At 70.3% G+C, this 53,571-nt stretch carries 48 protein-coding genes, 2 tRNA genes and 3 pseudogenes (1 of these 53 cut by a window edge); 19 read left to right on the plus strand and 34 right to left on the minus strand.

What is annotated here, in order from left to right; all coding sequences use genetic code 11:
* Together cydD and ACFYQA_RS03670 are read left to right on the plus strand one after the other, a co-directional pair.
* Window positions 1–2,175 carry the 3' portion of a thiol reductant ABC exporter subunit CydD gene (gene cydD / locus ACFYQA_RS03665; RefSeq protein ID WP_388910967.1) on the plus strand. The gene continues 1,377 nt to the left of window position 1, outside the view, so 2,175 of the gene's 3,552 nt are visible here — the last part of the coding sequence; the start codon falls outside the window, past its left edge; it ends in the stop codon at window positions 2,173–2,175.
* Between the two features lie 196 nt (window positions 2,176–2,371).
* Window positions 2,372–3,436 carry a peptidoglycan DD-metalloendopeptidase family protein gene (locus ACFYQA_RS03670; RefSeq protein WP_388911115.1) on the plus strand — a complete coding sequence of 355 codons (1,065 nt, stop codon included), beginning with the start codon at window positions 2,372–2,374 and terminating at the stop codon, window positions 3,434–3,436.
* A gap of 80 nt (window positions 3,437–3,516) precedes the next feature.
* On the opposite strand, the gene ACFYQA_RS03675 is transcribed toward ACFYQA_RS03670, so the two are convergent.
* Window positions 3,517–4,443: a Cof-type HAD-IIB family hydrolase gene (locus tag ACFYQA_RS03675; RefSeq protein ID WP_388911118.1), complete on the minus strand. Its 927-nt coding sequence runs from the start codon at window positions 4,441–4,443 to the stop codon at window positions 3,517–3,519.
* A gap of 163 nt (window positions 4,444–4,606) precedes the next feature.
* Window positions 4,607–5,500 (minus strand): LLM class flavin-dependent oxidoreductase, encoded by an 894-nt coding sequence (locus ACFYQA_RS03680; protein WP_388910970.1) that lies wholly within the window; start codon window positions 5,498–5,500, stop codon window positions 4,607–4,609.
* Window positions 5,501–5,601: 101 nt separating this feature from the next.
* Between ACFYQA_RS03680 and ACFYQA_RS03685 the strand changes: the two genes are divergently transcribed.
* Genes ACFYQA_RS03685 through ACFYQA_RS03700 form a run of 4 tightly spaced genes read left to right on the plus strand, consistent with a single transcriptional unit; the run spans window position 5,602 to window position 7,930 of the window.
* On the plus strand, window positions 5,602–6,012 hold the full coding sequence (locus tag ACFYQA_RS03685; RefSeq protein ID WP_388910973.1) for a hypothetical protein: 411 nt from the start codon (window positions 5,602–5,604) through the stop codon (window positions 6,010–6,012).
* A complete protein-coding gene (locus ACFYQA_RS03690) occupies window positions 6,005–7,210 on the plus strand; it encodes a hypothetical protein (protein WP_388910976.1) in 1,206 nt (401 codons plus the stop codon). The genes ACFYQA_RS03685 and ACFYQA_RS03690 overlap by 8 nt, the downstream gene beginning before the upstream one ends.
* A gap of 49 nt (window positions 7,211–7,259) precedes the next feature.
* On the plus strand, window positions 7,260–7,541 hold the full coding sequence (locus ACFYQA_RS03695; RefSeq protein WP_388910978.1) for a hypothetical protein: 282 nt from the start codon (window positions 7,260–7,262) through the stop codon (window positions 7,539–7,541).
* A complete protein-coding gene (locus tag ACFYQA_RS03700; RefSeq protein WP_388910981.1) occupies window positions 7,538–7,930 on the plus strand; it encodes a type II toxin-antitoxin system VapC family toxin in 393 nt (130 codons plus the stop codon). The genes ACFYQA_RS03695 and ACFYQA_RS03700 overlap by 4 nt, the downstream gene beginning before the upstream one ends.
* 54 nt (window positions 7,931–7,984) lie before the next feature.
* Here ACFYQA_RS03700 and ACFYQA_RS03705 read toward each other — a convergent pair.
* From ACFYQA_RS03705 to ACFYQA_RS03725, 5 genes and pseudogenes are all read right to left on the minus strand, one after another.
* A pseudogene (locus tag ACFYQA_RS03705) lies at window positions 7,985–8,227 on the minus strand (LLM class flavin-dependent oxidoreductase); the annotation flags it as partial.
* A gap of 10 nt (window positions 8,228–8,237) precedes the next feature.
* A complete protein-coding gene (locus ACFYQA_RS03710) occupies window positions 8,238–9,110 on the minus strand; it encodes a DUF72 domain-containing protein (RefSeq protein WP_388910984.1) in 873 nt (290 codons plus the stop codon).
* A 502-nt stretch (window positions 9,111–9,612) separates the two neighbouring features.
* Window positions 9,613–10,071, minus strand: a pseudogene (locus ACFYQA_RS03715) (hypothetical protein).
* A gap of 32 nt (window positions 10,072–10,103) precedes the next feature.
* Entirely contained in the window at window positions 10,104–10,652 is a 549-nt protein-coding gene (locus ACFYQA_RS03720; RefSeq protein ID WP_388910987.1) for an RNA 2'-phosphotransferase, read from the minus strand.
* A 221-nt stretch (window positions 10,653–10,873) separates the two neighbouring features.
* Entirely contained in the window at window positions 10,874–12,655 is a 1,782-nt protein-coding gene (locus ACFYQA_RS03725; RefSeq protein WP_388910990.1) for an SDR family oxidoreductase, read from the minus strand.
* Window positions 12,656–13,024: 369 nt separating this feature from the next.
* Between ACFYQA_RS03725 and ACFYQA_RS03730 the strand changes: the two genes are divergently transcribed.
* The 6 genes and pseudogenes from ACFYQA_RS03730 to ACFYQA_RS03755 all read left to right on the plus strand — a co-directional run bounded on the left by ACFYQA_RS03730 (window position 13,025) and on the right by ACFYQA_RS03755 (window position 17,532).
* Complete coding sequence (locus ACFYQA_RS03730) at window positions 13,025–14,050, plus strand: ABC transporter ATP-binding protein (protein ID WP_386399772.1); 1,026 nt, start codon at window positions 13,025–13,027, stop codon at window positions 14,048–14,050.
* A complete protein-coding gene (locus ACFYQA_RS03735; RefSeq protein ID WP_388910993.1) occupies window positions 14,040–14,957 on the plus strand; it encodes an ABC transporter permease in 918 nt (305 codons plus the stop codon). The genes ACFYQA_RS03730 and ACFYQA_RS03735 overlap by 11 nt, the downstream gene beginning before the upstream one ends.
* A complete protein-coding gene (locus ACFYQA_RS03740; protein WP_388910995.1) occupies window positions 14,954–15,865 on the plus strand; it encodes an ABC transporter ATP-binding protein in 912 nt (303 codons plus the stop codon). The genes ACFYQA_RS03735 and ACFYQA_RS03740 overlap by 4 nt, the downstream gene beginning before the upstream one ends.
* 11 nt (window positions 15,866–15,876) lie before the next feature.
* Window positions 15,877–16,596, plus strand: a complete 720-nt coding sequence (locus ACFYQA_RS03745) for an ABC transporter permease subunit (RefSeq protein ID WP_386399732.1) — start codon at window positions 15,877–15,879, stop codon at window positions 16,594–16,596.
* A 307-nt stretch (window positions 16,597–16,903) separates the two neighbouring features.
* Window positions 16,904–17,096, plus strand: a pseudogene (locus tag ACFYQA_RS03750) (hypothetical protein); the annotation flags it as partial.
* Window positions 17,097–17,447: 351 nt separating this feature from the next.
* A tRNA-Ser gene (locus ACFYQA_RS03755) sits at window positions 17,448–17,532 on the plus strand.
* Window positions 17,533–17,596: 64 nt separating this feature from the next.
* Here the strand turns inward: ACFYQA_RS03755 and ACFYQA_RS03760 are convergent.
* The 9 genes from ACFYQA_RS03760 to ACFYQA_RS03800 all read right to left on the minus strand — a co-directional run bounded on the left by ACFYQA_RS03760 (window position 17,597) and on the right by ACFYQA_RS03800 (window position 27,890).
* Complete coding sequence (locus ACFYQA_RS03760) at window positions 17,597–18,400, minus strand: HAD family hydrolase (protein WP_388910998.1); 804 nt, start codon at window positions 18,398–18,400, stop codon at window positions 17,597–17,599.
* A complete protein-coding gene (gene serS, locus ACFYQA_RS03765) occupies window positions 18,397–19,674 on the minus strand; it encodes a serine--tRNA ligase (protein ID WP_386399726.1) in 1,278 nt (425 codons plus the stop codon). Before serS ends, ACFYQA_RS03760 begins: the two co-directional genes overlap by 4 nt.
* A gap of 597 nt (window positions 19,675–20,271) precedes the next feature.
* Window positions 20,272–21,204: a prephenate dehydratase gene (gene pheA / locus ACFYQA_RS03770; protein WP_386399724.1), complete on the minus strand. Its 933-nt coding sequence runs from the start codon at window positions 21,202–21,204 to the stop codon at window positions 20,272–20,274.
* 112 nt (window positions 21,205–21,316) lie between these two features.
* Entirely contained in the window at window positions 21,317–22,609 is a 1,293-nt protein-coding gene (gene efeB, locus ACFYQA_RS03775) for an iron uptake transporter deferrochelatase/peroxidase subunit (protein ID WP_388911002.1), read from the minus strand.
* 6 nt (window positions 22,610–22,615) lie between these two features.
* Window positions 22,616–24,739 carry a copper resistance CopC/CopD family protein gene (locus ACFYQA_RS03780; protein WP_388911005.1) on the minus strand — a complete coding sequence of 708 codons (2,124 nt, stop codon included), beginning with the start codon at window positions 24,737–24,739 and terminating at the stop codon, window positions 22,616–22,618.
* A gap of 13 nt (window positions 24,740–24,752) precedes the next feature.
* Entirely contained in the window at window positions 24,753–25,250 is a 498-nt protein-coding gene (locus ACFYQA_RS03785) for a copper chaperone PCu(A)C (protein WP_386399716.1), read from the minus strand.
* Window positions 25,247–25,900 carry an SCO family protein gene (locus ACFYQA_RS03790; RefSeq protein WP_388911008.1) on the minus strand — a complete coding sequence of 218 codons (654 nt, stop codon included), beginning with the start codon at window positions 25,898–25,900 and terminating at the stop codon, window positions 25,247–25,249. The genes ACFYQA_RS03785 and ACFYQA_RS03790 overlap by 4 nt, the downstream gene beginning before the upstream one ends.
* 88 nt (window positions 25,901–25,988) lie before the next feature.
* Window positions 25,989–26,753 (minus strand): YcnI family protein, encoded by a 765-nt coding sequence (locus ACFYQA_RS03795; RefSeq protein ID WP_388911121.1) that lies wholly within the window; start codon window positions 26,751–26,753, stop codon window positions 25,989–25,991.
* A gap of 264 nt (window positions 26,754–27,017) precedes the next feature.
* The gene (locus ACFYQA_RS03800; protein WP_388911011.1) at window positions 27,018–27,890 is read right to left on the minus strand and encodes a hypothetical protein; all 873 of its coding nucleotides are present in this window, start codon (window positions 27,888–27,890) and stop codon (window positions 27,018–27,020) included.
* A 219-nt stretch (window positions 27,891–28,109) separates the two neighbouring features.
* Here ACFYQA_RS03800 and ACFYQA_RS03805 point away from each other — a divergent pair, with 219 nt between their 5' ends.
* On the plus strand, window positions 28,110–28,574 hold the full coding sequence (locus ACFYQA_RS03805) for an ATP-binding protein (RefSeq protein WP_388911013.1): 465 nt from the start codon (window positions 28,110–28,112) through the stop codon (window positions 28,572–28,574).
* A gap of 231 nt (window positions 28,575–28,805) precedes the next feature.
* Here ACFYQA_RS03805 and ACFYQA_RS03810 read toward each other — a convergent pair whose 3' ends face one another.
* The gene (locus tag ACFYQA_RS03810; protein ID WP_388911015.1) at window positions 28,806–30,317 is read right to left on the minus strand and encodes an aminopeptidase P family protein; all 1,512 of its coding nucleotides are present in this window, start codon (window positions 30,315–30,317) and stop codon (window positions 28,806–28,808) included.
* A 303-nt stretch (window positions 30,318–30,620) separates the two neighbouring features.
* Complete coding sequence (locus ACFYQA_RS03815; RefSeq protein WP_388911018.1) at window positions 30,621–32,171, minus strand: PP2C family protein-serine/threonine phosphatase; 1,551 nt, start codon at window positions 32,169–32,171, stop codon at window positions 30,621–30,623.
* A 527-nt stretch (window positions 32,172–32,698) separates the two neighbouring features.
* Between ACFYQA_RS03815 and ACFYQA_RS03820 the strand changes: the two genes are divergently transcribed.
* Entirely contained in the window at window positions 32,699–33,364 is a 666-nt protein-coding gene (locus ACFYQA_RS03820) for a bifunctional DNA primase/polymerase (protein WP_388911021.1), read from the plus strand.
* 461 nt (window positions 33,365–33,825) lie between these two features.
* On the opposite strand, the gene ACFYQA_RS03825 is transcribed toward ACFYQA_RS03820, so the two are convergent.
* The 3 genes from ACFYQA_RS03825 to ACFYQA_RS03835 form a co-directional block, all read right to left on the minus strand.
* The gene (locus tag ACFYQA_RS03825) at window positions 33,826–34,815 is read right to left on the minus strand and encodes a DUF5926 family protein (protein ID WP_388911024.1); all 990 of its coding nucleotides are present in this window, start codon (window positions 34,813–34,815) and stop codon (window positions 33,826–33,828) included.
* A gap of 294 nt (window positions 34,816–35,109) precedes the next feature.
* Window positions 35,110–35,730 carry an ATP-binding protein gene (locus ACFYQA_RS03830; protein ID WP_388911027.1) on the minus strand — a complete coding sequence of 207 codons (621 nt, stop codon included), beginning with the start codon at window positions 35,728–35,730 and terminating at the stop codon, window positions 35,110–35,112.
* 197 nt (window positions 35,731–35,927) lie between these two features.
* On the minus strand, window positions 35,928–36,755 hold the full coding sequence (locus ACFYQA_RS03835; protein ID WP_388911029.1) for a glycerophosphodiester phosphodiesterase: 828 nt from the start codon (window positions 36,753–36,755) through the stop codon (window positions 35,928–35,930).
* A gap of 309 nt (window positions 36,756–37,064) precedes the next feature.
* Here ACFYQA_RS03835 and ACFYQA_RS03840 point away from each other — a divergent pair, with 309 nt between their 5' ends.
* Together ACFYQA_RS03840 and ACFYQA_RS03845 are read left to right on the plus strand one after the other, a co-directional pair.
* Window positions 37,065–38,660 (plus strand): S1C family serine protease, encoded by a 1,596-nt coding sequence (locus ACFYQA_RS03840; RefSeq protein ID WP_388911032.1) that lies wholly within the window; start codon window positions 37,065–37,067, stop codon window positions 38,658–38,660.
* Window positions 38,661–38,725: 65 nt separating this feature from the next.
* Window positions 38,726–38,812 (plus strand) — tRNA-Ser (locus tag ACFYQA_RS03845).
* A 135-nt stretch (window positions 38,813–38,947) separates the two neighbouring features.
* On the opposite strand, the gene ACFYQA_RS03850 is transcribed toward ACFYQA_RS03845, so the two are convergent.
* From ACFYQA_RS03850 to ACFYQA_RS03865, 4 genes are all read right to left on the minus strand, one after another.
* Window positions 38,948–40,324, minus strand: coding sequence for a tyrosine-type recombinase/integrase (locus tag ACFYQA_RS03850; RefSeq protein WP_388911034.1), 1,377 nt, complete (start codon window positions 40,322–40,324; stop codon window positions 38,948–38,950).
* 61 nt (window positions 40,325–40,385) lie between these two features.
* A complete protein-coding gene (locus tag ACFYQA_RS03855) occupies window positions 40,386–40,571 on the minus strand; it encodes a helix-turn-helix domain-containing protein (protein ID WP_360035182.1) in 186 nt (61 codons plus the stop codon).
* A gap of 453 nt (window positions 40,572–41,024) precedes the next feature.
* Complete coding sequence (locus ACFYQA_RS03860; protein ID WP_388911124.1) at window positions 41,025–42,506, minus strand: ATP-binding protein; 1,482 nt, start codon at window positions 42,504–42,506, stop codon at window positions 41,025–41,027.
* Window positions 42,507–42,508: 2 nt separating this feature from the next.
* Entirely contained in the window at window positions 42,509–43,393 is an 885-nt protein-coding gene (locus ACFYQA_RS03865; RefSeq protein ID WP_388911037.1) for a DNA primase, read from the minus strand.
* A 206-nt stretch (window positions 43,394–43,599) separates the two neighbouring features.
* Between ACFYQA_RS03865 and ACFYQA_RS03870 the strand changes: the two genes are divergently transcribed.
* Window positions 43,600–43,932, plus strand: a complete 333-nt coding sequence (locus ACFYQA_RS03870; RefSeq protein ID WP_388911040.1) for a hypothetical protein — start codon at window positions 43,600–43,602, stop codon at window positions 43,930–43,932.
* Here the strand turns inward: ACFYQA_RS03870 and ACFYQA_RS03875 are convergent.
* The 6 genes from ACFYQA_RS03875 to ACFYQA_RS03900 form a co-directional block, all read right to left on the minus strand.
* Window positions 43,929–44,381 carry a hypothetical protein gene (locus ACFYQA_RS03875; protein WP_388911043.1) on the minus strand — a complete coding sequence of 151 codons (453 nt, stop codon included), beginning with the start codon at window positions 44,379–44,381 and terminating at the stop codon, window positions 43,929–43,931. The genes ACFYQA_RS03870 and ACFYQA_RS03875 overlap by 4 nt on opposite strands.
* Window positions 44,382–44,588: 207 nt before the next feature.
* The gene (locus tag ACFYQA_RS03880; RefSeq protein ID WP_388911046.1) at window positions 44,589–46,700 is read right to left on the minus strand and encodes an FtsK/SpoIIIE domain-containing protein; all 2,112 of its coding nucleotides are present in this window, start codon (window positions 46,698–46,700) and stop codon (window positions 44,589–44,591) included.
* Between the two features lie 402 nt (window positions 46,701–47,102).
* Window positions 47,103–47,420, minus strand: coding sequence for a hypothetical protein (locus tag ACFYQA_RS03885; RefSeq protein WP_360035164.1), 318 nt, complete (start codon window positions 47,418–47,420; stop codon window positions 47,103–47,105).
* A gap of 48 nt (window positions 47,421–47,468) precedes the next feature.
* Window positions 47,469–48,329 (minus strand): protein spdB, encoded by an 861-nt coding sequence (locus ACFYQA_RS03890; RefSeq protein WP_361458097.1) that lies wholly within the window; start codon window positions 48,327–48,329, stop codon window positions 47,469–47,471.
* Window positions 48,326–48,772 (minus strand): Pycsar system effector family protein, encoded by a 447-nt coding sequence (locus ACFYQA_RS03895; protein ID WP_388911050.1) that lies wholly within the window; start codon window positions 48,770–48,772, stop codon window positions 48,326–48,328. The genes ACFYQA_RS03890 and ACFYQA_RS03895 overlap by 4 nt, the downstream gene beginning before the upstream one ends.
* On the minus strand, window positions 48,769–49,038 hold the full coding sequence (locus tag ACFYQA_RS03900; RefSeq protein ID WP_388911053.1) for a DUF6284 family protein: 270 nt from the start codon (window positions 49,036–49,038) through the stop codon (window positions 48,769–48,771). The genes ACFYQA_RS03895 and ACFYQA_RS03900 overlap by 4 nt, the downstream gene beginning before the upstream one ends.
* Before the next feature lie 579 nt (window positions 49,039–49,617).
* On the opposite strand from ACFYQA_RS03900, the gene ACFYQA_RS03905 reads away from it, so the two are divergent.
* A complete protein-coding gene (locus tag ACFYQA_RS03905) occupies window positions 49,618–50,412 on the plus strand; it encodes a GntR family transcriptional regulator (RefSeq protein ID WP_352333652.1) in 795 nt (264 codons plus the stop codon).
* Window positions 50,409–51,068 carry a YdcF family protein gene (locus ACFYQA_RS03910; RefSeq protein WP_388911056.1) on the plus strand — a complete coding sequence of 220 codons (660 nt, stop codon included), beginning with the start codon at window positions 50,409–50,411 and terminating at the stop codon, window positions 51,066–51,068. Before ACFYQA_RS03905 ends, ACFYQA_RS03910 begins: the two co-directional genes overlap by 4 nt.
* Window positions 51,069–51,823: 755 nt before the next feature.
* Here ACFYQA_RS03910 and ACFYQA_RS03915 read toward each other — a convergent pair.
* The 3 genes from ACFYQA_RS03915 to ACFYQA_RS03925 all read right to left on the minus strand — a co-directional run bounded on the left by ACFYQA_RS03915 (window position 51,824) and on the right by ACFYQA_RS03925 (window position 52,763).
* Window positions 51,824–52,030, minus strand: a complete 207-nt coding sequence (locus ACFYQA_RS03915) for a hypothetical protein (protein WP_388911059.1) — start codon at window positions 52,028–52,030, stop codon at window positions 51,824–51,826.
* A 142-nt stretch (window positions 52,031–52,172) separates the two neighbouring features.
* Window positions 52,173–52,382 (minus strand): hypothetical protein, encoded by a 210-nt coding sequence (locus ACFYQA_RS03920; protein ID WP_388911062.1) that lies wholly within the window; start codon window positions 52,380–52,382, stop codon window positions 52,173–52,175.
* A gap of 177 nt (window positions 52,383–52,559) precedes the next feature.
* Entirely contained in the window at window positions 52,560–52,763 is a 204-nt protein-coding gene (locus ACFYQA_RS03925; protein ID WP_388911065.1) for a hypothetical protein, read from the minus strand.
* Window positions 52,764–53,571: the final 808 nt, after the last annotated feature.

The following is a 53,571-nucleotide window of genomic DNA, read 5'->3' on the forward strand; positions in this document are numbered from 1 at the left end:
GGCACGGTCCTGGGCGAGGACGGGGCGGGACTGTCCGCGGGGCAGCGGCAACGTCTCGCGCTGGCCCGTGCGTTCCTCGCGGACCGGCCCGTGCTGCTGCTCGACGAGCCGACGGCCGCACTGGACGGCGCCACCGAGGCCGAGGTCGTGACGGCGGTACGGCGCCTGGCAGCCGGCCGGACGGTGCTGCTGGTGGTACACCGTCCGGCGCTGCTCGCGGTGGCGGACCGCGTGGTGCGGCTGACGGAGACCGCGCCCGGCGACCGGCCGCTGCCCGAGCACGGCGGCACCGTCCTCGGTGCCGGCCGGGAGCGGGCGGACATCCAGCCCGCACTCGACTGGGAACGGGTGGAGGAGGCCGAGCCCGCCGACTCCGCAGGCCCGACGCCGGCCGAGCCGGTCACGGAAGCCGGAGCGGGGGGCGTGCTGGCCCGCGTTCGTGCCATGTCCGGTGCCCGTCGAGGGCGGCTCACGCTCGCACTGCTGCTCGGCAGCCTCGCGCTGGGCAGCGCCGTGGGCCTCATGGCGACGTCCGGGTACCTCATCTCCCGGGCCTCGCAGCAGCCGCCCGTGATGTACCTGATGGTCGCCGTCACGGCGACCCGGGCCTTCGGTATCGGGCGGGCCGTGTTCCGGTACGCCGAGCGGCTCGTGTCGCACGAAGCGGTTCTGCGGATGCTGGCCGACACCAGGGTCGCGGTGTACCGACGGCTGGAGCGGCTGGCACCCGCCGGACTGCGCGGGGTCCGCCGGGGCGACCTGCTCTCCCGGCTGGTCGCCGACGTGGACGAGCTTCAGGACTACTGGCTGCGCTGGCTGCTGCCGGCGGGTGCGGCGGTCGTCGTCTCGGCACTGTCGGTCGGCTTCACGGCCTGGCTGCTCCCCGAGGCCGGTGCCGTCCTCGCGGTCGGGCTGCTCGCGGCAGGGGCGGGTCTGCCCCTGCTCACGGGCGCCGTGGCCCGGCATGCGGAGCGCAGGCTGGCGCCCGCCCGTGGAGTCCTCGCGACCTGTGCCACCGACCTGCTCACCGGGACCGGGGAACTGACGGTCGCCGGGGCTCTGCCCGCACGGACCGCCGAGGCCCGGCGGGCCGACGGCGTGCTCACCCGGATCGCCTCGCGCGCCGCCACCGCCACCGCCCTCGGCGACGGGCTCATCGCACTCGTCTCGGGCCTGACCGTCACGGCCGCGGCCCTCGTCGGCGTCCAGGCAGTGGCCACCGGCCGGCTGGACGGAGTGGCACTGGCCGTTGTCGTCCTCACCCCGCTCGCGGCCTTCGAGGCCGTACTCGGGCTGCCGCTCGCGGTGCAGCACCGGCAGAGGGTGCGCAAGAGCGCCGAGCGCGTGTACGAGGTCCTGGACGCCCCGGTGCCCGTACAGGAGCCGGAGCAGCCCCACCGGGCGCCCGCGTCGCCGTTCCCGCTCGTGGTCAGGGGACTCGAGGCCCGGCACGCCGGGCAGGGACGGGACGCCCTCGCCGGGCTGGACCTGACGCTGGAGCAGGGTCGCAGGATCGCGGTGGTCGGCCCGTCCGGCTCCGGCAAGACGACGCTTGCACAGGTGCTGCTGCGGTTCCTGGACCCGGGTGCCGGTTCGTACACGCTGGCCGGTGTGGACGCGTACGCCCTGGACGGCGACGACGTACGAGGACTGGTCGGGCTGTGCGCGCAGGACGCCCACCTCTTCGACAGCTCCGTACGCGAGAACCTGCTGCTCGCGAAGCGCGAAGCCACCGAGGAAGAACTGCGCGACGCGCTCGCCCGGGCCCGGCTGCTGGAGTGGGCCGACAGCCTGCCCGACGGCCTGGACACACTCGTCGGCGAGCACGGGGCGCGGCTCTCCGGCGGCCAGCGGCAACGCCTGGCACTGGCCAGGGCGCTGCTGGCGGACTTCCCCGTGCTGGTGCTGGACGAACCCGCGGAGCATCTCGACCTGCCGACCGCCGACGCGCTCACCGCCGACCTGCTGGCCGCCACCGAGGGCCGTACGACGCTGCTGATCACCCATCGGCTGGCCGGGCTCGAGGCGGTGGACGAGGTGATCGTGCTGGACGAGGGACGTGTGGTGCAGCGCGGCGGGTACGGGGAACTGGCCGCTGCGGCCGGACCGCTGCGCCGGATGGCGCGGCGCGAGGCGGAGTCGGACCGACTGGTGGAGCTGGTGGAGGTGGGCTGACCGGGCACGACGGGCACGTGTGACGAGGCGGGCGCGCCCGGGGCCGTGTGCGTGACGCGAAAATACTTTACGGGGTGTCAACCTCGATCAAAAGGGACCCTGTTCGGCGGTATCCCTGGTCCATCCGGGTCGTACGGTCCCCCAGGCGTACGACATGAACAGGACCGTGGGCCGGGGCGGGACCAGGATCGCTGTCATGGGCCTCACCCGTCGTCATCCGCTTCTCGTCGTCGTGCCGTTGTGCGCGCTCGCCGTGCTCGCCGCCCGTCCCCCCGACGGGGAGGGCGACGGGCCGTACGCTCCGGGCCACGGCCCGGAATCCGGGATCAGCGCCCAAGTGGCGCGGTTCTACGAAGAGGCGGCCGCGGCGACACTGAAGTACGAGGCAGGCCGGCGCCAGGCAGGTCGGCAGCGGACCGAGGTACGACGGCTGGAGAAACTGCTCGACCGGGAGCGCCAGCAGTCCGAGGTCCTGCGCGATGACCTCGGCCGCATCGCACGGTCCCAGTACCGCAGTGGCGGCGGGCTGCCGTTGACCGCGCACATGATTCTCGCGGACGACCCGGAGAAAGTGATGCGTGGTCAGCGTGCCGTGTGGAAGGCGAACCTGACCCTCGACAACGCGATCGAGAAGAACGCGCGGGCCGAGGCCCGGCTCGCCCGTGACGAGGCGAAGGCAGAGGGAGCGTGGAAGGCGCTGGAGAAGCGGAACAAGGAGCTCGCCGACCTCAAGAACGGCATCGAGCAGAAGCTCGAGACGGCGCGGTGGCAGCTACAGGGCCAGGCGGACGCCTCGGTGGCGGCCGGTTCCTGCCGCGGGGCGGTGCGGCTCGATCAGCCGGAGACCCGGTTCACCGAATCCTGGGTGGCGCCGGTGGAGACCTACGCGCTGTCCTCGTCCTACGGGAGCGGCGGTGCACACTGGGCGAACCGGCACACCGGCCAGGACTTCGCGGTACCGATCGGCACGCCGGTGCGGTCCGTGGGCGAGGGCAAGGTGGTGAAGGTCTCCTGTGGAGGGGCCTTCGGTATGGAGATCGTGGTCGAGCACGCGGGCGGCTACTACACGCAGTACGCCCACCTGGCCGCCGTCGCCGTGGGCCAGGGCGAGCGCGTCTCGCCCGGCCGGTGGATCGGCCAGTCCGGGACCAGCGGCAACTCCACCGGGCCGCACCTGCATTTCGAGGTGCGGATCACGCCCGAGATGGGCTCGGCAGTGAACCCGGTGTCGTGGCTGGCGCAACGCGGGCTGACGCTCTGAGCGAGCGCCGGGCCCGTCCCGCTCTGTCGTTCACGTCGGGCCCACCCGAGGCGATCGCCCCACCGGGTGATCGGACCCGGTCACGGCAGCCGGCTCAGCAGCTTTTCGATCACCACGGCCACGCCGTCCTCGTTGTTGGCGACCGTGCGCCCCGAGGCGGCGGTGAGGACATCCGGGTGGGCATTACCCATCGCGTAGGAACGGCCCGCCCAGGTCAGCATTTCGATGTCGTTGGGCATGTCCCCGAACGCCACGACCTCCTCGTGCGAGATCCCGCGCTCGGCGCAGCACAGGGCGAGGGTGCTGGCCTTCGACACGTCGGGACCGCTGATCTCCAGCAGGGCGCTGGGGCTGGAGCGGGTGACGTTGGCGCGGGTGCCGATGGCCAGCCGGGCCAGGGTGAGGAAGGCGTCGGGGTCGAGTTCGGGGTGGTGGGCGAGGATCTTGAGCACCGGCTCGTCGTCCGCGAGGCCACCCGGTGCCAGCAGTTCCTCGGCCGGGGCGCGGACGTCCGGTATCTCCATGTGCAGCTTCGGATAGGCCGGCTCCTGGTTGAAGCCGTAGGTCTGCTCGACGGCGTACACGGTGCCTGGCGCCGCCTCGCGCAGCAGTCGCACCGCGTCCAGCGCGTTCTGCCGGGCCAGCTCGCGCACCTTCACGAAACGGTGGGCACCGGCACCGCCGTGCAGGTCGACGACGGCGGCGCCGTTTCCGCAGATGGCGAGCCCATGGCCGTGGACGTGGTCGCTGACGACGTCCATCCAGCGTGCCGGGCGGCCGGTGACGAAGAAGACCTCGATGCCTGCTTCCTCGGCAGCGGCCAGTGCGGCGACCGTGCGGGGGGACACCGACTTGTCGTCGCGCAGCAGGGTGCCGTCGAGGTCGGTGGCGATGAGCCGCGGCGGGGTGACAGGGCTGTCTCCCCGCTCGAGCGAGGTCGAGAACTGGGGGAAGCCCGGGGTCTTGGGCTGTGCGGTCGCTGAGGTCACCTGGCCATTGTCCCGTATGAGCCCGCACGGCCGTGCGGCACTCCGCACATGTGAGGGGCTACCGCTCTCGGTGAGCTGCCGAAACGGTTGAGGCGGTCGAAGCCGCGGCAGTGGCGGTGAGGACCGGCTACGGACATCGATCCGGTTCGTTGCCCGTCCGTCCGTCCGTCCGTCCGCCCGCTCAGCCCAGCTGGGCCGGTGCCTCCATGGCGATCCGCTCGAAGACCTTCTGGTCCGCCGCGAAGTCCGAATCGGGGATGGGCCAGTGGAGCACGATCTCGGTGAAGCCCAGCTCCGCATGGCGGCCCGCGAAGTCGACGAACGCGTCCAGGGACTCCAGCGGGCGTCCCCGGTCCGGGGTGAATCCCGTGAGCAGGATCTTGTCCAACTCGGCCACGTTTCGCCCGATCTCGGCGCAGGCATCGGCCAGCTTCTCCACCTGACCGCGAAGGGCGCGCACCGACTGTTCAGGTGTGCCGTTCTCGTACAGCTTTGGATCACCCGTGGTCACCCACGCCTGCCCGTGCCGGGCGGCGAGCCGCAGCCCGCGCGGTCCGGTGGCGGCCACGGCGAACGGCAGTCGGGGCCGCTGCACACACCCCGGGATACCGCGGGCCTCGTGCGCCGCGTAGAAGTCGCCCTCGTACGACACGGAGTTCTCGGTGAGCAGCCGGTCGAGCAGCGGCACGAACTCGGCGAAGCGGTCCGCCCGCTCGCGCGGGGTCCACGGCTCCTGGCCGAGCGCGGTGGCATCGAAACCGGAGCCGCCCGCGCCGATACCGAGGGTGACGCGTCCCCCCGAGATGTCGTCGAGGGAGATCAGCTCCTTGGCCAGGGTCACCGGGTGCCGGAAGTTCGGCGAGGTGACGAGTGTACCCAAACGGATACTCTGCGTCACGGCGGCTGCGGCTGTGAGCGTGGGAACGGCACCGAACCACGGCCCGTCCCGGAAGGTCCGCCATGAGAGGTGGTCGTACGTGTATGCGGCGTGGAACCCGAGGTCTTCGGCCCGCCGCCAGATCTTCTGTCCTTCGGCCCACCGGTGGATGGGGAGGATCACCGTGCTCAGACGCATGACCCCGACGATACGTGGGCTTCCCGCTGCCATGGATACGCCGACGGAGCAGATTCGGGAAGCCACGCCGACGTCGCGATGGGGGCCGCTACCGTGGCGTCATGGGCACGTGGGGTAGGTCGGAGCTTGAGGCCATGGTCGAAGAGGCGACGGTGGACGCCTACGACGAGGACGAGCAGCGGACCGGTCTGTTCACCATGCTCGAGGAGTACCTCTACCTTCCCTTCACCACCGCGGTTCTCGGCGTCGAGGTGACCGTGCACGGCGTCGACCTCACGCCCGACGGCAGGATCGTCGCCCTGTGCGCTCGTGGCCGCGTCCGGCAGTCGATCGGAATCCTGGAGCTGCCGTTGCCCAGCCCGGCGCCCGAGGGGGCGAATGGGGTCTCCCCTGCTCGAGCGAAGCCGAGAGCTTGGGGAAGGATCGAGGCGTACCGGCACTGGGCAGGTGGAGGCCGGGCGCCTCACGCTTCGGGCGGAACTGGTTTGCATGGAAGGGCTGAACGTGGCTGACGCCGTACAGGGCGCGCATCAGGGTGCCGGTGGACCGTCACTGGCCGGCCTCATCGAGCGCAGTGCCGAGTTGAAAGGGGAGCTGGTCACCTTCGCTCAGAGCGCCCACTTCGACCGGTGGTTGACGCCCCTCCTGCTGGAGGCCGCTGGGCCTGCACGGCAGCTGGACGAGGGTGAGGCGATCCGGATCATCGACCACTTCATCCTGCGGTACCGCCTGCCGGACGGTTCGACCGTGGTGGACCGGTTCGTCGCCGGGCGGAAGGACTTGTCCGCGGCCGAGCGGGAGATGCTGCTCGGCTGGCGTGACCCGGTCGAGGGCATCTTCGAGATCCAGCGCAAGGAACGGGATGCCATCGTCCTGCTGAACCTTGTCGACGATCTGGAGTACCGCACGTACTCGAACGTCGGGCGGGCGGCGTTCCGTGGAGTGTTCAAGGGAGGATTCCTCCGCACCTGCCTGGTACCTGTCCACTCGGCCGACGGGGCGTGGCTGGTGTCCGGGGCGATGTCGTACTACCCCAGGTCCAGTGCCACCGACATTGCACAGGCGGCGCTCGAACTGGCCACCAGCCAACCCGAGCTGGTCTTCCGGAACCCCCAGAAGATCGAGCAGGGGTGGCAGCAGATGCGGGAGGACCGGGCCGCGTTCATCGAGTTCTGCGGCGGCGACGAACTGGTCCTTCCGCCTGCCGAAGCCGAGGATCTCCTCAACGCCTACTACCGCCACCGCCAGGAGGCCGCCGTCGCCGCACGGCCCGGCCATGCCCGGCGCAGGCGGCTCCCCGGCCTGGACCTGCCCTTCTTCGAACTGCCGCGAGAACTGACGGACTCGGACACCATCGGCGTCATCTATGACGAGGTCGACGGGCTCAACTTCTACGCCGACTACGGGATGCTGCGGGACCTCTTCGCGGACCCCGCCCGCGCGGGCCACAGGCAGCACCATGACCTGCTGCGCACGTACCTGCGCGAGGAGTCGATAGCGCCATTGCCGATCCGCCGTCTGGCCGCCGCTCACCCGGAGACCGCTGACGGGGTGTTCCAAAAGCTCCTGCGGAAACCCGGGTTCACCTGGAGCGAGCACGGTGAGACGCTGCTGCGCCGACGCAAACCCCGGTACTACGAGAACGAGCCCCGTCCGAGCGTTTCCGTCATCGGCGACCGCCTCAGCAGGCTCGCCGCCGGCCGCCGGTAGGCACCACGAAGCGCCAGCGAGTTAACAGGACATGTACTACACTCCGCTTATGGACACGCCCCGCCCTGGCAAGACCCGAGTCACCAGTGTCTCCCTGCGCGCCGAGACCCTGGAAGCGATTCGCGCACGCGCCGGCAAACAAGGCGTCTCCTCCTATATCGAGGAGGCCGTACAGCGGCAGCTCCAGCGCGAGGCCATCGACGAGTACATCGCCACCGCTGAAGCGGAGCACGGCCCTGTCGACCCTGCCGAGGTGTCCGACAAGGCCGAACGCATTCGCGCCCACCACGCTGCCCACCGCGGTGAGTCCGCGCCAGCGGGCGCCGCATGAGCGGGACTCTCGTTCTCGACAGCGAGGCCCTCTCCAAGCTCTCCCGTCGGCACCGCGACACGACCGTATGGCTGGACGTCGCCCGCAGACTGGACCTGCTCGTCGTGACGAGCGCCGCCACGCTGGTGGAGGCACGCGACCCGAAGGTGCCGCAGGCGGCGTTCGACCATGCCGTTTCCCTGGCCAAGGTGCGCCCCGTCACGGAGGAGATCGCACGTGCGGCAAGCGGACTGCTCGCCGCCGAAAGCCTGCACGGTCACAAGTACGCCATCGATGCGATGCTCGCGGCCACGGCTCACATGGAGCACGGCGACGTCACAGTCATCACGAGCGACACGGATGACCTGCGTCGACTGTGCCGCCCTCACATCGCCGTCGAGCCGATCTGAGTGTCCGCGTCGGCCCTCCCTGAACCCTTGCCGTGCTTTTTCCGCAGGTCAGCATGTGATGGGTGAACGAGGCTTGACTGAGGTGACGAGCGTGCCGAGCCGGAGTCGTTCGGTGGCCGCCGCGGCGGCGGTGAGCGTGGGTACCGCGCCGAATCAGGGGCCGTCCCGGAAGGTGCGCCAGGACAGGTGGTCGTAGGTGTAGGCGGCGTGGAAGCCCAGCTCCTCGGCGCGCCGCCACTTGTCGCAGCCCCCTTCGCGCCAGCGGTCGATCGGCAGAATTACAGTGCTCAGTCGCATGGGGACGACCCTACGAGAGGCCGAGCAGGTGTCGCATCGACTGTGCGGCGCGGACGGCGGCGTCACCGCAGCAGTTGTTGAACAGGACGTGGACCTCCCGCGCCTGCTCAGCCATCTCGCGAACGCGCGGTGTCCACTCGGAGAGTTCTTCGGGCGTGTACGAGTGGCGGAACCTCTCCTCCTTGGTGCCGGTGCCCCACGCGCTGTTGCGACCGTGGAAGCGCACCAGGGCGAGTTCCGGTGTGGTGACCCGTACGACCGGTGGTATGGAAGCGGGCAGCGTCTGCATCATGTCTACGGCCACGGCGGCCGTGTCCAACTCCGCCAGCAGGGCGGTCGTCGCATCGACGTGCTCCTCGCGCCACCAGCCGGGGTGCCGGAACTCCACGGCCATCGGCCATCCCGCGGCACGCTCACGGCAACGGCGCAGGAACTCCACCGCCGGCCTGCCCGGTACGAGCCGGTACGGGAACTGGAAAACCAGCGTCCCCAGACGGCCGGATGCGCGCAGTGGTGCGAGGGCCGCGCTGTACCGGTCCCACACATCGTCGAGCAGTCCGGGATCGATGTCTGCCCGTCCCTGCTGCCGTGCGAGGGTCGGGCGCAGTTCGGCGGGCAGCGCTTCCGGCCGTGTCGGATGCCCGGTGAGGAGGGAGAACGCTTTCACGTCGAACCGGAAGCTCTCAGGAGTGCGGTCGGTCCATAGAAGGCTGTTACGGGTGCTGGGCAGCCCGTAATAGGTGGAGTCCACCTCTGCCACCGGGAACTGTGTGGCGTAGTGCCGCAGTCTGCCCTCCGCGTCGCGGTGGCCTGTCGGATACCAGCCGCTGGACACCAGCGCCTTGTCCGTCCACGAGCAGGTTCCGACCCGGATCTCTCCCATCCCGCCCGTCTTCCCCGGACGCGGTGACGGATTCGTCCGGCACATGGGGTCATCCGCCCGGCGGTCCGCAACGGGCCCCGGTGGTCCGCAACGGGCCCCGGTGATGAGCAACGGGCTCCGGTGGTTCCGCCGGAGCCGCCGGTCAGCGGACCTCGCCGTTCCTCCAAGACGTGAGCGAGGCGTCGGGCACAAGTTCTCGTACGTCTCGTCACCGGGGAACGGGACGACCGGCCACCAGGGTGACGGCCGCGGCGGCGGTCAGGGCCGGAAGGGCGCCGAACCGCGGGTCGTCCCGGAAGGTGCGCCACGGCAGGGATCGCAGGTGTGTCCCGTGTGGAATCCGAGCTCCTCGGCGTGCTCTCAGGCCGAACGACTGCTCTCGTTCCAGTGGCGGTACGGGAGGATCACGGCGCTCAGGCGCGGACTCATGCCGTCGAGCCCAGGCTGGTGGCCCCGCCGACCCCAGATGTTTCACGTGAAACGGTCGTCACGCGTCCAGCGATCACCGCACGCGTGCACTCAGCCAAGGAGTGAGGACGATCATGGGGACGAACTCCTTGTGCGTCCGGTCGCCGGGCAGCGGCACGATCAGGAAGTGGCCCGGCGGGAAGGGCCGGCTTCGGACGTGGGCGAGGCCGTCGAAGACGGAGTGGAGGAAGGCGGGCACTTCGTCGCGGGGAATGTCGGGGCACTCCACGCCCTCCACGTCGATCAGGGCGTCGTCCTCGGGATGGAGCCGCACACTGACCCTGGGCAGGCCACCGAACTCGACGTAGTCCTCATGAGGGAGGGAGCCGTCCGGGTCGGTGGTCACGCCCACGCCCGCCGCTGTGCGGCGTGATGTCTGGTCGGCGCCGATGTCATGGGTGACCTAGATCTCGCGTCCGTATACGTCCGCGAGCGCCCGGAGCGCGGTGACGGCGGCCTCCGTGGTGGGCAGATGTTCCATACCGCTGATCATGCGGCGCCGTCGGCCGTCGGGAAACCGCTGCGTCAGTGGCTCTCGGGGAACCGCAGATACCCAGGGGGCACGGTGCCGGTCAGCCACACACCGTTCGCGCTCACCCGGAAGACATGGCCGTCGCTGTGCATGGCGGCCGAGTCCACGGAGAGCACCACAGGGCGGCCTCTGCGGGCACCCACGCGGGTCGCCGTCGCGCGGTCGGCGGAGAGGTGCACGTCGTGCCGGTTCATGGACAGCAGGCCCTCGGCGCGGATGGCGGCCAGGTGGCGGGCGACGGTGCCGTGGAAGAGGTACGGCGGCGGGGTGGCCGGCGGCAGTCCGAGGTCGACCTCGATGCTGTGCCCCTGGCTGGCGCGTATCCGGGTGCCCTCGATCGCGAAACGCTGCTTGTCGTTGGCGGCGACGACGTGGTTCAGTTCCGCCCGGGTGAACCGGAAGCCGTGTGCGGCCGCCGCGGCGATCAAGGTGTTGATCTCGACCCAGCCGGCCTCGTCGAGGGGGAGTCCGATCGCCTCGGGCTGATGGCGCAGATGTCTGGCCAGGTACTTCGACACCTTCACGGTGCGTCTTTCGTCCATCCGCTCAGCCTGCCGGGAGAGATGTGAATCACGCGATTGATTTTGCCGGAGATGTTTGATCCACAGCGAGGACTGTTTATCCACAGAAGGCCGGCCGAACCTGTGGACAACTGCACCGGCGGCTCCCGGACAGCCCCGTACCGTCGGCCGACGGCGGGCCCGGGGTCTCGGGCCGGTTCTCACCCCGATCGCCCCACACCGGTGGCTTCCCCCTGGCGGCGTCACACCAGTGGTTTCACCCGAGCGATCCTTCGCAGTACCCCCGGCGTCCACCGCGCCAACACGTACGCGCCGCGCGCCTCCGGGGTCACCGGTACCACCGCCTCGTCCCGCACCACCGCGCGCAGAATCGCGGCGGCGACCTTCTCCGGAGGACAGTTGCGCAGCCGGTTGAGGCGGACCGCCCGCCGCCTGCGGTGCTGTTCCTCCTCGGTGTCCGCGCCCGCGAAGCGCGCGCTGGAGGTGATACCGGTGTTGACGATGCCGGGGCAGACGGCCGTCACGCCGATCCCCTGCCCCGCGAGCTCCGCGCGCAGGCACTCGCTGAGCATCAGCACCGCGGCCTTGGACGTGCTGTAGGCGGGCAGCGCCCGGGATGGTTGGTACGCCGCGGCGGACGCCACGTTCACGATGTGACCGCCCTGCCCGCGCCCGGCCATCCGCGCTCCGAAGAGCCGACAACCGTGGATCACACCCCACAGATTGACGTCGAGAACTCGTTTCCAGTCCTCCGGGGTGGTGTCGAAGAAGGAGCCGCCCAGGCCGACACCCGCATTGTTCACCAGGACGTCCACCACGCCGTACTCAGCGGTGGTCTCCTCGGCGAGTTTTTCCATGGCCTGTGCGTCGGAGACGTCGACGGTCCTGGCCCAGGCCGCCGACGCTCCGGCCGAACGGGCCTCCTCGGCGGTGCGGGCCACCGCCTCCGCGTCCCGGTCGACGGCCACCACGCGCGCGCCGGCCTCGGCGAAAGCGAGCACCGTCGCCCGCCCGATGCCGTTGCCCGCACCGGTGACCAGGACGAGCTGCCCGCCGAACCGGTCCGCATGCCGGCCCGAGGCGGTGATCTCCGTCCGGCCGGCCTCCACGGAGGTCACGAACTCGGTGATCCAGGCCGTGAGCTGGTCCGGGCGGGTCCGCGGCACCCAATGCTTCGCCGGGAGCGTCCGCCGGGTCAGCCGCGGTGCCCACAGCTCGAGATCGTCGTAGAGCCGCTCCGACAGGAACGCGTCCCCCAACGGCGTGACGAGCTGCACGGGCACGTGCGCGTAGGCGTCCGTGCGGGGGGCGCGCAGCCGGGCCCGGACGTTGTCCCGGTACAGCCATGCCCCGTGCGCCGCGTCCGACGGCAGGGACGAGATCGGACAGCTCCCGTCACCTCCGCGGGGGACGTTCTCGAACCGTTCCAGGATGCGCGGCCAGCGCTTGCCGAGAGGGCCGCGCCAGGCCAGTTCGGGCAGTACCGGCGTGTGCAGCAGGTACACGTACCAGGACTTGGCGCCCTGGCCGAGTAACTGGCCGACCCGGCGCGGAGTGGGCCGCCGCAGCCGGAGGTTGATCCAGTGACCGAAGTGGTCGAGCGACGGGCCGGACATCGATGTGAACGAGGCGATCCGCCCCTCGCTACGCCCGACGGTGACGAACTCCCAGCCCTGCACCGAGCCCCAGTCATGCCCCACCAGATGCACCGGTTCGTTCGGGCTGACCGCGTCCGCGACCGCCAGGAAGTCGTCGGTCAGCTTCTCGAGGGTGAAACCGCCCCGCAGCGGGCGAGGCGCGGTGGACCGCCCGTGGCCACGGACGTCGTACGCCACGACATGGAAACGCTCCGTGAGGCGCGGTGCGACCTCGGACCACACCTCCTTGCTGTCGGGGTAGCCGTGCACCAGGACGACCGTCGGCCGCCCGGGGTCACCCAGCTCCGCCACGCACAGCTCGACGCCCCCCGTACGTACCCGGCGCTCACGCGCGCCCCGCAGCACCGTTCCGGACAAGCCCGTCACTTCCCTCCACCCCGCGCCGACGGGCGAGCCCGAGCGGCTCTCCCGCGCCGTTCCCGTCGGCGGACGCCGCCTCGCGGCTCGCCATGCGTCCTTACCGCCGACTGCGCCCTGCGTCCGTGCCCGTCTGCTGCGCCACGCGTCCGTACCGCGGGCTGTATGTCCGTACCGCGGGCCACGCTCCGTGTCCGTAGCGTGACACCGGTGAATCTGGCAGCTCACCGGAGGCCGGGTCAAGAGGCGACTCCCGGCCGTGGACAGCTCTCGGCGGGAGGATCCCCTACGGGCCCGTACAACCAGAGGGGGACGCCAAGACGGCTCTCCGGGCTGACGACCCGCGTGGCGCGGGTCACTAATGTCGGGGACGTGACTGTGATCGCGACCGAAAGCCTGAGCAAGCGGTTCCCCAGGGTGACCGCGCTTGACCGGCTCTCCATGGACGTCGGGCCCGGTGTGACCGGACTCGTCGGGGCCAATGGAGCCGGCAAGTCCACATTGATCAAGATCCTTCTGGGTCTTTCCCCCGCCACGGAGGGCCGCGCCGAAGTGCTCGGCCTCGACGTCGCGACCGAGGGCGCCGCCATCCGGGAGCGGGTCGGCTACATGCCGGAACACGACTGCCTGCCGCCGGACGTCTCGGCCACCGAGTTCGTGGTCCACATGGCACGCATGTCCGGCCTGCCGCCCACCGCCGCGCGGGAACGTACCGCGGACACCCTGCGCCATGTCGGCCTGTACGAGGAGCGCTACCGCCCCATGGGCGGCTACTCGACCGGCATGAAGCAGCGCGTGAAGCTCGCGCAGGCCCTGGTGCACGACCCGGACCTGGTCTTCCTGGACGAGCCGACCAACGGCCTCGACCCCGTCGGCCGCGACGAGATGCTCGGCCTGATCCGTCGAATCCACACCGACTTCGGCATCTCGGTCCTGGTCACCTCACACCTTCTGGGTGAGCTCGAGCGCACCTGCGACCACGTGGTCGTCGTCGACGGCGGCAAGCTGCTGCGCTCCAGCTCCACCACGGACTTCACGCAGAACACGACGACCCTCGCGATCGAGGTCACCGACACCGACGAGCACCCCGACGGCACCCGCGCGGTGCGCGACGCGCTCCACGCGCGCGGGGTGTCCGTCCAGGACGGCAGCGGACTGCCGGGCTCCGGACACGTCCTCCTGCTCACCGCCCAGGGCGAGGAGACCTACGACCTGGTGCGGGACGTGATCGCCGACCTCGGACTCGGTCTGGTACGCATGGAACAGCGCCGCCACCACATCTCCGAGGTCTTCACGAACGACACGGACACCGGCGCGGGCACGGACGCAGGTACAGGTACGAACCCCGGGGCCGGCCACGGCAACGGCGAGCAGCGGAAGGAGGCGGTCGGCCATGGCGGTTGAGCAGCCCCTGCGGACACCCGCACCGACGTCGGGTGACCAGACCCGGATCCACAACATCGGCTACCGCTCCTACGAGGGCCTCCGCCTCGGCCGCTCCTACGCCAGGCTCTCGCTGTACTCGCAGTCCCTGCGCGGCTCCTACGGCCTCGGCCGTTCGGCGAAGTCCAAGGTGCTGCCGATGCTGCTGTTCGTGGTGATGTGCATCCCCGCCGCCATCATGGTGGCCGTCGCCGTGGCCACCAAGGCGAAGGAACTGCCCGTCGACTACACCCGCTACGCGATCATCATGCAGGCCGTGATCAGCCTGTACATCGCCTCGCAGGCACCCCAGTCCGTCTCGCGCGACCTGCGCTTCAAGACCGTGCCGCTGTACTTCTCGCGGCCCATCGAGACCGCCGACTACGTACGTGCCAAGTTCGCGGCCCTGGCCTCGGCCCTGTTCATCCTGACCGCCACTCCCCTGCTGGTGCTCTATGCGGGCGCACTGCTGGCCAAACTCGATTTCACCGACCAGACCAAGGGATTCGCGCAGGGGCTCGTCTCGGTGGCACTGCTCTCACTGCTCTTCGCCGGCATCGGCCTGGTCATCGCGGCGGTCACCCCGCGTCGCGGTTTCGGCATCGCCGCCGTGATCGCCGTGCTGACCATCTCCTACGGCGCGGTCTCCACTCTCCAGGCGATCGCCCACGTCCAGGACAGCTCCCAGGCGATCGCCTGGATCGGCCTGTTCTCGCCGGTCACCCTCATCGACGGTGTGCAGTCCGCCTTCCTGGGCGCGAGCACCACCTTCCCCGGCGGAGTGGGACCGTCGAACGGCGAGGGCGTGGTGTACGTCCTCATCACCCTCGGCCTGATCGCGGCCTGCTACGGCCTTCTGACGCGCCGCTACCGGAAGGTGGGCCTGTGACCACGCTCTCCATCGACCACGTCTCCCGCTGGTTCGGCAACGTGGTCGCCGTCAACGACATCACCATGACCATCGGCCCCGGCGTCACCGGCCTCCTCGGCCCCAACGGTGCCGGGAAGTCCACCCTCATCAACATGATGGGCGGCTTCCTCGCCCCCTCCACCGGCACCGTCACCCTCGACGGCCAGACCGTGTGGCGCAACGAAAAGATCTACCGGCAGATCGGCATCGTCCCCGAGCGCGAGGGGATGTACGACTTCCTCACCGGCCGCGAGTTCGTCGTCGCCAACGCCGAACTGCACGGCCTGGGCGCCAAGGCTGCCCAGCAGGCCCTGGCGACGGTCGAGATGGAGTACGCGCAGGACCGCAAGATCGCCACGTACTCCAAGGGCATGCGACAGCGCGTGAAGATGGCTTCCGCGCTGGTCCACGATCCGTCCCTGCTCCTGCTGGACGAACCGTTCAACGGCATGGACCCACGCCAGCGCATGCAGCTGATGGACCTGCTGCGGCGCATGGGCGACGAGGGCCGCACCGTACTGTTCTCGTCCCACATCCTCGAAGAGGTCGAACAGCTCGCCTGGCACATCGAGGTCGTCGTCGCCGGCCGGCACGCGGCCAGCGGTGACTTCCGCAAGATCCGCCGCCTGATGACGGACCGCCCGCACCGCTATCTGGTGCGCTCCAGCGACGACCGCGTCCTCGCGGCCGCGCTGATCGCCGACCCGTCCACGTCCGGCATCGAGGTCGACCACAGCGAGGGCGTCCTGCGCATCCAGGCCGTCGACTTCGCCCGCTTCACGTCCCTGCTGCCCAGGGTCGCGAAGGAACACGGCATCCGCCTGCTCACGGTCTCGCCGTCCGACGAGTCCCTCGAGTCCGTCTTCTCGTATCTCGTCGCGGCGTAGGAGGCCGAACCATGTACGACCCCACAGTCGCCCGACTCACCTACCGGGCCCTGCTCGGCCGTCGCCGGGCCCTCATCCTGGGCGCCCTGCCCCTGCTGCTGATCGCGATCTCCGTGGCGGTGCGCACCCTCGCCGGTGCCGACGACCAGACCGCGGCCGACGTGCTCGGCGGGCTGGCGCTCGCCACCATGGTGCCGATCATCGGTGTCATCGCGGGAACCGGCGCGATGGGCCCGGAGATCGACGACGGCTCGGTGGTGTACCTGCTGTCCAAGCCGATCAAGCGGCCCACGATCATCTACACCAAGCTGATCGTGGCGATCGCCGTGACGATGGTCTTCTCGGCGGTGCCCACCCTGATCGCCGGCTTCATTCTCAACGGCAACGGCCAGCAGATCGCTGTCGCCTACACGGTGGCCGCGCTGGTCGCCTCCATCGCGTACGCGGCGCTCTTCCTGCTGCTCGGCACGGTCTCCCGGCACGCGGTGGTGTTCGGGCTGGTCTACGCACTGGTCTGGGAGGCCCTGTTCGGCTCCCTGGTGCCCGGCGCGCGCACGCTGAGCGTCCAGCAGTGGTCGCTGGCGGTGGCCCAGAAGGTCTCCGGCGGCGATCTGGTCACCTCGGACGTCGGTCTCACGACCGCGACGGTCCTGCTGGTCGTCGTCACCGTCCTGGCCACCTGGTACGCCGGGCAGAAGCTGCGCACGCTGACGCTCGCCGGGGAGGAGTGACCTCACCCGTTCCGCTTCCGCACCTCATTCCGTTCCGGCACCCCGGGCACGGGAGACACCGAGGGCTACGGCTCATGATCCGACGGAAGGACTGATCGCGATGGCGGGTGGGACGGCCGGGCACGACGAACGACGGGGGCACGAGGGTGAGAGCCGGCCGGCCCACCGACCCGTCCACGGACCGGACGACCCACCCGCCCACGGGCCCGACGAACGGCCGGACCACCGACCCGGCCACCGGGCCCGTAACCGGGACGCCGAGACCGAGGCCGAGGCCGAAGACAGTGTCTCCACAGCCCCGGACGACGTGGTCCCGGACGGTGTGGTCCTGGACGACGACTTCATCCGTGCTGCGGAGACCACCGAACCGTCCGCCCGCGCCCGCATGCTGACCGAACGCCGACGGCACGAGGAGCCGGAGCCGCAACCCTGGCGCTCCGGCGAGCAGCCGGCGGGCTGGTTCTTCAGCAAGGCACGCCGGACGCGGGTGGCGTCGCCGCCGGGGACGACTGCGGTGCCATGGCCGACCCTGCTGTCCTGCTGCCCTGCTGTCCCGCTGACGGCGGAGCGGCCGGGCCCTTGGCATGATCCAGACAGCAGACCCTAAATGAGTGGCACCCCACTCGCCCGGCGGGCAGAGTGGTGGTGTCCGCATCGCCGGGAAAGTCCGGTGTCGTGATCCGGGAGAGGAGCGGGGCGATGTCCATGCACGGCAGTATGTCCGGCTCCTGCCAGGGCAGCCGACGGCGGACTCCGGAGTAGTTCCTGCTCCTTTGCCGAGTCCGCCTTACGGAGAACTGCCCGGGGCGGCCGCTTCGAGCACGCGCGTCAGGCGCGTGGGCCGCCCACCCGGAGGATTGGCCGAGAGGTAAGGCACCGGCTTGCTGAGCCGCGGTCGGGTGAAAGCCCGCGCACGTTCGATTCGTGCATCCTCCGCAAGTCGTTGAACCCGCCCCGCTGAGCCCTCCGGTTCCTGAACGGCTGAGCGGGCGTCACGTCCTCAGCCCAGCAACCGCTCCAGCACCACGGCGATCCCGTCCTCCTCGTTGGAGGACGTCACCTCGTCGGCCACCGCCCGCAGTTCCTGGTGGGCGTTGGCCATGGCGACGCTGTGCGCGGCCCAGGCGAACATCGGGATGTCGTTGGGCATGTCGCCGAAGGCGATTGTCTCCGCGGCCTTCGCCCCGAGCCGGCGAGCGGCCAGGGACAGCCCGGTGGCCTTGGACAGGCCGAGGGGAAGCAGTTCGACGATGCCCTCGCCCGCCATGACGACGGTGACGAAACCGCCCGCGGTGCGAGTGGCCACCTCGGTGAGTTCGTCGTCGGTGAGGGCCGGGTGCTGTATGTACAGCTTGTTCAGGGGGGCCGACCACAGGTCCGACGCGTCCGTGAGCGGCGTCGCGGGCAGTCTGCCCGTCACCTCGTAGCCGGGGCCGACCAGTACTTCACCGTCCAGACCGTCGCGGCTCGCGGCCAGGTGCAGCGGGCCGGTCTCCGCCTCGATCTTGGCCAGCGCCACCGCGGCAAGCTGCCGGTCCAGCGTCACCGATGTGAGCAGCCGGTGCGCCCCGGAGTCGTACACCTGGGCGCCCTGGCCGCAGACGGCGAGGCCCTGGTAGCCGAGGTCGTCGAGGATGGGCCGGGTCCAGGGGACTGCGCGGCCGGTGACGACGATGTGGGCGGCGCCCGCCGCGGTGGCCGCGGCGAGCGCGTCCCGGGTGCGGCGGGAGACCGAGTGGTCGTCACGCAGCAGCGTGCCGTCGAGGTCGGTGGCGACGAGTCGGTACGGGAACGGCGTGCTCACTTGGCAACCGGTTCCAGAAACTCCCGGCCGCCCAGGTACGGACGCAGTACCTCAGGGACCCGCACCGAGCCGTCGGCCTGCTGGTGGTTCTCCAGGATGGCCACGATCGTGCGCGGTACGGCGCACAGAGTGCCGTTGAGAGTGGCGAGCGGGCGCACCTGCTTGCCGTCCCTGACGCGGATCTGGAGCCGGCGGGACTGGTACTCGGTGCAGTCCGAGGTCGAGGTCAGCTCGCGGTACTTGCCCTGGGTCGGAATCCACGCCTCGCAGTCGTACTTCCGTGCGGCGGAGGAACCCAGGTCGCCCGAGGCGACGTCGATCACCCGGAACGGCAGCTCCAGCGACGTCAGCCACTGCTTCTCCCATTCCAGCAGCCGCCGGTGCTCCTCCTGCGACTCCTCCGGAGTGACGTAGGAGAACATCTCGACCTTGTCGAACTGGTGCACGCGGAAGATGCCGCGGGTGTCCTTGCCGTGCGAGCCGGCCTCGCGCCGGAAGCAGGGCGAGAAGCCCGCGTAGCGGAGCGGCAGCCGGTCGGCGTCGATGATCTCGTCCATGTGGTACGCGGCGAGCGCGACCTCGGACGTGCCGACCAGGTAGAGGTCGTCCTTCTCGAGGTGGTAGACGTCCTGGGCCGCTTGCCCGAGGAAGCCGGTGCCCGCCATGGACTGGGGCCGGACCAGGGCCGGGGTCAGCATAGGGGTGAAGCCGGCCGCGGTGGCCTGGGCGATCGCGGCGTTCACCAGAGCCAGCTCGAGCAGGGCACCGACGCCGGTCAGGAAGTAGAAGCGCGACCCGGAGACCTTGGCGCCGCGCTCGACGTCGATGGCGCCGAGGATCTGGCCGAGCTCCAGGTGGTCCTTGGGCTCGAAGCCCTCGGCCCCGAAGTCGCGGGCGGTGCCGTGCGTCTCGAGCGTGACGAAGTCCTCCTCGCCGCCGACGGGCACGTCGGGGTGGATGAGGTTGCTCAGCCTGCCCAGAAGTTCCTGCGTCTCGGCCGCTGCCGTGTCCCGCTCCGCGTCGGCCGCCTTGACGTCGGCAGCGAGGGTGCCGGCCTTCTTCAGCAGCTCGGCCTTCTCGTCGCCGGTCGCCTTGGGGATGAGCTTGCCGAGCGCTTTCTGTTCGGCGCGCAGCTCGTCGAAGCGGACGCCGGACGACCTGCGCCGTTCGTCGGCGGACAGGAGGGAGTCGACGAGCGCGACGTCCTCTCCACGGGCACGCTGCGAAGCGCGCACACGGTCGGGGTCCTCACGGAGCAGGCGAAGGTCAATCACGCGCTCAAGGCTACCGGTGCGTGGTGACGCCCCACGACTCACTATTCCACCGGAGCCACTTACATCCCGTTATGAGGGAATTGCGTGATGAGTTCATGGGGGTGGAGCTGAGGTCGCCACGGGGCGTCTCGAGGGGTGACTCGGCGTCGATCGGGGTCAAGGAGAGTGGCCCACTCCCTGGAAAGGGTCAGTTCGCGGGCCGCTCGTTGACTGGAATTCCTTGCAGAGCCGGGATTCGGGGTTCGGTTGTCCACAGGTGTCCACAGGGTGAGGGAAGTTATCCACAGGGTGTGAAGAAAGTCTGTGGACTTTGGAGCGATCCATTCCGGAACGCGTGACCGGCGGTGAGGATTCCTGTCGCGAACCCTCCCTTACCTCCACTTTCGGGCGGAAAGTGGTCACCCCAAAGGGTTGACGAAAGGAAAAGGGCGGACGAAGGGTGCCCGCCGGGCGAGTGGACGCGCTCATGAACGGTGGGGAGATTTGTCGACGGAACGACACAACACTGTCGACTTGTCCCCGGATCGAGAAGTTGGCCTGTGGATAACTTCTGTGGATAACGAAAATCAGAAAATATGACTGATAGGACTGGAAATGTCAGAACCGGCCGTCCTGGCAGCGCGCCACCCAGTCCGCCGCGGACGCGAATTCGTCGTCCGAGGTCCCGGGCAGCGGCTCCCGTACCTCAGTCGGCTCCGCATCCGCCCGCGGGTACGAACCGAGGAAGCGCACCTGAAGGCAGACCCGCTTGAGACCCATCAGCGTCTCGGCCACCCTGCGGTCCGAGATGTGGCCCTCGGCGTCGATGCAGAAGCAGTAATTGCCGATACCGGCTCCGGTGGGCCGGGACTGGAGCAGCATCAGGTTGACGCCGCGCGTGGCGAACTCGCCCAGCAGATCGCGCAGGCCACCAGGGTGGTCGTTGCGCTGCCACACCACAATGGACGTCTTGTCCGCGCCGGTGGGCGCGGCGGGGCGCGCGGGCCGTCCGACCAGGACGAAGCGGGTCTGGGCGTTCTCCGCGTCGTGGATCCCGGTCTCCAGGGCCTCCAACCCGTACCGGGCCGCCGCGAACTCACCGGCGAAGGCCGCGTCGTACCGGCCCTCCTGTACCAGCCGGGCCCCGTCCGCGTTGGAGGCGGCCGATTCCCAGACGACATCCGGGAGGTGCTTCTTCAGCCAGTTGCGGACCTGCGGCTGGGCGGCGGGGTGGGCGGTGACGGTCTTGACCTCCGACAGCCTGGTGCCGGGGCGGACGAGCAGCGCGAAGGTGATCGACAGCAGCACCTCGCGGTAGATCGTCAGCGGGGCGCCCGCGACCAGTTCGTCGAGAGTGGTGGTGATGCCACCCTCGACGGAGTTCTCGATGGGGACGAAAGCGGCCTCGGCCTCCCCGGCACGTACCGCGTCGAGCGCGGACTGTACGGACACGTACGGGATCAGCTCCCGGGTGGCCGCCTCCGGGAGAGTGCGCAGGGCGACTTCGGTGAAGGTGCCCTCGGGACCGAGATACGCATAGCTCGCTGGCATGACCTCACCCTAATGGGCCCACACCGAGAGCATCCCCGGATGCCCTCCCGGGAGTGACATGCGAGTGGCATACGGGTGGCATACGGGTGGCATGCGAGTGAGACGGGGCGCCTCATCCCTCCAGCAACCGCTGCCCCACATACTCGCTCTCCGCCGCTCCGCCCGGCACCGCGTACAGTCCGCTCGACTCGTGCCGGAGAAACGGCGTCAGCGCGTCGCCCCGGTCGAGCTTGCGCTGCACCGGCACGAAGCCGCGCAGCGGGTCGGCCTGCCAGCAGATGAACAGCAGACCCGCGTCGGGCACGCCGTCCGCGTCCATACCGTCGTGGTACGAGAGAGGGCGTCTGAGCATTGCCGCACCGCCGTTCTGGTCGGGGCGGGTGATCCGGGCGTGGGCGTTGAAGGGAACCGCCAGATTGCCCGCGGAGTCGGTCTTCTCCAGGTCCATCGCAGAGGTCTCTGTGCCTCCGGACAGCGGCGCCCCGTCGGACTTGCGGCGTCCGATGACCGCCTCCTGCTCCTTGACCGCGAGCTTCTCCCAGGTGTCGAGCAGCATGCGGATACGGCGTACGACCACGTAGGAACCGTTCACCATCCAGGCGGGGTCGCCGTTCGCCGGTACGAAGATCCGCTGGTCGAAGTCGGAGTCGGACGGCTTGGGGTTGCGGGTGCCGTCGATCTGGCCCATCAGGTTGCGGGCGGTCATCGGGCGGGCGGTGGCGCCGGGCGAGCGGTTGAACCCGTTCATCTGCCAGCGCACCCTGGCCGCCGAACCGGCGTCCTTCTGTACGGCGCGCAGCGCGTGGAAGGCGACCAGGGCGTCATGGGCGCCGATCTGCACCCACAGGTCGCCGTTGCTGCGGGCCTTGTCCAGGTGGTCCGAGGAGAAGTCGGGCAGGGGGTCCAGAGCCACCGGACGCTGCTTCTCCAGTCCGGTGCGGGCGAAGAAGCTGTGGCCGAAGCCGAAGGTGAGGGTGAGGGAGGAGGGGCCGGCGTCCTGTGCCACACCGGTGTCGCCGTCGGCGCTCGGCTCGCCCGCCATGAGCCGCCGAGCCGTGTCCGACCAGCGGCGCAGCAGGGCGGCCGCTTCCTTGCGCCCGGCGCCCGGCGCGAGGTCGAACGCGATGAGATGTCCACGGGCCGGGAACCCTTCGGTGATACCGGGCTGATGTTTCCCGTGAAACATCAGCCGGCCCTCACCCAGGGAGGTCAGCGGGGCGGCTTCGGCCGGTGCGGCGGCGTAGCCCACGGCGCCGCCCGCAGCACCGAGCACCAGCCCGGTGGCCCCGGCGGTGCCGAGCAGGCGGCGCCGGGAGATGCCCTCCCGGGCGACGGGTGGGGCGGCGCCTTCCCGGGGTTCCGGGGCCGCAGGGGTGCGGGCCTTCGGAATGGACTGGTCAGCCATGGTGGTTCAGCCGATCTGTGCGTTCTTGGAGACGGTCACCTGGTCGATGTCGGAGGTCCGCACGGTCACCTCGACGGTCCAGTCACCCGCCACGGGGATCTGCACTCCGCTCGCCGACAAGTGTCCGGTGGCGACGCGGTCGGGGACGACGGGCAGCGGTCCGATGTCCTTCGCGGAGAGGGTGAGGGCGACCTTGAGCTCGGGAACGTCGAAGGCCTTGCCGTCGGTCCGCTCCACATAGACGTGCATGTCGTTGCCGCCCACGCGCGCGGGGTCCAGATCGATGGTGACCACGCCCTTGCCGTCCTTGCCGCCGGTGTCGAAGGGCATGTTCAGGGTCACCGCACCGGTCCCCTGGGCGGGCGAGGACGAGGGTGACGACGGGGCCGAGGACGACGAGGCGGCCCTCTCGGCCTCCTGCTCCGTACGCCCCGGTTCGGTCTGTGTCAGCACGGTGGTGATCAAGAGCAGGACGATGGCGATACAGGCCTCGGCGAGCACGGAGCGACGCAGCCCGAAGCGGTTCGGGTCGGCGTCCCGCAGTCGCTTCTGCCGGGCGGCCGACACGGCGGCCCGCTGCCGGGCCAGCTGCGTGGCCCGCGCGGAGTCCCCGCCGGCCTTCGCCCCGGCCCCCGACTGCTCCGACCGGACCTGGGCAGGCCCCGTGTCGGCCGCGGGCTTCTCCCGTTCGGTGTCGGTGTCGGTGTCGGTGTCGGTGTCGGTGTCGGCCGAGGCTGTGGAAGCGGCTGCAGCCTTCTTGGTACCGGCTTTCTTCGTACCTGCCTTGGTCTTACCGGTACCGGCGGTCCCGGCACCTCCCTGTCCTGCCTCGCCCCCAGCGGCCGGCACCGCCGCCACGGTTTCCTTCTGCTTCTTCCGGAGTGTCACCGCCGCACCGGGCTCCGCCAGTCGGGCCGTCCACCTCCGGGAGGCGTACGCGATCCCGACCATGATCACCACGAGCACGATCTTGACGAGCAGCAACTGCCCGTACCGGGTGTCGGTGAACGCCGACCAGGAACCGAGCTGCCGCCAGCTCTGGTAGATCCCGGTGACGACCAGCGCGACCACACTGCCGAACGCGAGCCGCGAGAACCGCTGGACGGCGGCCGTGTCGACCGCGGTGTCGGCGGGTGCGCGGTAGAGCGCGACGAGCAGGGCGGCGAGCCCGCCGAGCCAGGCGGCGACGGCCAGCAGGTGGACGATGTCGACCGGCATCGCGAGACCAGGCTGGAGCCCCTGGGAGGCATGTTCGGACATGGCCCAGCTCGCGGCGAGCCCGGCCGCCACGACCGTCCCCCCGATGGCGAGTCCGAGGGACAGGTCCCGCTTCTCCTCGTCGTCCCGCTGGTACTGGGCGGCGCCGAAGAGCACCGCGATGAACAGCGCCGCCGCGGCGAGCAGCAGCAGCCGTGACACGAGCGCCGCGCCGGTCTTGGTCTGCAGCACCTCGCTGAGCAGCGTCAGGTCGAAGATGTCGCCGACCTTCCCGGAGCTCGTGTAGGAACCGCGCAGGAGCAGCAGGGCGAGGGTGGCCGCGGTGAGCGTGAGCCATCCGGAGACGACCAGCCGCTGCACCGCCCGTACGCCGGAGCCGCGCGGCCAGCAGGCGAGCACGAAGGCGGCCCCGCCGACCATGACCACGAACCCGGCGTACGACAGGTACCGTCCGGTGCCGTACAGCGAGCCGACCAGTCCGTCGTCGGAGGTTTGGGCGGAGGCTTCGACGGAGGTCTCCGAGGGGGCTCCGACGGAGAAGGTGAAGGCGCCGGCGACGGGATGGCTGTCCGCGGACACCACCTGGTAGGTGACGGTGTAGGTGCCGTCGGGCAGCCCGCCGAGCAGCTGCACGGTGTACGTGGTGCCGCTCGCGTTGGCCGGGTCGCCCTTGTCGACCCGCTCGCCCTTGGGATCGAGGACGCGCAGGGCGTCGTCGCTCACCGCGACCGGTTCGGAGAAGGTGAGCGAGACCTGGGCGGGCGCCTTGCCGACCACCGTCCCCTGCCGGGGATCGCTGCCGGTCAGCGCGGCGTGCGCGGAGGCGGGAGCGGCCCCGGCGAGGAGCGCGCCGGTGACGGCCAGGAACAGCAGCACCAGGATCCGGACGCGGGGGGCGATGGTCTGGGTCACAGGGGTTTCTCCCTCAGTGTCCGTGCTTCGGGGTGTAGGTGGCAGGCTTCACCGGAATCTCGACCGTGACGGGGTCGGAGTGGGCGAAGCGCAGTTCGACGGAGACCTTCTGCCCCTGCTTCGGTTGCCGTGTCAGCTGTTCGAACATCAGATGATTGCTGCCGCTCTCGAGCACGAGGCTGCCGTGGGCCGGGATGTCGAGCGCGTCGACCTCCCGCATGGCCCCGTCGACGGTCTCGTGCACGGTGACGCGGTCGGCGGCGTCACTGCTGACCGAGGTCAGCCGATCGGCCGCGCCGCCCTTGTTGCTGATGACGAGAAAGCCGGCCGCCATGTCCGAGACCGGCTGCGGCATGTAGGCGGAGCCGACGGACAGGTCTGCCTCGCCGCCCGAGCCCGAACTGTCCGGGTCCGAGCCGCCGCAGCCGGCGAGGGTCAGCACCCCGGCGACGGCCACCGCCGCGAAGGCGTGCGGTCTCCCGAGGAGCTGTCTTTCCGCGAGCCGTCTCACGGCTTCTCACCCTTGATGATCTTGGGGAGGTCCGCGGTGTAGTCCTCGACGGTGGCGTCCTCGCCGTAGAGGAGGTAGCCGCCGTCGGTCTTCGGGGAGAAGGCGATGACCTGGGTGCCGTGGTCGGAGACGACCTGGCCCTTGTCGTCCTTGCGCGGCGCGTTGATCGAGATGCCGAGGGTGCGGGCGCCGGCCTGGACCGTGTCGAAGTCGCCGGTCAGGCCGACGACCTGGGAGTCGATGCCCTTGAGCCACTTGCCGAGCGCGGCGGAAGTGTCCCGTTCGGGGTCGGTGGTGACGAACACGATCCGCAGCTCGTCCTGCTGGTCCTGGGGCAACTGCTTCTTGGCCACCGCGAGGTTGTTCATGGTCAGCGGGCAGACGTCGGGGCAGTGCGTGTAGCCGAAGTAGATCAGCGTGGGCTTGCCGGCGGTCTCCGCGCGGAAGTCGTACTCCTTGCCCTGCGTGTCGGTGAGGACGAGGTCCGGCTTCTCGAACGGCTTGTCGAGGGCCGTGGCGGCCTTCTCCGCGCCGGCCTCCTCGGAAACGATGGCGATGGGCTCGTCGCTGTCGCCGTCGCCACTGCCGCAGGCGGAGAGGGTCAGGGCGGCGGCGGCGAGCAGGGCCGCCGCGAGGGTCTTCTTGCGCATGATGGTGTCCAGAATGTAGGTGCTCCGGCACGCGCCGGGGTTCCACGGACCGTGGAACCCCGGCGCGTGCCGTTGAACAGGGGAGGGCTCAGGCGTCGGCGCGCCGACGCCCGGCGAGTACGCCGTAGGCGACACCCGCGGCACCGACCACGATGCCGACGATGCCCAGGACCCGGGCGGTGGTGTCTGTACCGCCCGCGTCACCGGAGTCGGCCGTCGCGGTGGTCTCCGCGGAGGCGTTCTCGGTGCTCTCGTCGGACTTGGCGTCCTCGGTCTTGCCGTCCGACGCACCATGCGAGTGACCGTCGCCGGAGGCCTCGGCCAGGGCGAGCACGGGGGCCGGGAAGTCGGGCTCCTCCTTGCCCTCCTGCGGCACCTCGATCCAGCGGACGACCTCCTTGTTGGAGTACGTCTGCAGCGCCTTGAAGGCCAGTTCGTCGGCGTCCTCGGGCAGGGTGCCGACAGACACCGGGAACTTCTGGAAGAAGCCGGGCCCGATGCCGGCGTCGTCATCGTCGGCGGTCCAGGTGACCTTGGTGACGGCCTCGTCGATCTTCTTGCCGTGCATCTCCAGTGGCTTGTCCAGCTTGGACTTGGTGACCTTGATGTCCCAGCCGTCGACCGGCTGCGGCATCACGGAGGCCAGCGGGTGATCGGTCGGGAACGTCACCTCGAGCTTGGTCGTCGACGCGTTGTCGCGCTCGTTGGGGACCTTGAAGTTCACGACCGCGTAACCGCCCTTGGCCGCCTCGCCCTCGGGCTGCACGCTGACGTGCGCGAAGGCGGGGGCGGACAGGGCGAGGACGGCGACACCGGCGACAGCGCCGACGGCGGCGATACGGGAAGCCTTCATGGCAGAAGCACTCCGCTTCAGTTGGGTTTCGCTGACGGTGAGGGAACCGCGTACGGTGCGTACGCCCTTGCCCGTCGGTGGCGACTGGGCCACGGACGGTTCGTCGTACGAGGTAAGCACGAGCGAAGCAGACGGGAAGTACGCGGTAAGTGCGCGGGGAAATACGCGGAAAAGCGGACACGCGCGCGCCGGGCCGTGCCGCATGCGGGCACCCTCTCCTTCCGTCCGGAGGTCCGGCGGTCGCGGAAGGGTGGCCCGGTCGCGTCAGGCGGCGAGGGCGAGCACGGTGCCGGCCGGGGGCGGACCCCGGCGGATCACCGAGTGCTGGAGTGCGGTGGTATAGGGCGTGGACGGCACGGCCGGCACGGTGCGCAACCGGCCCGGGGCCACCTGCGGTGCCCCCGGGAGACCCGCGCGCAGGGCGCGCACCAGAGCGAGTGCCGCGCGGAGAGACCGTACGAGGGCGCCCTCGGCCACACCGTGCGCCGACAGTTCGGTGAGCCGCAGCAGAGCCAGGTCGCCGCGGCGCAGCAGCCAGCCGGTGGCGAGTGCCGTGAGGACGTGCGCGAGCAGCATCGGCAGGGACGGCAGCAGCGGCATCGACGAGGCCGCGGCCGTGGGGTCCGCGGCCAGGGTCAGGACGCCGTCCTGGGCGTGCCCTCCGTGGGTGCCGCCGGCCGCACTCCCCGTACCGGTCGGGCCGGGGTGGATCCGGGCGTCGGTGAGGATGCGCTGCGCCTGCGCGGGGCTGATGGCCACCGTGCCGGCCCCGCACAGCAGTCGGGCCGCCTGCTCGATCAGCGAGGCGTCGGACAGGGACCCGGACACGGACGGCGACACGTTCGCGGAGGTCGCGGCGCCGTGCTGGCCGATGCCGAACATGGCGTGCAGCGCCGTCTGGCTGACCGCCAGTGGGACGGCGATGCCCGGAAGGGACCGCGCGCGTCCGGTGAGCGGCACCGAGGCCACGAACATCCCGAGGAATCCGACGCCCAGGGTCCACAGCGGAACTGCGGCGTGGGAGGCGAGTGTGTGACCTGCCCCGGCCAGCACGACACAGACCGCGGCGAACACCGCGGCCCGCAGCATCCGGAGCCCGCGTCCGGAGCGCATCGTGTGCGGATGGGGGGCAGTCATGGCGGGCTCATCATCGCACTGGGCCTCCGGCCGCTGTACGGCAGGTCCGCAAGGAGAGCTACGGCCGGAAGATCACTTATGCGCGAGGTGCCCTATATACACCGGCCGGCCCCATGGCGCACCCGCCATATGGGGGTTATCACGTCAGCGGGACGCTTACAAGCGTGTACGCAGGGCAATAGGTAACAGTATGTCGAGCCGCGGCCGGGAGGCTGGAGCATGAGCATCTGGTGGTCACTCCATCTGCGCCGTGACGCTGCGAGCGTGCCGCTCGCGCGTCGCCTTCTGCTCGGCGCGATGGAGACCGCGGGCGTCGACCCCGACATCTCCTACGACCTTTCCGTCGCCCTCACCGAAGCCTGTGCGAACGCCGTCGAGCACGGCGGGGGCACCGCCTGGGGCGGGTTCTCGGAGGCGTACCGGGTGACCGCCTATCTCGAGGGCGAGAAGTGCCGTATCGAGGTCGCCGACGCGGGCCCCGGCTTTCCCGCCGTGGCCGGCGGTCGTGCCCACCCGCCGGCCCGCCCCGCGCCGTACGACGCGGAACACGGCCGCGGCCTCTGCCTCATCCAGGAGCTCGCCGATCACGTCCACATCGGCAACAAGCCCGATCGGGGCGGCGCTGTGGTGAGCTTCGACAAGATCCTCAAATGGCGGAAGGGAGCGCCGCTGATGGCGGTGTGACCTCACCACCGGATCGGGAATCCGTAGGCGCGCGGAAGCGCACCCGATCGCACTGGCCCCGGTCGCGCTGAATCCGATCACGGCGCACCCGATTACACCGCACCCGATTACACCGCACCCGATTACACCGCGGCCGGGTACCCCGCGCGGGGTACCCGGCCGCAGTACGCATATCAGCCCCTCGAGCGGCGATCAGCCCCTCGAGCAGTCCATCCGCCGCTCGAGCGGCGATCAGCCCTTGAGGGCCGCCATCCACGCCTCGACCTCGTCCGACCGCCTGGGCAGCGCGGCGGAGAGGTTCCGGTTACCGTCCTCGGTCACCAGGATGTCGTCCTCGATGCGGACGCCGATGCCCCGGTACTCCTCGGGGACGGTCAGGTCGTCGGCCTGGAAGTACAGGCCCGGTTCGACCGTGAGCACCATGCCCGGCTCCAGGGTGCCGTCGACGTACGTCTCGGTACGGGCGGCCGCGCAGTCGTGGACGTCCAGGCCGAGCATGTGGCCGGTGCCGTGCAGTGTCCAGCGGCGCTGCAGACCCAGTTCGAGTACCCGCTCCACCGGGCCCTCGACCAGACCCCACTCGACGAGCCGCTCGGCCAGGACCCGCTGGGCGGCGTCGTGGAAGTCCCGGTACTTGGCGCCGGGCTTCACCGCCGAGATACCGGCCTCCTGGGCGTCGTACACGGCGTCGTAGATCTTCTTCTGTAGTGTGCTGTACGTACCGTCGATCGGCAGCGTACGGGTGATGTCCGCCGTGTAGTACGTGTGCGTCTCGACACCGGCGTCGAGCAGCAGCAGGTCGCCGGAGCGGACCGGGCCGTCGTTGCGCACCCAGTGCAGGGTGGTGGCGTGCGGGCCTGCGGCGCAGATGGAGCCGTAGCCGACGTCATTGCCCTCGACCCGCGCGCGCAGGAAGAACGTGCCCTCGATGTAGCGCTCGCTGGTGGCCTCGGCCTTGTCGAGGACCTTCACGACGTCCTCGAAGCCGCGCGTGGTGGAGTCGACGGCCTTCTGCAGCTCGCCGATCTCGAAGGCGTCCTTGACCAGCCGTGCCTCGGAGAGGAAGACGCGCAGCTCCTCGTCGCGCTCGGCGGTGACCTTGTCGGTCAGCGCCGTCTCGATGCCGGCGTCGTGTCCCCGCACGACACGCACCGGGCCGGTGGCCTCACGCAGGGCACCGGCCAGCTCGCGCACATCGGCGGCGGGGATGCCGTACCGCTTCTCGGCCTCGGTGAGGGAGTGACGGCGGCCGACCCACAGCTCGCCCTGGCCGTCCAGCCAGAACTCGCCGTTCTCGCGGTTCGAGCGCGGCAGGAGGTAGATCGTCTCCTGGTGGCCGTCGGTCGTCGGCTCCAGGACGAGGACGCCGTCCTCGGTCTGGTTGCCGGTGAGGTAGGTGTACTCGACCGAGGCGCGGAAGGCGTACTCGGTGTCGTTGGACCGTGTCTTCAGGTTGCCCGCGGGGATGACCAGACGCTCGCCCGGGAAGCGCGCGGACAGCGCGGCGCGGCGGGCGGCGGTCTCCGCTGCCTGGGGGATCGGCTCGAGGTCGCGCAGCTCGGTGTCGGCCCAACCGCTCTTCATGTTCTCGGCCAGCTCGTCGGACACGCCGGGGTAGAGGCCGTTCTTGCGCTGCTTGACGGGCTCTTCCTCACCGGTGTCCGGGCCAGCCGAGGCCTGCGGACCTTCCGGGCCCGGCGTACCGGCGGCCTCGTCGAACGCGGTCGGAAGCTCTTCTGCCACAGCGGTCATCCTCCTCGGTAAGGCTCTGGACCTCCCCCAGGGTGTCGGTTTCGTCCGGGCCGGGGGACCTCCTCCATCGTACGGTTACCGACGAAACGGTCACCGGGGGGAAGGGCCTGTTACCGAGGGCGCGCGGGAGGTGACGGGAGCGGGTGCGGGAGGGGGCCATCGGTACGCGAGGGGGCACGGCGCAGGCGCAGGCGCAGGCACAGGAACGGGTGCCGAGCCGGCCGCGAACCGGTCCTGCGAACCGGCATCTTCCTGCCTGTCCGGCGTCTCCTCCTCCCGCCCCGCCCGGGGCGGCTACTCGAACCGTGCGGCCAGCAGGACGACGTCCTCCGTGGAGTCAGTCGTCTCCCTACCCTCGGGCAGCACGGTGCGCAGGATGTGGTCGGCGATCGCGCCGGGGTCGCGCCGCAGCGCCTGGGGCACCCCGGCGGCAGCCGCGTGCAGCCGCGCGAAGGCGCGGTCGGTGGGATCACCGGTGCGGTGCAGCAGCCCGTCGGTGTAGAGCAGAACCGTCTCTCCCGGTTCCGCGTGGATCTCCACGCTCGGCGCCTCCCAGCAGGCGAGCATGCCCAGGGGGGCCGAGACCGACGTTTCCACGAACTCCGTGCGGCGCTCGCCGAGCAGCAGCGGCGGACTGTGCCCGGCACCGGCCAGCGTGATCCTGCGCAGCGCGGGTTCGCAGTAGCCGAACAGCGCGGTGGCCGACCGGGCCGGTTCGGTGAGCCTCAGCAGCAGTTCCAGGTCGGACAGGACGGCGACCGGGTCCTCTCCCTCCATCACGGCGTACGCGCGCAGGGACGCCCGCAGCCGCCCCATCGCGGCGACCGCGCTCGGCCCGGCCCCGGTGACGGACCCCACGGCGAGGCCGAGGGCGGCGTCCGGCAGCGGCAGCGCGTCGTACCAGTCGCCGCCGCCGTACGGGGAGGTGCGGTGCCGGGCGGCGAGCTGGACGCCGGGGATCCGGGGCAGACGCGAGGGGAGGAGCTCCTCGGACATGGTGGCCATGGACGCACGCGCGCGCTCGAGTTCCAGGAGGCGGGCGAGATGCTCGGCGGCGTACCGGGCGTAGAGGCCGATGAGGTGCCGCTGGCGTTCCGACGGCTCGGCGGGCTCGTCGTAGAGCCACACCGCGGCGCCCAGTCGTCGTGTCGTCTCCGCCGCCTGCGCGGCGTCCGCGTCGGCCGCGGCCTCGGGGGTGAGGGGCAGCGTGTAGCTCGCGGCGTAGCCGAGGCGGGCGGCGACCTCACGGTGCCGGGGGTCGAGTCCCTTCTCGGCGAGCAGGTCGGGTACGGCGATGCCGTCGTCGGTGCCGGGCAGTCCGTCGAGGATTCTGCCGTACGGCACCGCGCTGCGCGGGATCGTCTCGATGTGGCCGAGATCGGCGCGGGCCAGGCCGAGACCGATCATGGTGTCCGGGCCGCGACCGTCGGCGGGTTCCAGGACGACGAGACCGCGACGGGCGCCCACCAGGGCGGCGCCGGCGCGCAACAGCTCCTGGAGTGCCTCGTCGAGGGAGCTGATGCGGGCCAGGCGTTCGGTCAGCTCATGGAGGGTCGTGAGGTCGGAGACCCATCCCGCGAGCCGGTCCTGCAGAAGCGCACCCGGTGCGGTCTGGGGGTTTGCCGGGGCGATCGGAGAGGTACCCGTAGCAACGGACGCGACAGTGTGCGCGGGGGCCGGAACCGTTGAATCGATTCCAGCCACTTTCGGAGGGTGCGGGGCGCTCATGGCGTCCGGCTTTCCCACCGGTACGAACTGCTCAAAAGCATCGCAAACCCCCATGTCGTCCGGCGTCGCCGGCGGTGTCTCCACATGTACACGTTCTCGTGAGGAGATGTCCAGCATTGTCCTGCTGGGATTCCTGGTGTCCGTGGGTTCGGAGGGAGTCCGGAGGGAACTCGCTCCCGCCCTCTTGCCGAAAATCAAACTTGGCTTGAAACTGCCTCAGGGGGAGGCTGATTGCGGTCGACTGGGCTCGCTCGACGGAGCGTCACAGCGGTCGTGATGGGTACGTACTCGGAGAAGGCCAGGGGTGGTTGGGAATCACCCGGGAACCTGGTGACGGACCCGGGCGTCTTAACCACCGACGACCGTGCCCCATCCTCCCGTGGCGGAGGCGGAGAGAAACACGCGCGACGGTAAACGCCAGACTTCGCCACCCCCACGCCACCCCGTGCTTCCGATCGACGCAGTACGGGTGGTACGGCCGCGGAGGCAGTCCTTGTTCGGCCCATAGGGGCTCCCCCTGCCCGGTGCAGGGATGTGATGCGTCAACAGGTACGCACAGTAGGTACGCACAGTGCAGTGATCGACACATTTTGTGATGTGGACCACGGTGTTGCCAGGCGTGCAACGGAAAGGAACGAGCGCTCATGCGCGAGATCCTCGGAAGGCGACGCAGGCTCCTGTCCCGGCGAGGCGACAGTGGGCCCCAGCTGATCGAAGCAGCCCTGACCTTCGCCTCGGACTGGCAGTGGCCGGTACTCCCGGGTGTGGCGACGGATCCGCAGGGCGGGTCCCGCTGCGGCTGCCCGGACTCCGAATGCACAGTGCCGGGAGCCCACCCCTTCGACCCCGGGCTCCTCGCCGCCACCACCGACGCGCGCATGGTGCGCTGGTGGTGGGGCAACCGGCCCACGGCGCCCGTCATCCTGGCCACTGGGGGCAGGGCGCCCTGCGCTGTTTCCCTGCCCGCCGCGCCGGCCGCCCAGGCCCTGGGCGACCTCGACCGGCTCGGCATGCGGCTCGGCCCGGTCGTCGCCTCGGCGGACCGCTGGTCGATCCTGGTCAAGCCGTACTCCCTGGAGCAGCTGGGCGAGCTGCTGTACGCCAAGGACTTCGTCCCCGGATCCCTCCGCTTTCACGGCGAGGGCGGCTATCTCGCCCTGCCCCCGTCCACCACCGGCCTGGGTGAGGTCCGCTGGGAGCGCGCGCCGCTGCCCGGCTCGGCCTCACCCTGGGTGCCCGATGTCGAGGCCGTGGTGGACGCCGTGGTCGAGGCCCTCACCCGTACGGGTGTGAGCGCGCCCGAGAAGTAGCGGCCGTCGGCGGGCACGGCGTCCGGCATTTCCTGTCTGTTGCCGCGCGGCATCCGGCGGCTTCGCCGTCTCCACGGTCTCCACCTGAACATCGGCGGGGCGGCTTCGAGCGGTGCTCCACGCAGGTTACGCAGACATGGAGTTCGGGAAGCGGGCCGGACGCGGGCCGCTGTCGTGCCGTGTTCCGGGGAGCGGCCGACCGGTGGGAACCGGTGGTTGCCGTGCGACTGCTTTCTGTGAAGAAGAGTGGTCGCAGAAAGACCCGGTTGCTGGCGACGGGGGATGCACCAGCAACCGGGCTACTGGAACGGTAACAAGAGATCGGCTGTTAGCAAATTCGATCTCAGCTTTTCCGGTCACCGACTGGCTTGTCTCCACCGGGAGTTGTGGAGGGATCCGGTCATGGGGCCGGACGGTCGTGCTGACCGGGCAGTCAGCACGACCGGGGGCGCACCCATGCCTCAGCTGAGGGTGACCTGACGGTTGGTCAGGCCTCCACGCGCGCGGCGCTCGTCGGCGGTGAGCGGAGTGTCGGTGGCCAGGGCCGCGGCGAGGCGCTCGGCGAACTCGGCCGCCGGCTTCTCCACGTCCTCGGCGCCGACCCCGCTGGGCAGGTCCCAGACCGGGACCGTGAGTCCGTGAGCGCGGAAGGAGCCCACCAGACGGGTCCCTTCACCGAGGGAGGAGTGGCCCGCCGCATGCAGTCGCGCCAAGGCGTCCAGAAGCTGTTCCTCGGGGTGCGGCATGACCCACCGCAGATGGTTCTTCTCGGGTGTCTCGCACCAGTACGCGGAGTCCACGCCCGAGAGCATGACGGTCGGGATGGCTGCCGAGTTGGCCCGCTCCAGGGAGGCGGTCACGTCCGGGGTGGCGTTCTCCGGGTCGGGGACCCAGAACTCGAAGCCACTGTGCACCACCGGCTCGAACGCGCCTTCGGGGTCGAGGAGATCCTGCAGCCGGGGCCCGTCGGCCGGAGCGCGGCGGGCCTGTACCGGGGTGCCCGGATCGGCGATGAGCGCGCGCTGGAGGGTGTCGGCGAGGTCGCGGCTGATGTCGCCGGACGACGTGTCGTTCTGCAGGCCGAGGAGGACCGAACCGTCGTCACGGCGCAGCGCGGGCCAGGCCATCGGCAGCACGGTGGCCAGGGTGACCGACGGGACGCCGTCGGGCAGGCCGTCCTTGAGGGGCAGCTCGACGGTGGCGGCGGGTACCAGTTCGCGCAGCGCCACCCAGTCGCACTCGCCCGGCAGCCCCTCGAACGGGCGGTGCACCAGCTCGGTCACGGCGTGCGCGGCGGCACGGCCGTGGCAGGCCTTGTAGCGGCGGCCGCTGCCGCAGGGGCAGGGCTCGCGGGCGCCGACGACCGGAAAGTTCCCATCAGCGCCTGCGGCGCGGGCTCCGTCCGTAAGCTGCGGGCGCTTGGCCTTGGTCTGAGGGCGCTTCTTGGCCATCGTGGGTGTCTCCCGGTTACGGCTCGTCTCGTACGGGCGGGAGCCTAGTCGTTCACGGCGCGGCTGACGGGATCCTGTGGACAACATGCCGACTGTGGGCAACGCGCGAGTCGTACGGGACCGGATCCGTACGGAACCGGGTCCGCACGATGCGGCCGTGAGGCGGGCGACAGCAGCCGTGAGGCGACCGACGGCGGCCGTGAGGCGGTCGATGGTGGTCGACAGCAGGCGACGGCGGACGGCCGCGCGGAGTGGTTGTGCGGAGTGGTTGTGGGGATCGCCGCGCGCGCGTCGTCAGTCGAGTCGATCGAAGGCGTCCGCGAATTCCAGGCCGGACATCTCGGACACCATGGGGGCTGCCACCCGCGTGGTGAAGTCATTGCGCCGGTGTCCGGCGTCCGGGTCGTGCACGTCGTCGTGGACGACGGCCCACACCGTGACCTCGCCCGGTACCTCGTCGCGTACGCCCCAGTCGTCGGCCAGCGCCGTGATGATGTTCAGCCCCCGGCCGCCGTGCGCGGTGACCGACGGGGTTGCCGGCGCCGGCCTGGTCGGGCCTCCGCCGTCCGTGACCTCCACGACCAGCCGACCGCAGGGATCCACCTGCCAGGCCGCGCGGACGTCGCCGTCCCCGGCCGGGGCGTCGCCCAGAGGTCTGCCGTGCTTGCACGCATTGCTCAGCAGTTCGGAAAGGATCAGTACGGCATCGTCGATGACCGTGTCCGCCACTCCGCCGTCGCGCAACTGCAGGCGCATACGGCGCCTCGCTTTCCCCACGCCCGCAGGGCCATGGGGTACGGCCATGCTCGACGACGTGGGCACCTCCTGTGCCACCACCAACGCCACCCCCGAGACCTCCTTCGCCCCACGCCACGGTGTGAATGCCCCATGGGCTTGAACCGGAAACCGGCCCATCCATGTGTGGTGACGCACTCGAAACAATCAAGCACGTAACGAATGCGCCGGAGCACTCCCCGTAATCGGGTGGCTGGATCTAGTCGATGTGGCCGAGATGTGAGGATGGGGCGAGAAGGGGCCCGCGGTCAAGAGCCCTGCATGGACGGGACGGGACGGGCCGGGCCGGGCCGCATGGTCGATCCGCCCCGTCCCGCTCAGCGGCCGAGCTGGTCGAGCACCGCGCGGGGGCGGTTGGTGATGATGGCGTCGACCCCGAGGTCGACGCAGGCGTCCACGTCCTGGGGGTCGTTCACGGTCCACACGTGTACCTGGTGGCCGGACCGCTTCAGGCGCTCGATGTACGAGGGGTGGCTGCGGACGATCCGGATCGAGGGGCCCGCGATCGGCACTCCTTCCGGCAGCCGCCCGTCGCGCAGGCGGGGCGAGACGAACTGCATGAGGTGGACCGTCGGCAGGGTGGGCGAGGCGGCATGCACGCGATGCAGTGACCGCGCGGAGAAGCTCATCACGCGTACCGGGGACTCCTCCGGGATGCCGGGTGCGCTCAGGCCGAATCTCTTCAGCAGGAGCAGCAGCCGCTCCTCCACCTGCCCTGCCCACCGCGTGGGGTGCTTGGTCTCGATCGCCAGTTCCACGCGCCGGTCGGCGTCGGAGACGAGCCCCAGCAGTCGCTCCAGGGTGAGGACGGAGGTCGCCTCCCGGTCCTCCGGCCGGTACTCCCAGTCGGGCTCCTCGGCCCGTCCCCCGAGCGGGTCCCGGGTCTTCCAGGAGCCGAAGTCCAGGGTGGACAGATCGGAGAGCTCCAGTGCCGACACCGCGCCGCGGCCGTTGGACGTACGGTTGACGCGACGGTCGTGAACGCAGACGAGATGACCGTCTGCGGTCAGGCGTACGTCGCATTCGAGCGCGTCCGCACCATCCTCGATCGCCTTGCGGTATGCGGCCAGGGTGTGCTCGGGGGCGTCCTCGGAGGCTCCGCGGTGGGCGACGACTTGGGGCAGGCGCTGACGTGCATGGGTCACCGCGTCATGGTGCCATCGCATGGGGGTATCTGTGCGATGGCGTGGGTGTTGATGGCGTGAGGGCCGCGGACGTCTGATCGGAGGCATGGGGCTGGTGCACCCTTAGTGAGTAATGCCCTATGTAAGGGATGGTCTCGCACCCACAGGAACGGCTTATGGTGCCCTGACGGCCCATGGGAAAAACTGACGTCATACAAAGAGACATGCACAGCTGAAGCGCACCGGACTCGTCGACAAGCGTGATCGAGCGTGAATGAACGTGACCGAGTGCGACCTGGAACAACGGCCGTGGATCGAGGAGAGAGAGCTGTGAGCACCGAGAACGAGGGCACAAACGAGGGCGCATCGGTACCCCCGGCCCCGTCCGTACCGCCCACGCCGGTGGACGCTCCCGCTGCTCAGACGCATCCGGAACGCCCGGCTCCGGACGGGGAAAGCCCTACGACCCCCCTGCCCCTGGTCCCGCCGAACGCGCCCGGTGCGGTACAGAGTCACGGTTCGTCTCAGTACCCGGGGTACGGCGATGGCGTCGACCGCGGCGGATACGGCGAGCCGGCCGGACACGCCGCTCAGGGCACCCATGCGGGCCAGGGAGGCTACGGCGCCCAAGGCCAGTCCCCCACCGGCCCTCCGCCGGGATTCCCCGCGGGAACCTCCTCCCCGCCCGACGCCTCCTGGCCCCCGCCCCCGGCGCCGGGCGCTCCGTCGTACGACGGGGGCGCGGGTGATGGAGCCGGTGGTGGCGCGGCCGGATGGGGCTCCTCGTACCAGGAGCCGGCGCCGAAGAAGGGTGACAGACGTGGCCGCCTGGTCGCCACGGTCCTGGTGGCCGCGCTGGTCGCGGGCGGCCTGGGCGGGGGCCTCGGCTACACGCTGGCCAAGAACAACGACGGCAACGGCTCGACGACCGTCTCGTCGTCCGCCAGCGGCGGCAACGTCAAGCGCGACCCGGGCACGGTCGCGGGGGTGGCCGCCAAAGCGCTGCCGAGCACGGTCACCATCGAGGCGGAGAGCAGCAGCGGCGAAGGCGGCACCGGCACGGGATTCGTGTTCGACACCCAGGGACACATCGTCACCAACAACCACGTGGTGGCGGAGGCCGTGGACGGCGGGAAGGTCGCGGCGACCTTCCCGGACGGCAAGAAGTACGACGCCGAGGTGGTCGGTCACGCCCAGGGCTACGACGTCGCGGTCATCAAGCTGAAGAGCGCCCCCTCGAACCTGAATCCCCTCACGCTGGGCGACTCCGACAAGGTCGCCGTCGGCGACTCGACGATTGCCATCGGCGCCCCGTTCGGCCTGTCCAACACGGTGACCACCGGCATCATCAGCGCGAAGAACCGCCCGGTGGCCTCCAGCGACGGCACCGGCAGCCAGGCCTCGTACATGAGCGCCCTGCAGACCGACGCCTCGATCAACCCGGGCAACTCCGGCGGACCGCTGCTGGACGCCCAGGGCAACGTCATCGGCATCAACTCCGCCATCCAGTCCACCAGCAACGGCGGCTTCGGCACCGGCCAGTCCGGCTCCATCGGCCTGGGCTTCGCCATCCCGATCAACCAGGCCAAGTACGTCGCCCAGGAACTGATCAAGACGGGCAAGCCGGTGTACGCCAAGATCGGCGCGTCGGTCTCCCTGGAGGAAGGCACGGGTGGGGCGAAGATCACCGATCAGGGTGCCGGCGGCTCCGATTCGGTCGACCCCGACGGCCCCGCCGACCAGGCCGGTCTGCGGCCCGGTGACGTCATCACCAAGCTCGACGACCGCGTCATCGACTCCGGCCCGACCCTGATCGGCGAGATCTGGACCCACAAGCCGGGCGACGAGGTCACCCTCACCTACCAACGCGGCGGCAAGGAGCAGACCACGAAGCTCACCCTGGGCTCCCGCGTCGGCGACAGCTGACCCCACCCCGCCCGCACCGACCCGTTACCCTTGTCCCCGCGCCGCCGATTACCCGGTGAGCGTGGGGAGGTGTGCCCGAGCGGCCTAAGGGAACGGTCTTGAAAACCGTCGTGGCAGCGATGTCACCGTGGGTTCAAATCCCACCGCCTCCGCGCAGGTCGTAGACGTTGCAGGTCAGAGAGGGTGTCCCGTTGATCGGGGCACCCTCTCTGCGTGCACCTTGTCTCACCTTGACGCGCCGCTGTCCCGCTTCTGACCAGCGCGTGCGGCCAACCTGCGGCCAGGAATCACGCCTTCTCGGCTCCGCCCTCGTGCTCGGCGAGACCCTGCTCGATCAGGGCGTTCATCCTGTCCTCCTCGCCGTCCAGCACCTTGGCGTAGTAGCGCTGGAGCACCGCGACGCTCTGTCCCGCGCGGCGGGCCGTTTCGGCGAGGCTCACCCCGGAGCGGAGCCAGAACGACACGCACGCGTGCCGCAGGTCGTACGGGATGGCGGCCAGCGGAGAGGCGACCTGGGCCGGGGTGAGCGCCTTGCGACGGGCCTCCTTCCACACCGCGCCGTACTCCTGCGAGCGGACCGGGCCGCCGCGCACGGCGCTGAACAGCCGGCCGTCGGCGGTGTCCCCGAGCACCGCGAGGTGATCCCGCAGGATGCCGACCAGGACGGGCGGGATGGGGACCGGTCGGACCGCGCGATGCGCGCGGTGCTTGAGCTGCCGTTCCTCGTACGGCTTACCGTCGTCCGTCCAGGCCGATCCCACCTGCGGCCGGGCGCCGGCGAGCATGAGCCGCCCCCACCCCTTCGACGGGAGTTCACACTGGTCGGTGCTGAGCATGGACACCTCCTCGGGCCGCAATGCCGCGTAGTAGATGCAGGCGAAGAACGCGACCAGGTGGGCCCCGCGGGGCCCCTGCGCGCGGACGGCGTCCAGCAGGGCCCGTGCCTGCGTGGGGGTGGCGACACTGCGCACGTCCAGCTCTTCCACTGCCTTGGGCGTCTCCCAGTGGACGCGGTGCAGCGGGTTGCCGGGCAGCAGCTCGTGTTCGACGGCCAGGCGCAGGCAGTTGCTCAGCACCGTGCGGCGGCGCCGGAACGTGTTGGCGGCGGCGGGCTTGCCGTCCTGCCGCTTGGCCAGGTGTTCCAGCACCGTGCGCACGCGTGCGGCGTTGTCCAGGTCGACCACGGCCGGCGCGTTGCGCTCCACCCATGCCAGAGCCTTGGCCTCTTCCGCCGGCGGTTCCTGGTCGTGACGACCCGCATTGAACCCCCACTGGTAGAGCGCGCGACGCAGAACGTCGTCCGACGGCCGGCCCTTCCCGGTGGGGCACAGCGCCATCGTGGCGATGGCCAGGCTCTCCGCGATGCTCGCTCGGTGCTTGGCCGCCGCGGTGGGCCATTTCCGGGCGACGTGCGCACGAGCATGGGCGTACCAGTTCGTCCGGTTGCGCTCGCGCACCTCGGAGACGGGAAGTCCGCTTTCGGTGTCGAACGGCTCGCCCTTGCGCGTCGCGGTGAGCAGCTCCGCGCGGCGTGCGTCGGCGAGCGTCTTGGTGGCGAACTTCTCCTGGTACTCCTTGCCGTCCACCTGCCACCGCAGTTGGAACGGCGCGGCCTTGCTCGGACGCTTTCGGATGTTCCAGACGCGCACGTCGTAGCTGTGCATTGTTCTCCTTAACGAAAAGGGGGCCCCGCCGGGTGGCGGGGTCCCCTCGGGGCGTTGCGGGTCAGGCGCACATCTCGTGCGCGGCCCACCACGAGTCCAGGTCGCTGCGACGGCAACGGAGCTGCCCGTTGGGCAGCTTGATGAGCTTCGGAGCCGTTCCCCGTGCGCGCATGCGGTAGAAGGCGGCGCGGCTCATGCCGATCTCGGCGAGGACTTCGGGGAGCTTCAGCATCTTGTGGCTTGCCATCGGTGACTCCTCATTGGCCGAGCTCTACTCGGGTCTGTGGGTGCTTCCGTCCGAGGTGGGGATTTCTGCGTCACCACGTCACATGCGTCATTCGGTTCCCCTGGCCAGCGTGTTTGGGATGACGCGGAGCTGAGAGGGGTGTCATCGGGTGACGCGCACCCGTGTCACCCGATGACGCGGGTGACACGGGATGACGCATGCCCACCGTCCTGCGTCACCGCTGTAGAGGCAGGTCAGGTAGTTGTCCCTGCGCCGGGTGACGTGGGTGACGCAGGTTCTCTTTCTTCGGAGAAGAGAGGTGGTCTTCGGTGTCGTGCGGCGCGGAGTGTCGAAGAGGGGAGCCGCTTCGCGGCGCGTTCGCACAGAGCGGCTGCCGCCGCTGAACAGCAAGAGGAGCACGCCGTGCCGGGGTGCTCCTCTTGCTTGTACAGGTCGGCATGGTCGGCGCGGGGGTCAGAACGCGGGTCGCTGCTCGTGCTTCTCCGTGGGGGCCGACGAGGAGCGGGTCATCTCGATGTAGCGGGCGGATTTGGTGCGGCCCCAGTCGATCAGGACGCCCCTGGCGGCAAGAGTGGGTTGGAGACGCTTGAGCCGGTCGGAGAGCACCTTGCCCGTGGTCGGCCAGCCCTTGGGAAGCGAGCGGCAGTCCTCGCCGGTGTAGAGGCCGGTGAGGCATTGGAGCCACTCGGTGGAGGTCATCCGCTGCTCCGCCCCCGCCTCCAAACCGGCGGCATGCTTGAGGACGGTCTGTGCCAGGAGGTCGCCTTCGATGACGTCGTCGTTGAGGTCGTCGAGGCTGGCTCGGTAGGCGGCGAGGGATCCGATGCCGGTGGCGGTGTCGAGCTGGGCGCACAGGTGGGCGAAGTCCGCCATGCGCAGGTCCGTGGGGATGTCCGCGTCAGCCGCGCGTACCTGCACGGTGAGGTCCAGGAGCGAGCCGAGGATGACCGGGAGGGCTTCTTCGAAGTCTGCCCACAGCTCCGCCTCGGTGCGCCGGACGCGCGGGCGTTCCAGGCGAAGGGGCAGGAGGCGTTCGGCAAGGTCGGGCCGGATGACGCCGACGTCGATGCCGGTGAGGAGCAGGGGCCGACGGTAGCGGGCGCGGACCACGTCGCCGTCGGTGAACAGAGCGCGTTTGACGGTCTCGGCTCCGGTGACGATGCAGCACATGGCGTCGGACAGGTCCGGAGCCAAGTGCGAGAGGTTGTCCAGGGCGGTGACCCAGCCCGCGGCCACGGCCGCGATCAGGTTCTCCTCGTCCTTCGGCGCGCGCCGCAGGTCGCCGCTCATGCCTTCGATGATCCGCACCAGCATGCGGCCACCGGTGGACTTCCCGGCGCCCTGGGGGCCGGTGAGGAACGGCGCTGGCACCGGTACGGAGGGTTCGAGGCAGCCGATGAGCCAGGCGAGGGCCAGGCTCTCGGTTTCCGCGGTGGCGAAGTTGCACAGCCGCATCAGCCGGTCGATGCCCTTGCCGTCGGTGTCCTTCACGGGCATGGGGAGTTCGCCGGTGAGCTGGGTGCGCTTCCAGCACACCTCGCGCGGGTCGGGGACGGCGATGTCCCAACCGGTGGGGTGGATACGGACTGACCGGCCGTCGTTGCGGCCGAGGTCCATCCAGGTCGCTCCGTCGAATCCGGGGGCGACACGGATGTGAACGGGCTGCACGCTCTGGCTCAGTGCGAGGGCTTCGATCAAGTCCAACGCCTCCTTGAGTGCTGTGCCGTTGAATACGCCGTATCCGTCTTGGAAGAGGCCGACCATGAGTTCCTGGCGGTGGCTGCCGGTCGTGCCCTGGGAGCGGATCGGGCGGGCCACGGGGTGGCCGTTCTTCTGCGCGTACACGGTTCCGTCGGCGGTGCGGAAGTAGCGGAAGTGCGCTTGCGCGTAGTCGGTGATGACCTCGCGGGCGGGAGTCTTCTCGTCGTCGGACACGGTCACATCCCCAGCTTCGTGCGGGCGTTGGTCCACGCTTCGGTGCAGTGCCGCAGGGTTTCGCCCTTGGCCTGGGCGGCGGTGAACAGCCGCGCCATGTGGGCGTCGGTGAGGCAGCCGCACCGGCCGTGCGTGGACAGCACGGCTAGGAACGTCCGGTACACGGTCGCGTGGACCGCGCTGGACGCCTCGGTGATGCGCTGCTCGGCCATGGCGATGCCCCGGTCCAGGTAGGCGGGCGTGCGGTGGGGGCACTCCCCGCCTCCGGCTCCTGCGGGCACGACGCCCGCAGGAGCCGGGCGGACCGTGGGCGGCTCCTTCACGGCCAGCGCGCGGACGGCGTCCGGCAGGGCGGTCATGGTGCCGGTGCCGGGCCCGAGATAGCGGGCGTAGGACATGGTCGACTTGATGTCGACGCCGGGACGGACCGCGTTGTGCGACGCCATGGTGCCCCGGTAGATCCAGTGCTCACCGCGCGTCGTCGGCACGGCCCGGGTGGCGGGCAGGGTCTCGCGGGCCCAGGCGACGGCCGCCGCGTTGTCGAGGTCGACCACGGTCAGCCCGGCGCCGCCGGGGTGGTAGGCGACGGTGACGGCCCGCCGCCATGCGGCCGTCCAGGCCGGGGAGGTGAGGACGTGCGGGTCGGTGGTGGCGGCGGCCCAGGCGTGGCAGACGCCGGGGCACCGGCACGGGCCCGCGCTCTTCATGTTCGGCCGGCCACCGCACGCGTTCTGCGCGCACCGGTGGCAGTTGCCGAACGGCACCTTCCCCCGTCGCAGGGGCAGCACCGGCACACCGGTCGCGGCCAGCGGCAGCGCGGTCCGCAGGGGGTCGGGCAGCCGCGGCCGTGGGCCGGGCACTCGCCGGATGAGGGTGGGTTGGGTCATGCTGGGAGACCTCCAACAGGTCTGTAGCGGACTGGTTGGCAGGGCGGCCCCGTTTCATTGGCGTGAGTGGGGGGTCGCCCTTGACGTAGCTGGGACTGTCCGGCCGATCAGGAGCGTCGCGGGCAGGGAAGCGCGTGGACGCGGGATGCGGCGGGTGTCATGATCACGGCGGCGTCCGGCGGGGGTCCGGTGCGCAGGGAGGGATCATGATGCTCTATCTCGACATACCTTCTGTTCTGGCTGTTTTGGCTGTTCTGGTGGCGTCGCTCATCGCTGCCTCGGGCGTAGCGGCGGTTACCCGGGGCTGGGTGCTTCCCTGGAACCGGCGTCGGGTTTACCGCGTTCGCCTCTACGGCTGGGGTCAGTTGGTGCTGGCCTTCGGCCTGTGCTGTCAGGTGCTCTTCGGGCTGGTGATCAGCAATCTCGGCATCCGGTCGTTGGTGACCTTGACGGGCGTCGGGCTTCTGCTGACCGGCCTCATCGTGATGACGGTGAGCCAGCGCCCGGGCGCTAATCGACAGGGCAGCGGCACGCCCTAGCCGTGGAAGTGGTTGCGCTTGAACACGGCCTTGCGGATGTTCACCGTGGTGCCGCTCCGGTGGCCGCTCGGACCGAGGACCTGGACGGCGATCCAGCCGCCGAAGACGACGGCGGCCAGGATGATGAGCTGGGTGATGAACGCGGTCAGCGCGGCGATGAACGAGGTGAGCAGCAGCAGCCCGCCGCACACCGCGAGAAACCCGACACCCCCGAGGGCGACGTTCACCGCCGTTCGCGAGACGGCCGGCTTCACCGTGACCGGCTCGGGCTGCGCCGGTTCGACGGCGTAGCCGGTGACGATCCGGCCGTCGGGCAGGACGATGCTCGCCACCGCCGGCACCGTGCCCGGCTGCACCGCAGCGACCGGGACGGCGGGCGGGAGCGGGGTGGGCCGGTGGACTTCCACCGCCCGTTCGGCGGGCACGTGGTGGGCAGGTTCGGGGTACATGCGGAATCCCTTCCGGCACATGGCCAGGGAGGCGGAGACACCCCCTTCGGGGTGCCGTGTGGAGGGGCGTTTCGGGGGTCTGACCTGCGTGCCTCCCTGACTCCCTGAACGATCATTCATGCAGGTCGGGGCCAGGGAGGCGGGTCAGGGAGGGGTTCAGGGAGTTCTCCCTGTCTCCCTGACCCGCAGCGGTGCGGCTCCCTGCCGTCAGTCGGCGGAAGCGGAACCGTCGGTGTCGCGGTGGGCGAGGGCGCGGGCCACCCGGTCGCGGGAGACGACCATCACGCCGTCGGACTTGTACGGCCCGGCGGCGGCGTCCAGGACGCGCTTGAGGTCGAGGAACGACCAGCCGCCGTAGGCGTCCGCGTTCCGGGTGGCGAGCCGGGCGAGGACGTCCTTCGTGCGGACGCGGGGGGCGTCGCCGATGACGGCGGCGATGTCGGCGAGCGGATCGTGATCCTCGCCCCGCGCGATGGCGTGCAGGGTGGTGACGCCGTCGCGCAGGGCCCTGGCCCGGTCGGTGATGGTCTCGGCGTCGTCGTCGATGTAGTGCGTGCGCACCGTGAGGGACGACTGTCCGGCCGGGATGGCGATGCCGTCGGAGGCGACGACCAGGGTCCCCCGGTCCAGGCCCGGACGCAGCAGGTTGGGGGCGGCGCCGCCGTCGACGGCCTTGTCTCCCAGGGCCATGCGGGCCTGGGATTCGGTGCCGAGGGCGAGGGAGGCGCGGGTGTGGGCGCCCTCGCGGACCAGCTTGGGCAGGTTCTCGTTGGTGGGGTCCTGGGTGCCCTGCCACATCAGCACGTTCACCGCCCGACCTTGGTTGTGGATCTTGCGGACGGCCATGAAGTACCGGGAGTTCGCCTTGGAGCCGCCGTAGGGGCGCTTGTCCTCGTCCTTGGCAGGGCACATGAACGCGACCTGCGCTTCGTCGACCAGCACGATCAGGGGCGGGAAGGTGGTGCCGGGCGGGGCCTGGATGCGGCGGTTCATCTCGTCCACCGCGCTCTCGACCATTTCGGTCACCTGGATGACGTGCTCATCGGTGGGGCCCTGGATGAGGACGTCGGCCAGGTCGTCGAACATGGCCCAGTCTCCGACGCCCTTGAGGTCGCCCATGAGGAACTGCACCGACTTGTCGAGGGCGAGCCACAGGGCCAGGGAGCGCAGGGCGACAGTCTTGCCCTGGTTGGACAGGCCGGTGATGAGCAGGTGGCGCTGATACAGCGACAGGGCGGCGGCGTCGCCGCGCAGGTCCTGGCCCCAGGGGGCGCGGCCCTTCTTGTAGTCGGCGGTCATGGTGTCGTCGGTGACCAGCGGGGACGGGCCGATCGGCTCGTCCAGCGCCCCGCTGTCAGCAATCCAGAGCCGCACCGTGCGGGCGGCCTGGGGGATCGTGATGAACACTTCGTGCTCGTGCCGGGTCAGGTTCTCGGCGAGCTTGCGCCGCTTGGCCTGCACCTCGTTGGTCGACACCCCCGAGGGCAGGGTGACGTCGACCTCGACGCCGCACCCGGCGATCGTGATCGGGCCGAGCATGGACGCGCCGGCGTCGCCCATCTCCTTGATCGCCCGTGCCAGGGCGGGCACCCCCAGGTCGCGGAGGGCCTTGACCACGATGGACGGGGTGACCGGCTCTCCCTCGCCCGAGCGGACGTTCGCGGGGAGGGCCCAGTGGGGTGCGGCCTGCTGGTGACGGCCCACGGCCCACAGCGCGAGCAGGGCCAGGAACGGGCCGATCGACAGGAGCGGGCCCCACACCACGGTGACGATGGTGATGAGCAGGTGGACGAACTCGATGACCGCCATGAGAGGGGTGACCACCTCGGAGGCGTCCTTGGTGGCGATAGCCAGGACGATCCCGAGGGCGACCAGGCCGCCGATGCCCATACCAGTGCCGACCAGGATGCCCCTGGCAGCTTCGACGGGGGAGTGGAGCAGGTCCATGCGGCGGCGGTGCCGGGCGTCGCGGAACCGCTGTCCGCGCTCTTCCCACTCGGCTGCGGCTTCCAGGTTCCCCGCGGCCTCGGCCGTGCGCATGTAGCGCTCGTAGCGGGCGGCGGTCCGACCGTCCCACGCGCGGCGGGCCACGATCCGCGCCCCACCGGCCACGAAGAGACTGTGCCGGGCGGTGAACCGCAGCGTGTTCGTGGTGCGTTCATCCGTGGCGATGCGCTTGATGACGTGGCCGGAGCGCACCCACAGCGGCACGGGGGCCGGCGGTGCCGCGTCCGGGACCACGGTCAGCGTGGTCACCGGTGCCGGTTCGACGGGCGGGGGGTTGGTGGTCTTGTGCAGGCGAACGACGTTGTCGCTCATCACGGAACGTCTCCTGACTGCCCCCACAGGGGCGGGAAGCTGAAGGGACCTGGTGGCCGTGCCGTACCGGGGGTGCGGCACGGCCACCAGAGCGAGCGGGCCAGCGGTCGTGCCGGGTGCGGTTCTCCGCACGGCTGAGCTGGGACGGCTCGGTGCGCGGGCCGTCGAGCCAGCAGAACGGGCGGAGGGTGTCAGCGGCGGTGAACACCCGGAGCGCGGCACCGGCCGGGGCGTCAGGCAGCGCGTAGACGCGGCCCCCCTCCAAGGAGGCCAGCAGCCGGGCAGCGTGGTGCTCGCAGCCGTCCGCGCCCCCGTTGCTGCGGTCGAGGACGGTCACGACGACCGGACCCACGCACAAGGTGGGGTCGTCCGGGTGCGCGGCGGGGCAACGGGCGTCCATGGTCACCACCACCCCGTCGACTTCCGAGCGGCCTTGTCGCGGGCGGCCTCGGTGACGATGCGCTGCCGCTCGGTCTGCAGGGCCGTGATCTCGGCGATCAGCCGGGTCTCCGCGGCCGTCCAGGCGGTGTCCATTGCCCGTTCGGCGCGGCCGGTGCTCTCGCCCCGGTGGAGTCGGTAGCCGCCGGTGACGGCGGCACCGGCGACGGCGCGGCGCTCGCGGCGGTCCAGCGGCCACAGTTCGCGACGACGGACGGCGTCCAGCTTGCGGGTGGTCTGCTGAATCTCGCGGTCCAGGCGGCGGGTATCGGGCTTACCCATCTCAGGCACTCCTCGGGGTGGCGAAGGCTTCGGGTGGGCGCGCGGGCATCACGCGACCCGCTTCCATGCGGCGCGTAGCCGGACCTCGGAGGCGGAGTGCCCGGCGGCCCGGAACCGGGTGGCCATCTCGCGGTAGGAGAGGGCGGGGGTTTCGCTGGTGCGGATCTCGTCGACGATGACGTCCAGGGCCTCATCGGTGAGTGCCGGGACGGCCTCCAACGAGCGGTTCGGGAGAGGCTCGGACGGCCCCCACACCGGGAGTTCCCACCGGGGTGTGACGTCGGGCGTGACGCGGGTGGTCACGCTGGTCAGCGCCCTGCCGGTGTCCTGACCCGCCCGCGCGGACTCCAGCGTCGACCAGGCTTTCGCGAGGGTGTCGGCGGTGGTGGCCTGGACGCGTGCGACGCGCGCACCGGCTTCCGTCACGGCCGTCAGCCGGGTCTCCTCGGTCGCCGCTTCGGCACGAAGTCGGGCGCGGGCCACGGCCGCCTCGTCGCGGGCTTCCTGCTGGATTCCGCGGATCGCGTCCAGGGCGACCGGGGTGAGCGCGGTGCGCTCCCACAGTCCATGGACCAGCCACAAGGCTTTGGCCGCGAGGGGCAGCCAGGCCACGGCCAGCCATGCGCCGGCGGACTCCTCGGCGGTGAGCGCGTGGGCGACCAGGACGGCGGTGGCGAGCAGACCGAAGCCCCAGCCGACCGCGGTGACCACACGGCTGTGGTCACCCTGTGAGGCGAGGCGGCGCTCGTAGGCGAGGGTGGCTAGCCAGCCGCCGTCGATGCCGATCCCGACCACCAGCGCGACCAGCCACGGCATCGCCGTGCCCAGCCACATCACCACCACGGCCAGGGTCAGCACCATGGAAACCGTCGTCATCGCGACGGCGGGCAGTACGGTCCGGGCCTTCATGCCGCACCCCCGAGGGTGAGCAGGGCGGCGAGGATGAGCAGGACGCCACCGGCCTGGGTGAGGTCGACCGCGCGGCGCAGGCAGGTGAACTTGCGGACGGCGAGGCGGGACAGGCCAGCGATGTCGGCGGCCAGGTCCCCGCCCACGACCGCGTTGATCTCCTCGGCGGACAGGGTGGCCCACAACGGGAAGCCGTGCCGACCGGACAAGTTCGGCCGCACCGACCGCAGCAGCAGCCCCGCCGCGCCGACCAGCAGTGCCAGACCGATTCCGCCCACGGTGAGGGCAGGGAGGTTCAGCGGCAGGTCACGGGCGACCGTCCAGGTGCCGGCGAGCACCGCGCCGACGAACGCCAGTAACAGGGCCGTCTTGGCGTCGGTCCGGGCGATCTCCGCCTTCACTTCGGCGTGGGCGGCGGTCAGGTTCTTCTCGGCGGCACTCACGCGGCACCCCCGGAAAGGGGCGCCTCGGCCGTGCGGTTGAGCAGCGCGACGCGGGCGGCGAGCGCGCGGCGGCGGGCCCGGCGGATGCGGCGGGCGTCCAGTTCGTTCGGCACTCGGTCGAGGGCGGCGATGTGCGCGTCGACCAGGTCGACGTCCGCCAGGATGACGGGCATCTCCCGCTCGATCGCGTCCAGCTCCGTGGCCGTCGGCTCCATGAAGTCGGCGAACGCGGTAACAGCGTCCTGAACAGTGACGATGTGACTCATTGGGTCGTGTTCCTCTCACGGGTGAACGGCCCGAAAAGAGCCACCGGTGTTCGCGCACCGGGGGCTCACGCCGTTGAAGTCGGGTTCTCCGGCTCCCCGCCGCTTCGGCCGTACGGACCCCGCTCGAAGAGCGGTCCCGGACGGCCGAAGGAGGCAACCGGCGCGGCGCTGATCGCCGCGATTCGGTGAACGTGACCGGCCGGCAGTGGCGCTCGTTGGCGCTCACGGACCGGGGATGGAACGGCGCGGCTGTCTCGGTCGCTCACGGCCGCGCCCATCGCTTTCGTCGACTCATTGCCGCTCCTTAGGTCGTCTGATCAGGGGATACGCACTGCAAGGGGGGGCTGTTGTCCCCACTCTCCGGCCGTTGCTCGCGGTCACCGGGCCACCTCGCCAGTCGGGCCGAAGCCCTGTCCCCTGGCCTTGCCGGGCGGTCTTGCAGCGTGCTCCGCCCTGCGAATGGGGACACCAAAGAAGGCACCCCGATTCCCGCTGTCCTAGGACTGCGGGTCGCTGAGAAGGCCATGGCGCACAGTCCTGGGACTGTGTTTCACTGGGCAGTGACAAGAGGAGGGCTACATGGCGCCCAAATGGCGAGAGCTCGCGGACCGGCTGGCTGCTCAGATCAGGAGTGGCCAGTACCAGCCCGGTGACCAGTTGCCGCAGATCCGAGAACTGGTCGAAGCCGGTGAAGGGTCGAAGTCCACAGTCCACGCGGCCTACAAGGCGTTGGAGTCCGAAGGACTGGTCACCTCCTCGCGTGGGCACGGCACCGTCGTGCGGGAGCCGAAGCCTTTGAAGCGACTGGGGATCGCCCGGTACGACAAGGCGAAGTGGCGCGACGGTGACGAGGTGGCGTTCATCGCCGACCGGGTCGCGTCCGGGCGTACGTACCAGCGGAACGAGCAGACGCAGACCGTCCGCAAGGAGAAGGCGTCTGCCGCAGTCGCCGAAGCTCACGGACTCCCGGAGGGGGCGGACGTCTACGCACGCGCCCGTGTGGTCAAAGAGGGTGCACAGCCGACGCACACGTTGACCAGCTATTACCGTCCCGAGCACGTCGAAGGCACACGCATCGTGGACCCGACGCCGGGCCCCGCCGGCCGGGGTGGCGGCTTCCGCGTCCTGTACGACGCCGGATACGAGATCGACCGCATGAAGGAAGAACTCTTCGCCCGCGTCGCCACCGCGGAGGAAGCCCAGTTGCTTCAGCTCTCGCCGGGTGAGTGGGTCGTGGAGTTGCACCGCACGACGTACACGGCCGACGGGACTGTGGTGGAGTTCGCCATCGGAGTGCACGCGGCCACTCGATTCGCGTGGGCCTACGAGTTCAAGGTTCCCGACTCGGCAAAAACGGAGGACGAGAGCAAGTGATCCCGACACAGGCATGGGCCGACGCTCAGCGGCTCTGGGACTTCCAGCAGATGGGCCATGAGCCGCGCCCGTGCTCTGTGGCGATCGGCCTCGGCAGCCACGACCTGGGGGTCGCCGACACCACCGCCGAGCTGTACCACCAAGGCATGGCACCGGTAATCGTCTTCACCGGCGCCACCAGCCGCACGACGCGCGAACGAATGCCCCGCGGCGAGGCCGAGCACTACCGAGAGCGCGCGATCGAGCTGGGGGTGCCGGCGAGCGCCATCCTCGTCGAGCCCGACGCCAGGAACACGGGCGAGAACATCCGCTTCTCCTGCGTACTGCTGGAAGAGCGAGGCATTCCCGTGTCGTCCGCTCTGCTGGTCAGCAAGCCCTACGAAGAGCGACGGGCGTACGCGACGGCGTGCAAGATCTGGCCCGAGGTGGAGTGGGTGAGCGCGTCGACCCCCATGTCCTTCGCCCAGTACGTCGACTCCCTCCAGGACGTGCACCTGGTCGTCGACATGCTGGTCGGGGCCCAGCAGCGACTCACGGTCTACCCGCGCCAAGGGTTCATGATCGAGCAGCAGATCCCGGACGACGTGGCTGCCGCGTACGAGCGGTTGAAAGCCGAGGGATTCACGAGCCGACTCGTGGCAGAAGAAGCGCGGTAGAACTTTCTCTGCTTCATCAAGACCCCGCGCACGGCGCGGGGAGCGCGCCGCCTTTGCGGCGCGGCCTGCCTCCTGTCTTCGCCCCGGCTGGCCGCGCCCGGCGGCGCGCCGCGTGCAGGGGGCAGATGGGAGCAACCCGTACAGCCCATGGAGAGGGGCGGCATCGCTGAGCGGTTTACGTGGCACGAGCGCCGCCGACTGCGGCCAAGGCCGTTGTGCTGTCGATCAGGCAAGCAGCGGAAGGGGATGGCGCCGGGGCCGGGCGACCAGGCCGGGCAGAAAAGGCCGGCGTAACCGGGCCGCCGTACCGCCGCCGTCACGGATGCGACAGCGTGAACGGACCAGCGCCGGGAGATGGGTCGAGGGGGAGCAGCTGCTGCCGCGATGTGGCCGAGCCCGTCATGGGCGCTCCGCTAGATGCACCACCTTCGTGGCTAAGCGTTCGGCTGTCGGGCCGTCCCTGAGCCGCACCGGGCCGTTCTCACTGCTCAGACTTCCTGCGTGCGGATCGACGTCCACCAGGCGGTGAGGCGGTCCGCCATTGCATCCAACGTCGTAAGTGGTGGCTCAAGCCGAAGTGCTCCGTCAGTTCGCTGCGCTCGCGCGACGGCGTTCGGGAGCTCCCGCCCGCCGCATGCTTCCGGGCCGACTCAGACCTAGCGTGCCCGACGGGTCGGCACAGTCCCTGCGACTCTCCCGGCTACGCTCGCGCGGGAGCGCCCCGCAGCGCGTGGCTGCGGGGCGCCTTGTGGGGTTTAGTCGACCGCCTGGCCGTCGTATGTACCGCCCACGCAGGGGTTGCCCGGCAAGTCGATCCGGGGCGTTCCGCCGCCCTCCCTGCACTGAGAAGGGCTGACGGCGGATGGGACACCCTGTGCGGTGGCGGTGGCGGCGCCTGTGAGGCCGAGTCCGGCGAGGGCTGCCGTGGCGATGCCGGCGGCGAGGATTCGTCGAAGGCGCATGTGGTTCCCCTTTCACGGATTGCCTCAGTTGGGGCACTAGCCAGCGTGATCCTCACCCATGTGGGTGGCACGTCATGTTGCGCCATTCGGGTGACAGGGCTGTCGGGTGCGGGGCCCGGTGACGCGACCCGTCGGACAGGCCCTAGTCGAGCCTCTCCCCGTTGTGCGTACCGCCCTCGCAGGTGCTGTCCGCCAGATGGGGCGTTCCGCCGCCCTGCTGGCACTCAGAAGGGGTGACGTCGGATGGGGCACCCTGTGCGGTGGCGGCGGTGGCGGTGGCGGCGCCTGTGAGGCCGAGTCCGGCGAGGGCTGCCGTGGCGATGCCGGCGGCGAGGATTCGTCGAAGGCGCATGTGGTTCCCCTTTCACGGATTGCCTCGGTTGGGGCACGAGTCAGCTTGCGCCTCGCCGAACGGGTCGGCCGCTCCGCGCACGGCGAGCTGCTGTTCCGCCTCGCCGGCAGCGACTCTCCCGGCTACGCTCGCGCGGGAGCGCCCCGCAGCGCGTGGCTGCGGGGCGCCTTGTGGGGTTTAGTCGATGGTGTACCCGTCGTACTTACCGCCCCAGCATTTGACGGTGTTGTGCAGATAGGGCTCTCCGCCGCCCTCCCTGCACTTAGCAGCGGTGGTGTAGTTGAAGTTATCCTGTGCGGTGGCGGTGGCGGCGCCTGTGAGGCCGAGTCCGGCGAGGGCTGCCGTGGCGATGACGGGGGCGAGGATTCGTCGAATGCGCATGTGGTTCCCCTTTCACGGATTGCCTAGGTTGGGGCACTAGCCAGCGTGATCCTCACCCATGTGGGTGGCACGTCATGTTGCGCCATTCGGGTGACAGGGCTGTCGGGTGCGGGGTCGGTGACGCGACCCGTCGGACAGGCCCTAGAACGAAGAGACCACCCCGGCCGGATGGGTGGTCTCTTCGTTGTTCCGAAGGGGGCAGCGTCCGCAACCGGCCCAATACTAAGAGCCGTATTGACCTGCGGAAACGCGCCCTTTGTGGCGGAGGGTGGCCGGACGCTGCGGGACGCTACACATTCTGTTTAGCGTCCGCCAGCGAGCCGCATACCCGGCCCTTGGGCGGCCGGAAGGAACTCCTAAAGCGGTGGTCAGCGTGGTTGCTGTACAGCACGGAAGTACAGCAACCACCGCAACCAGCCCCGAACACCAACGGCCCTGAGTGACCGTCTGACGTGCCGTCCAGACCTCTGCGACCACACTGCCCATAGTTCGCATCTGGAGGCCAAGCAATGGGAAGCACCAGTGACCCCGGGGCTATCCCTGGGGCCGTCTCGGGGCCGTCGAAGGGCGCTCAACGACGACCAACGCTGACAACCAGCGACAGCTAAGCCGCAGGTCGCAGCGTTGATCGATTACACAGCCGCAGGTCAGAGATCCGGCCCTTCACTTCTTCGGCTACTGATCGCGCCGACGGCGTTGACTCGGCCTTTGAGCCTCGATCCACCGCGTGATCTCTGATCGCGCGGTGTGATTGGTTTCGGGGTGGTTTTTCGGTTCCGGGCAGCATGCGTTTCCGGTTGGCCGCTGC

This window comes from Streptomyces sp. NPDC005774, assembly GCF_042871645.1.
Classification (GTDB): Bacteria; Actinomycetota; Actinomycetes; order Streptomycetales; family Streptomycetaceae; genus Streptomyces; species Streptomyces pratens.

What these genes read in the sequence shown, in the direction of transcription:
- ACFYQA_RS03745 (WP_386399732.1), top strand. Translation starts at nt 15,877, where the DNA reads ATGTACGACCCCACAGTCGCCCGACTCACCTACCGGGCCCTGCTCGGC.
- ACFYQA_RS03680 (WP_388910970.1), bottom strand. Translation starts at nt 5,500, where the DNA reads ATGCGTCTGAGCACGGTGATCCTCCCCATCCACCGGTGGGCCGAAGGA.
- ACFYQA_RS03885 (WP_360035164.1), bottom strand. Translation starts at nt 47,420, where the DNA reads ATGGGTAAGCCCGATACCCGCCGCCTGGACCGCGAGATTCAGCAGACC.
- ACFYQA_RS03820 (WP_388911021.1), top strand. Translation starts at nt 32,699, where the DNA reads ATGCGCGAGATCCTCGGAAGGCGACGCAGGCTCCTGTCCCGGCGAGGC.
- ACFYQA_RS03805 (WP_388911013.1), top strand. Translation starts at nt 28,110, where the DNA reads ATGAGCATCTGGTGGTCACTCCATCTGCGCCGTGACGCTGCGAGCGTG.
- ACFYQA_RS03800 (WP_388911011.1), bottom strand. Translation starts at nt 27,890, where the DNA reads ATGACTGCCCCCCATCCGCACACGATGCGCTCCGGACGCGGGCTCCGG.
- ACFYQA_RS03795 (WP_388911121.1), bottom strand. Translation starts at nt 26,753, where the DNA reads ATGAAGGCTTCCCGTATCGCCGCCGTCGGCGCTGTCGCCGGTGTCGCC.
- ACFYQA_RS03925 (WP_388911065.1), bottom strand. Translation starts at nt 52,763, where the DNA reads ATGCGCATTCGACGAATCCTCGCCCCCGTCATCGCCACGGCAGCCCTC.
- ACFYQA_RS03790 (WP_388911008.1), bottom strand. Translation starts at nt 25,900, where the DNA reads ATGCGCAAGAAGACCCTCGCGGCGGCCCTGCTCGCCGCCGCCGCCCTG.
- ACFYQA_RS03880 (WP_388911046.1), bottom strand. Translation starts at nt 46,700, where the DNA reads ATGAGCGACAACGTCGTTCGCCTGCACAAGACCACCAACCCCCCGCCC.
- ACFYQA_RS03905 (WP_352333652.1), top strand. Translation starts at nt 49,618, where the DNA reads ATGGCGCCCAAATGGCGAGAGCTCGCGGACCGGCTGGCTGCTCAGATC.
- ACFYQA_RS03920 (WP_388911062.1), bottom strand. Translation starts at nt 52,382, where the DNA reads ATGCGCCTTCGACGAATCCTCGCCGCCGGCATCGCCACGGCAGCCCTC.
- ACFYQA_RS03915 (WP_388911059.1), bottom strand. Translation starts at nt 52,030, where the DNA reads ATGCGCCTTCGACGAATCCTCGCCGCCGGCATCGCCACGGCAGCCCTC.
- ACFYQA_RS03670 (WP_388911115.1), top strand. Translation starts at nt 2,372, where the DNA reads ATGGGCCTCACCCGTCGTCATCCGCTTCTCGTCGTCGTGCCGTTGTGC.
- ACFYQA_RS03875 (WP_388911043.1), bottom strand. Translation starts at nt 44,381, where the DNA reads ATGTACCCCGAACCTGCCCACCACGTGCCCGCCGAACGGGCGGTGGAA.
- ACFYQA_RS03830 (WP_388911027.1), bottom strand. Translation starts at nt 35,730, where the DNA reads ATGGGCCGGTTTCCGGTTCAAGCCCATGGGGCATTCACACCGTGGCGT.
- ACFYQA_RS03685 (WP_388910973.1), top strand. Translation starts at nt 5,602, where the DNA reads ATGGGCACGTGGGGTAGGTCGGAGCTTGAGGCCATGGTCGAAGAGGCG.
- ACFYQA_RS03870 (WP_388911040.1), top strand. Translation starts at nt 43,600, where the DNA reads ATGATGCTCTATCTCGACATACCTTCTGTTCTGGCTGTTTTGGCTGTT.
- ACFYQA_RS03695 (WP_388910978.1), top strand. Translation starts at nt 7,260, where the DNA reads ATGGACACGCCCCGCCCTGGCAAGACCCGAGTCACCAGTGTCTCCCTG.
- ACFYQA_RS03700 (WP_388910981.1), top strand. Translation starts at nt 7,538, where the DNA reads ATGAGCGGGACTCTCGTTCTCGACAGCGAGGCCCTCTCCAAGCTCTCC.
- ACFYQA_RS03850 (WP_388911034.1), bottom strand. Translation starts at nt 40,324, where the DNA reads ATGCACAGCTACGACGTGCGCGTCTGGAACATCCGAAAGCGTCCGAGC.
- ACFYQA_RS03825 (WP_388911024.1), bottom strand. Translation starts at nt 34,815, where the DNA reads ATGGCCAAGAAGCGCCCTCAGACCAAGGCCAAGCGCCCGCAGCTTACG.
- efeB (WP_388911002.1), bottom strand. Translation starts at nt 22,609, where the DNA reads ATGGCTGACCAGTCCATTCCGAAGGCCCGCACCCCTGCGGCCCCGGAA.
- ACFYQA_RS03890 (WP_361458097.1), bottom strand. Translation starts at nt 48,329, where the DNA reads ATGAAGGCCCGGACCGTACTGCCCGCCGTCGCGATGACGACGGTTTCC.
- ACFYQA_RS03855 (WP_360035182.1), bottom strand. Translation starts at nt 40,571, where the DNA reads ATGGCAAGCCACAAGATGCTGAAGCTCCCCGAAGTCCTCGCCGAGATC.
- pheA (WP_386399724.1), bottom strand. Translation starts at nt 21,204, where the DNA reads ATGCCAGCGAGCTATGCGTATCTCGGTCCCGAGGGCACCTTCACCGAA.
- ACFYQA_RS03735 (WP_388910993.1), top strand. Translation starts at nt 14,040, where the DNA reads ATGGCGGTTGAGCAGCCCCTGCGGACACCCGCACCGACGTCGGGTGAC.
- ACFYQA_RS03710 (WP_388910984.1), bottom strand. Translation starts at nt 9,110, where the DNA reads ATGGGAGAGATCCGGGTCGGAACCTGCTCGTGGACGGACAAGGCGCTG.
- ACFYQA_RS03720 (WP_388910987.1), bottom strand. Translation starts at nt 10,652, where the DNA reads ATGGACGAAAGACGCACCGTGAAGGTGTCGAAGTACCTGGCCAGACAT.
- ACFYQA_RS03900 (WP_388911053.1), bottom strand. Translation starts at nt 49,038, where the DNA reads ATGAGTCACATCGTCACTGTTCAGGACGCTGTTACCGCGTTCGCCGAC.
- ACFYQA_RS03815 (WP_388911018.1), bottom strand. Translation starts at nt 32,171, where the DNA reads ATGCTGGACATCTCCTCACGAGAACGTGTACATGTGGAGACACCGCCG.
- ACFYQA_RS03865 (WP_388911037.1), bottom strand. Translation starts at nt 43,393, where the DNA reads ATGACCCAACCCACCCTCATCCGGCGAGTGCCCGGCCCACGGCCGCGG.